Source organism: Brasilonema octagenarum UFV-OR1 (genome assembly GCF_963888615.1).
Lineage (GTDB): Bacteria > Cyanobacteriota > Cyanobacteriia > Cyanobacteriales > Nostocaceae > Brasilonema > Brasilonema sennae.
Genome location: NZ_CAWPKW010000281.1, coordinates 1 through 41,271, shown reverse-complemented (window position 1 = coordinate 41,271; position 41,271 = coordinate 1). Strand labels below are relative to the sequence as shown.

Genomic DNA, 41,271 nt, shown 5'->3' with positions numbered 1-41,271 from the left:
CCCAAGTGGAGCAACTGCCGTGGAGTCAAATGTATCAGGATTTTTGTGAAAGGGTGTAACACCTGTAGCTCAAAAACACAATGCAGAAAAAATTGCCTATTAGTATCAAAAAGAAACCAAGTGCTCATCCTACTCAGACGTCGTCACAGGCAAAGCTCGAATCAGTTCCCGAATTACATCTGTCGCTGCTCTCCCTGTCTGCTCACAATATTTTTCTAGCTTGGAAGCCTCGTTTAATGCCAAGTTTACGGTGATTCGCTTGACTGCCCATTTTTTATTCATGGTAAAAATCTAGTTGTATTACACAAACTTTGGAACACACAACAAAAATCTGCATTATTATATAAAATACGATTATGACAATAATATGAAGTATTTAGGCAACAAGCTTTACTTGAGCCAGAAAATATCTTTTTTAACTTCCCCGCCCTCGTCCCCCGCTATAGTGGTACTCCACTTAGCGCGGGGATATAAGGCGGGAGACTCCTCCAAGCTTGGTAACCTGTCAACCCACTCTTCAACTAATTGAGTCATAGTTTTTTCTTTCTTTTCGGCATATAGCTTTAGCCTATTGTATCGACGCTCAGACATCCTGAACCGCAATGTTTTTTCTTTCACCGTGTAACTACAACGCGCCACACAAATGTGATCATATTTTTATCAGCTAGCCACTGACCTGATTGACACAAACGAACTAGTTTTCTAGGTGAACAGTGCAAACTCAGGAAACGGTAACGGCTGTTTTTAGCCAGCCACTGCCCCCAAAACTCTCAGCGTCGCAATAGCTGCTGTAGTTAAACCTGTAACCCCTATAATGTTCATCCGCTCATATGGTTTCTCTGCTTTGAGAATTTTTAAGCACTCACTTGTCGTTGCATTCCACAGTCTAATTGTCTCATCTTCACCACTACTAGCCAAGGTTTGATGATCCCGGCTAAAGGCGACTGACCAAATCCTGCCTGTATGCCCTTGCAAAATTTTCAGGCATTCCCCTGTGGTGACATCCCAAAGCTTAAGTGTGTAGTCGTGACTGGAAGTAGCTAGCATCTGGTTGTTTGGACTAAAAGCAACTGCTTGTAACCAACCTGTATCTACCTGGACAATTCTCAAGCATTCACCAGTGCTGAGGCTCCATAACCTTAACGTTCCATCCGGACTAGTGCTTGCCAACAATTCACCATTTGGACTGCAAGCAATTGACCAAACCCAAGTTGTGTGACCTTCCAACGATCTTTTGCACTCACAAGTTTTGACATCCCACAATTTGATTATCTCACTCAAAGCAGAACTAGCTAGCATCGTTCCTTGAGAACAAAAGGTAAGTGACCAAACCGCAGCGTCATGTCCCTGGAAAATTCTCAAGGTTTGACCTCTATTGAGATCCCATAACCTCACCGTTTGATCATCACTGGCACTTGCTAGTGTTTGACCGTCAAGACTAAAGGCAACTGACCGCACTAAGCCACCATGTCCTTGCAACGTTTTCAGACATTGACCTGTCTTAACATCCCACAATCTTACCAAAGAGTCATGATTACCACTAGCTAAAGTCTGCCCATCTGGGCTGAAGGCGACTGAGAGTACCTGATTAGCATATCCCTGGAACGTTTTGAGGCATTCACCAGTATCAACACTCCATAACCTAGCTGTCTGATCGTAACTACCACTAGCCAGGAGATCGCCCTGTGGACTAAAGGCAACCGAAAAAATCCAACTCGAATGCCCTTGCAAAGTTTTGAGACATTCACCAGTGCTTACACTCCATAGCCTCACCGTCTGGTCAAAACTGCCACTAGCCAAGAAATCGCCCTGTGGACTAAAAGCGACTGAATACACTTCATTGGAATGTCCGTGGAACGTTTCGAGGTATTCACCAGTGCTAACACTCCATAACTTCACTGTATGATCTTCACTGCTACTCGCTAGCATTTCACCATCAGCACTGAAGGTAATTGACCGTATTGCAAGACAATGTCCTTGGAAAATCTTGAGACATTCACCAGTGTTGATATCCCACAACCTAACTGTGTTGTCATTACTGCCACTTGCCAAAATTTGTTCATCTGGACTAAAGGCAACACAGGAAATCCAACTTGTATGTCCCTGTATAGTTTTGAGACATTCACCAGTGTAAACACTCCATAACTTTACTGTCTGGTCATTACTGGCACTTACTATCCTATCACCAGTCGGACTAAAGGCAACTGACCAAACCTCATTATTATGTCCATCGAAGGTTTGAAGGCATTCACCAGTACTCACATCCCACAAACAAACTGTGTTGTCAGTACTACTGCTTGCAAGAATGTTGCTATCAGGACTAAAGATAAGGGACACAACCCAGTTCGTATGCCCCTTAAACGTCAGAAGTTTTTTCCAATCCGAAACTTGGTATAAGTGAATCTCACCACTTGTATCACCCATCGCCAAAAATTGGCCATTAGGGCTAAAGGCTACTGACATAACACCAGCAAAGGTTTCAGCAAAAACAGATTTGGCTAGGTTAGCGTTTTGGAAATTCACATTATGTAATTTCATATTCCGCAAATCTGCTTGCCAAACAGTTAGATCAGAAAAATCATAACCGTTTATATCTATCTTGAGTTGAGAAAGCAAATTGAGAATATTTCCAGCTGTGTACCCTGTTTCTTGCGGCGATTCCTCTCGCAGCCTTACTAGAATTTTGGTTAACTGGTTTTCAATGCTTTTTTTACTCTTTAAAACAGTCAGCAGCCCATCTATTACTGGTTGGAGGATGAGGCGAATTTGAGCTTCCCTGATGTAGTCTTTCGCGGTCGCCTTCATGAGAGCATTGTAGCTAAAAAGCTTAATATTTTCTGTTACAATCTCTTCACAAACCAACTCTATCAATACCTGAGTGACATACTCCATAACGATAGGTTGTAAGGTGAAAGTTGCTGCACTTTTTTCAACTAGTGTAGGCGTAGAGCGAAGCTCTTCCCGCAGCGTAGCCTTCTCGATGAGCGATCGCCTAACCAGAGATTCTAAACCCTCCAGTAATTTTTGTGGTGGTATTGGTAATACAATGTCTTCTCGCAATTGTGATAGCGAAACTGGCTCACGATTAATCACTAGCCAATACATTATTTCTTTTTCTAAATCTGACAAGCGCTCAAACTGCTGGTCTAAAATATCACGTATATCACCAAAAACCCCTGTATTCTGTTGCAAAAATTCAGTTACATTACCATTAAAGACATCAACAATTGTCGTAGCAACTATATTTAAAGCCAATGGATTGCCCGTATAAAGTTTAATTATTGCTTTCCACTCTTCCTCCGCTGCTGATAGCCCCTTAACTTTAAAAATTTCCTGCCCTTCGTCCACCTTTAAACCACTTAATTGTAAGCAGCGAACAGGTAATGTTTGTCCTTTGAGTAATGCCACTTCTTTAGGTATTTCCCGACTCGTCAGCACTAAGCAGCTTTGGTGACTTGCTTCTCCTAGCTGTCTGAAAAGCTCGCCATACCCTTCATATCCTTCTCGATATTGTCCAGCTCGACTTCCACTGCGGAGAATTGACTCTATATTATCAAGTATCACCAAACAGCGATTATTTTGTAAATAATGGAATAATCGTGATATTTTTTCATTTAATTTTTCTGGTAAGTTATTTTCTGTTTCCTGCTGATCAGATAAAACTTGAATCAGGTCAGCAACAATAGTATTAATAGGTGGGGCTTCTCGTAGCGATCGCCAAATAACATACTCAAAGTCTTGCTGAATCTGTTGAGCAAGCTTGACAGACAGAGCAGTTTTGCCAATACCACCCATTCCTAATAGTGATACCAATCGGCAGCGCTCATCAACAATCCATTCCTGTAGCGTGGTAAGCTCTTCTGTACGTCCATAAAAAACTGATGTAAAGGTAGCATCGCCCCAATCTAGATGATTTTTTGAGTTTAAATAGTCAATTTTATCTATTTTTACGTTAAAAACTGAAAAAAGCTTTTCAATACTTTTTTTATCAACCCCTGCTTCCCGATTGAGGACTTTTGAGATTGTACTGGAATATAACCCAGAAAGTGTGCTCATTTCTTCAAGAGTGTAGCTGTTGCCAAAATTTTCTTTTGTTTCTGACTTACGCTTTGCCTCTTGAAATTTTTGCAAACCCTTGTTAGTGAGTGCAACGCCGCGCTTGCGTCTCCAATTTTGTAAAGTCATGTATTAAAAATACAGTTATGATAACTTAACTTTGACTGACTTGGGTTTGTGATCGAATAAAGACTTTACCCAATTTGACAGCATGAATACCGGACAATTGATCCACTCCCAACTATAGCAAGCATGTGCTGAATGTTTCATCAAGAACACTAAACCTATAGAATCTCTAACAGATGAACAGGTAAATTGATATGAGTCAAACGACAGAGACAATTTTCAGCAAAATCATTCGTCGAGAAATTCCAGCTGACATAGTTTACGAAGATGACTTAGCACTGGCATTTAGAGACATCAATTCCCAAGCCCCGGTTCACATTCTCGTCATTCCCAAAAAACCTATACCTAGACTCGCTGACGCCGAATCTGGTGATGATGCCCTCCTTGGGCATCTTCTTTTAACAGCCAAGCGAGTTGCCGAACAAGCTGGACTTGCAAATGGCTATCGCGTTGTCATCAACACAGGTCCTGATGGGGGTCAAACTGTTTACCACTTGCACCTGCATATTCTGGGTGGACGCCAGATGGCATGGCCTCCTGGTTGATAGAGAGATAGGGAATATATGACATGTTGGGTGCATTATTAAGATAAATGCACCCTATTAAAAAAATGAGTCAAAAAACTTTTTGTAGAGTGTGAGCTTGTAGCTGAAAGAAAAATGGATTAAGACTACTATCCTCGTCAGCATACACAGCATTTAACTGTTCTGTAATGCGATGGCTTCGCCGGCCCTACGCCCCAATCCGGCTTCCGCCGGATTGCCCCAAATCGAAGATTTGGGGAGAGGGTTCTCCTCCAGAGAACCCTCTGGGCGTGACACGGGCGATGCTCCTCTGGAGCTGCCCCTTTGGGGCGATCGCAATTTGTAGTAAGTTATGTAGTGAGTGATAAAATATCATGAAACAAGTACTTAGCTTCAAATATCTGTTTACTGTTTTGCTGCTTTCTTCTCTGGTATCCGCCACCAACTCCAAGGTTTTAGCACTAGGTAAAGTTGACAATTCTGTCTATTTAGTGGCTCAAGCCAAGTCTGGTTACGATCAATATATGCAGTTGGGCTATGCTGAAGCTCAAAAGAGAAACTATCAAAAAGCCTTATCTTTTTTTAAGCAAGCGCAGCAGGCACGTTCTGGAGATACGTATGCCACTAGGGCAATTAACAATGTTACAGATTACATTAACCGCAATAGCCCTCCTCGTCTTACCTTCAACGTCGGTAGTCCTAGTAGAACAAGAGCAGCAGCAACACGAGGAGGTTGTTTTAAGGCGGAACAGTCTCCTATTCCCCTCATACTATCAGATCAAAAAACTCTACAAACGACAGCAGAGTATCCTTCGCTATTTTTCTATGTTCCTCAAATACAGCAAGCAAAGGGGCTGGAACTTGTTATACGCGACGATAGCAAGTTTGAAACTTTACAAAGAGTTTCTTTAAATCCTAGTGGAAAAGCTGGTATTGTTAGGGTTAGTCTTACGTCAAAAACAGGGAAATCTCTAGAACCTAACAAACAGTACACTTGGAGTTTTTCTGTGATTTGCAGTATCCAAAACCGAGACAATGATTTATCTTTACAAGGCTCTGTGAAACGAGTTCTACCTGATACAAATTTAACTGTTGACTTGAAAACAGCAGCACCACAAGAGCGTATAGAAGTCTATGTCAAGAACAAATATTGGGAAGACGCTTTGAGAACTTTGGGTGATTTACGCCTCCAGAATCCTAACGATACAGAAGTTAAGAAATACTGGGAAGAGTTGTTGAAACCATTCGGACTCAAACCAGAGGTTATCAACGCACCTGTGTTGTAATCAGATGATTGTTTCATGGTTGATGCAGGGACATTGCATTTTGATTGCAATGTCTCTACAGCCATTAAAGAATATCTTTACAGTTACTAAATATTATTTTTGAGGAAGTAAAATCATTTTTTTTGAAATGTCGTTATTTAAACTCGCGTTTTTTTGTATGGTAATGTACTTAAACTTTCAATACAGTATTATTTTGAACCATTAATCAAATATTGATATCCATTTTTCTTAAACAAAATTCATCAGAGAAAATACAAGCATGACTCAAGACCTGTGTCAAGGCTTCTGGAAGCTGCTAGTACCGCGCAGCGGTACTAGGCATATTGGGTGAATTTTACATTTAATTTAGTTGTTTTACTTATCACCTACCAAAGCGTGTTAAATAACATGTATTGAAATATATTCCACTCGTCTCAAACCGAATTATCATTAATCGAAATCGTTTAAGAATGAGTATAAATCGTTATCATATCAGATTAAGTTTGTTTATTCTGACATCTACACTAGTCAACTTATTTTTTACTGCGTCGCTAAAAGTACAAGCACAGGTAAACCCGCCAGGATCAGATATCCAACGAGGAGTACCACCTACACCCACAATCCCAACACCAGAAAAACTCCCACGCCCAGAAGATTTATTACCGTCTCCTCCCGCTACGACTCCTACGCCTACGACTCCAGAAGTTGTTCCCAGCGAATTTTCAGAAAAAATTAAGGTTGAACGTTTTGTGGTAGAAGGTAGTACCGTCTTTGATGAAAAGAAATTTGCGGAAGTTACCAAAGATTTCACCAACAAACTTATCACCTTTACCGAACTGCTACAGGCTGCTAATGCCATTACTCAACTCTACCTTGATGCAGGCTATGTTTCCTCTGGCGCTTTTATAGCAGGGAATCAAACTTTCAAAGTAGAGGGCAGTATAGTCAAAATCATGGTGGTTGAAGGTAAGTTAGAAACTATCCAAGTCCGGGGTACAAGGCGGCTTAATCCTAACTATGTGCGTAGTCGCCTAGCAATTGCTACAGGCAAACCTTTAAATCAAAAGAAATTAGTGCAAGCACTGCAACTGCTACAACTCAATCCACTCATTAAAAATCTCTCTGCGGAGTTGGGAGCAGGCTCGCGTCCAGGCACTAGTATCTTAGAGGTGAGGGTTACAGAGGCACAAACCCGTTCTGTCCGAGCTATACTAGACAACAATCGCACACCCACCATTGGCAGCTTTCAGCGCCAAGTCCAACTTAACGAAGCGAATTTACTGGGACTGGGAGATGGTTTAAGCATTTCTTATGCTAATACCGATGGCAGTGACACTTGGGATTTTAGCTATACTTTGCCAGTGAATCCCCGCAATGGCACTTTGCAGTTAAACTACAGCACTTCATCCACAAAGGTTATTGAAAAACCTTTTGATATTTTAGATATTGATGGAAATTCCCAAGAGTATGGAATAACTTTTCGTCAGCCCATACTGCAAACCCCAACTCAGGAACTTGCATTGGGAATCACCGCCAATCATCGCTCTAGTGATATTGGTTATTTAGAAGCGTTGGTTGGAACGCGAATTGGTTATCCTTCACCAGGTGCGGATGAAGATGGCAAAACTAAAGTATCCGCAGTCCGGTTTTTTCAAGACTGGACACAGCGCAGTGACAGACAAGTTATTTCAGCGCGATCGCAATTTAGTATCGGTGTCAATGTCTTTGATGCCACGACTAACGCGAAAGATCCAGATAGTGAATTTTTCGCTTGGCGCGGACAAGCACAGTGGGTAAGAGTTTTAGCACCAGAAACCTTCTTGCTTGTACGTGGAAATCTTCAATTAGCAGACAGAGCCTTACTACCTTCAGAACAAATTGGTGTCGGTGGACAAGCTACTGTACGGGGTTATCGTCAGGATTTGCTTTTAACCGACAATGGTTTTTTGGGTTCTGTGGAGTTACAGTATCCAATTTTACGCATACCGCAGATTCCGGGCGTACTTAAGATTACCCCATTTATTGATTTTGGCACTGCCTGGAATACTTCTAGCGCTGGTAGAACAGCCCTTGAGGATCAGACTCTTGTATCAACAGGATTGGGGCTGTTATGGCAAAGCGATCGCCTAACTGCCCGCTTTGATTGGGGTATCCCTCTTATCTCTGTCTCGTCTGGTGAAAAAGATTCTTGGCAAGAGAACGGACTCTATTTCTCTATTATTTATACCCAACCTTTTTAAGTGAGGAATTATGTCTGTCATTCTGACTTTAGCTACATTATCTCAAATCATGACTCCCGTTCCCTTGGCTGCTCAACCAGTTTCCCAAATGACTGTAGCAGCAGTTGTGCGATCTACTGATACCAAAGAACTCTTGCAACAAGGTTTGCAACTTTATCAAGCAGAAAAATTTGCTGATTCTGTCAAGGTTTTCACACAGGCATCTCAGGCATTTCAAGCAGTTGAAGATGGGCTGAACCAAGCTTTAGCATTAAGCTATCTTTCTTTGGCTCAACAACAGTTAGGAGAATTAGCTAATGCTGAAAAAGCCATTGACAACAGCTTGGCACTATTACACAACAAAAATGGTTCCAAAGAGTATTTATCTATCCGCGCTCAAGCTTTAAACACGATAGGTCAGTTGCAATTAGCACAAGGCAAACCAGACCAAGCACTGAAAAGCTGGGAAGAAGCGACGGTAATTTATAAGCAAATTGGCGATGAAGCGGGTACCACTGGTAGCCAGATTAACCAAGCTCAGGCACTCCAGGCATTAGGATTTTACCGTCGTGCTAATAATACTCTAGATGCTGTAGAACAAAGCACAAACAAGCAATCTGACTCCGTTATTAAAGCAACTCGATTGCTTAATCTCGGTAACACTTTGCGAGTGGTGGGAAATTTAGGCAAGTCACAGCAAGTTTTGCTCAAAAGTTTAATCATCGCTCAAAAACAGCAATCAAAACAAAAGGTTGCAGAAATTCAGCTAAGTTTAGGCAACACAGCCCAAGCTTTAGCCAATAATGAAACCGAAGAAGAGAAAAATAAGGGATATATTCAAAAGTCTTTAAATTATTATCGTCAAGCAGCAACCACTTCGGAAAAACCCCTGACTCAACTAGAATCACAACTCAATGAACTACGGTTTTTACGTATAAGAGTAGACAAATTATTAGACCAACAGCGCAAAATACAATTTCAATTAGCAGCAGCAGATAAAAACATATTATCAGAGCAAGAGAAAAAAGATTTGTCAGAACAAGAAAAAACAATATCACAAGAAAGACAAAATAATTTATCAGATATCTCCCAGAGATTGTTGCCTCAAATTCAGTCTCAAATTGCTACTATCCCACCCAGTCGTAGCAGTATTAACGCTCGCATTAACTTTGCCCAGAGTCTGATTAAACTAAAACAAAAGAACAACACTAGTAACATTTCTTGGCGAGAAATTGCTGAAATAGTTAAAGTTAGTGCTAACCAAGCTCAACAATTACAAGATAATCGTACCTATTCCTACGCCTTAGGTACTCTCGGCAACTTGTACGAGCAAACCCAACAATGGTCTGAAGCTCAAAATCTCACAGAGCAAGCTATGAAACTTGCCGAAAGAATTTTTGCCTCTGATATTGCCTATCGTTGGCGATGGCAATTAGGTCGTATCCTTAAAGCAAGAGGTAATAATGAAGAAGCTAAAGCTTCTTACAAACAAGCAATCAATTACCTCAAGTCCCTGCGGAATGATTTAGCTGTAGTTAACCGTGATGTGCAATTTTCTTTTCGAGATGAAGTAGAACCTGTATATCGAGAATATGTGAGTTTTCTTTTAGAAGGAAACTCTAGTGAAGAAAATATTAAGATAGCTACAGAAGTGATTGACTCACTACAAGTAGCAGAACTGGATAACTTTTTCCGCAGAGCTTGTGTAGATGCTAAAACTGTTCAGCTTAGCGAGATTGATAAGAAAAACAACACAGTTTTTATTTATCCCTTAATATTACCTGACCGCTTGGCAGTTATCACCTCTCTTCCTAATGGAGTCAAGCGCCGTTATACATTTGATTTTCCCAAAGATGAATCTGGTAATTTTATTACCTCAGATAAAATGGAACAAACCATTGAAGAACTCAGCCAAAAACTGTTAAATCGCAACAGTGGAGAATTTTTACCCGATTTACGGAATTTATATAACTGGTTAGTTCAAAAAACTTTAGACTCTAATTTAAAAAAAGACACAAATATTGTGTTTGTTTTAGATGGAGCATTAAGAAATATTCCAATGGCAGCACTTTATGATGGAAAACAATTTCTGATTGAAAAAGAATACAATCTTGCTCTAACACCAGGTTTGCAGTTATTACCAACCATCACTCCTCTGACTGCAGAAAGATTAAAAAGACGAGTAGTCGTTGCTGGATTGAGCGAATTACCTAAAGAGTTTGAACAAAAATATCCGGGAAGATTTAATGATTTACCCTATGTCACAAAAGAAGTGAGTCAAATCGCAAGTGAAGTAAAAATTCCTGCTCGACAAGAGCTACTTAACAGTAAATTTACTAGAATCGCGCTCACAGATGCGGTTAAGTCTTCTAATGCACCTGTAGTACACCTAGCAACTCATGGTCAATTTAGTTCGCAGGCAGACAATACATTTATTCTGACTTGGAATGGTGAAGTCAATGTTAATGAGTTAAAATCTGTACTGAGAACGAGGGAGACAAACCAACAAGAAGCAGTTGATCTCCTTGTTTTGAGTGCTTGTCAAACAGCTAAAGGAGATAACCGAGCTACTTTAGGAATAGCAGGAGTTGCTATACAATCAGGAGCGCGTAGTACATTGGCAACTCTTTGGAGTGTCGCCGATGACACGACTGCGACGCTAATGACTGAGTTTTACGACAATTTGGTTAATAAAAAAATGCCTAAAGCAGAAGCTTTGCGTCAGGCTCAAGTAAATCTCCTGAAAAATTACAGACATCCCTATTTTTGGGCACCCTATATTTTAATTGGTAACTGGCAATAATCTCGTTTCCAGCCTCAGGCTGGAAATGTCAGCTAAGAGGCTGTGCCTCAACCTAAGTACCGGAGGCAGAGCCTCCTAGTAGCGCATTCCCTGGCTGAGCCAGGGAACGAGAAGTTTAGAGGCAGTTCCGAAAACAGTCGCCAAGGATTGTTCCGGACGACATAACAAACTCTTGGCAACCTGAAGCATACAAATCCCTTTATTGCCAAAGGATTTTTCGTACTGAATCATTGCTTGAATCTGTTGAATTAATGCCAAACCAGCAAATTGCACGACTTGCATTAAGAAATTGGGACGATGCTCTAAAATCTCCGGGAAGTTATCGAAATAAGCGCTAGTCAGAGCAGCAATGGAAGGTTGAAGCTGTTCTAGGGGTGTCATAGCCAGACGCAGAGATTCTTCGATAGTCAAAGACTTACTGATGACTAAGCTACTCAGCCAGATTTGCAGGTAGCTGGCAATCAGCGTTCCCAAATCAAAGGCAGGATCTCCCCAACAAGAGCGCTCCCAATCAATCAGCCGTATAATGTTGGGACTTTCTTGCTCCCATTCTTGCTCCCAATTATTGTGTAAGAGAATGTTGTTGAGTTTGAGATCATTGTGAGTCAGGCAACAGGGTTGGAAAACATCGGCAAGTTCTCTCATTGCTTGCCCTAAGCTTGAGTATCGCTGATAAAGCTTAAAGAATTTCAGCCCATCTGCAGGAACTATACCAAAAATTTCTGGTCCTATCCGTTCTATACTACGAACCCAGTTAGGCACATGAGCAGGGCTGAGATTATTAGTAGGTTTTGCCGAGAAGAATTCCTGATACTCTTGGCGGTTGAAAGTGGCTCGATGGATGGTGGCGAGAATGGTGGCGATCGCCTCGCCAATTTCAGTTGGGAAAACATTCTCCTTGTCGTAGAAATCTGCTAAATCCCGATACTCATCCAAGTAGCTGAAAACAATAATGGAATATTCCGCCTCAAAATGAAGCGCCTCTGGCATCCAAGCTCGAAGGTAGCTAAGTTCTGGAAATTTTTGTAAAAACTCTTGAATTCGCCATTCACTCAAAAACTCGCCCAGTGTTTTGCCTTCTTTATTGTGTCGTTCTTGCTTAATCAGTAGTTTCCGACTTTCTGGCAAAGTCAGTAATAAGTTAAAGTTTTTTGCTCTTATCGGTTCAACTTGATACAGATCTGACTCTAACTGAGTACAGAGTCTATGCTCAACTAAGTAGTTGAAAATATTTTTATCACTTAATACAAATGTCATAAACTATCGTCAAAAACTAGGGGTGTAGGGGAGCCAGTACTGAAGGAGGGTTTCCCGACCTAGGTATCTGGCGTGGGTAAGGGTATAAGGGTGTAGGGGGAGTAATTGGTGGGAGCCTTACCCAGTTTTGCTCCGGGGCAGGGGTGTACCACAAGGAAAACCCTCTCTTCCCCACGCCACATGCCGGGCTGTCGGGAAACCCGCCCACGGTGAGACAGCGCTGCAGGAGGGTCTCCCTCCGTAGGCGACTGCGAACCCGAAGGGCAGTGGCTCCCCTACACCCTTACACCCCCATACCCCTACACCCCTTTGTTGGTCATTTGATGTATCCATCCTGCTGGCTTTGAGGAATTGCCCAACTTCTCCTCTTACACAACTGGATTTATCGGCTGTCTTACAGCGTATCATTTTTACTGATGTATCTAGTGCTAAGTAGGTGGACGGAAAAATTTATAACTATGCTAAAGCAAGGTTAATTTTCTTGCTTAGGGAGATAGTTTAGATGCGTAATCTCACGAACTTCACATTTACGGACATGGTTGAATGTGGGTTAGATCTGTGCCAACTCGGTTTAGGGGTAGAAAGTATGGAGTCTGCCAGTAACAGAATTGTTCAGTATTTCTACGAGTCTCTAATTGATGAGGAAACTGGTGCTCCAGCCTGCGCTCTCATTCGGTGTTTTAAGACACATTCTTATGAAGATCTTGATGCAGAATTGAGGCAGTCCGTCTGTAGTCAGTTGGGCTATATTCCATATTTGAGCATGAAGTGCTTGACTATGCTGGCAACAATTGGCGACAAACCAGAATGGAACTCAAGACACACTTCCCTCGGACATAAAGTTATCCCTTTAGTCAGTGAAGATGTGGTTGCACAGTTTCCCATGATTTCGCAACTACTCAAACAGTTCGGCTTAGATGTGAGTATGGTCATCGGATCTTCTCGCCAACTTATGGTAGGGTCTGAGGAGAAAAAGCTTAACGTCTTTCATGTGCCTGTAGCACTAGGCAGCCCCTATATTCCTGCCCAAGAATCATTTGTAATTCCCTTTGGCATCAAATCTGTATTGGGTTTTGGTGGTTTGTTGCCTTCAGGCAATCTATTTGCTATAATCATGTTCTCCAAAGTCCCAATTCCCCGTAACACGGCTGAAATCTTCAAATCCCTAGCACCGAGTGTCAGATCAGCTTTATTGCGCTTTGATGGCAAAGCTATCTTTGCTTAGGTGCGGCTGGTGAATGCTAATTAGACTGGGAAAAACGTTCTCTGTCCTGTGTGTTCTTCACAGATTGGTCGAAATTGCCTGCACCGGACAAGTGGGAATACATTGTTCGCAGACAATGCAGCGCGATCGCGTAAACGTCAGTTTATAACTTTCGGGATCAAGATTGAGAGCTTGTGTTGGGCAAACTCCTGTACACAAGCCACAGTGGACGCAGGAATCTTCATCAATGGTGATTTCTCCTAAAGCTTGAGAGACAGTGATGTTTTGCGATCGCATCCACTCAATCGCTGCATCCAACTCATCAATATCTCCCGAGAGTTCCACCACCAGTTTACCGATTTGATTTGGTGCAACCTGAGCGCGAATAATATTTGCAGCAACGTTGAAATCTCTTGCCAATCGATAAGTGACTGGCATTTGGACGACACGTTTGGGGAAAGTCAGTGTGACTCGTTTTTTCACAGTTTCATATCGGGGGTTTCCCAAGCATATTTTACCAGTTATCAGTTATCAGTTACCAGTTATCAGGCAGGAAACGGACTCGTCCACCCCTTGTTCACTGTTCACTGTTCACTGTTCACTCTTAAGCGTTCCCTATCAGATAGGATTGCTATAGTACTTAATAAGTTTTAATAAAAATCTATTATGAGTAACGATTCACCTGTTCATTCAAAAGAAACATCAGAATCCAAGTTTGGGACGCGCTTGAGGAATTTCTTAATCGCAATCGTGGCGATCGCCCTCAGCGTTGCCTTAATTTTGGGGCTGAGAACTGAGACAACCTCTGCAACTTTGTCTCAGCTAGATAAGCAGTCTACACCTTTTGATGTTGCTTTAACCAATGGTAAGCCATCGTTTGTAGAGTTTTATGCTGATTGGTGTACTGTTTGCCAAAAAATGGCACCAGATATCGGGAAACTAGAACAGCAGTATGCTGGCAAGGTAAATTTTGTCATGCTGAATGTGGATAATACCAAGTGGCTGCCAGAGATGTTGAAATATCGGGTGGATGGTATTCCTCATTTTGTGTATCTAGATCAAAAAGGCGAGGCGATCGCACAAGCCATTGGTGATCAACCCCGTACTATTTTATCCAGTAACCTAGAAGCGTTGGTTGCTGCTTCGCCTTTGCCTTATGCTCAAGCAAACGGCAGAGTTTCGCAATTCAATGCACCAGTCGCGCCAACAAATACTCAAGATGATCCCCGCAGTCATGGCGCTCAAGTTGTGAATTAGAGTACTTGCAAATAGCCACAGGGTTATCGCCTGTGGCTACACCCACAAACCTACCGTAGGCGGCTTGATATTCAAGCCTGATCCTCATACGACTCCAAAACCCCACTACGGATCATAAGCTGAGGCCAAATTATCAAAAAGAAACCCATCCATGTCAGTACAGGCACGGAAACAAGAATAGTCAACCAGACTATCTTAAATATGACCCAGCTACCACCCATCAGCGTCACACCTGTGAGAAGAATAGACCAAGGTTGACACCACCACGGTTTGTATTTCCAAGGACTGAGCGGCTTTTGTTCAGACATTTGTTTGACAGTTAATTTATAAATATTTCTTTAACTATAGGGGCTGGTGCGAACACAAATACACCCAACTCCCCATTGCACCAAAGAGCTAGAACTGCAACAGGTTTGCGATCACACTTGTGGAAAAACTTTGTGAGCTACTAAACATTAAAGACACAAGTTTGCCTCTGCCATTGACACAGATTCTACATCAATACATATAAATCCAAGACGTTCAACCGTCTCCCTCATGCGTTTATTGTAGAATAGGGTACGGTCTAAAAACTTTTGAATTAGGTGCTTTTCATCTTCACCTACATTAGAAAAATTACTTTCACGCTTGATTCGGTTTCCCAAGAGTTGGTCGCTAGCCGTAAGCCAAATCGCTTTAACAGCATTTTTGCAAACTAAATTTGCTACAAATTCTGGCCATAACGCAGAGCCTTCAAGTATAAGGCATTCCGTTGATAAATCAAACGCATGAGAATGAACAATAGACTCGACCTGCGGTAACACATTTTTCTCATAATGTGACAATACATCTAAAAAAAGAGCCTCGATAGACCGAGTTCTATAATGTTCTGCTACATGCTCTGGAATAGCTTTTCCATTTGCACCCACCCAAGGACGTCCCGGATGGCGAGCGAGTTTATCCGTAGAACGATAACTCCAATCTAGCTGCGCCGCAAAAGATCGGCCAAGGGTCGATTTGCCTACATGAGAGGAGCCGCCAATTAGAATCACTCGTGTTTCATTGATTGATGTATTCATAAAACCTTATCTGATGGTTGTGTTACAAAAAATTAAAGGCACGCTAAATGTAGCAGGTTAAAGGTCAAAACTTTTCCAACTAACCCCTACATAAGTAAGTCGGCGCTAATATTTCAAGCTATGTTAAGAAATTTAAATGTAGGGTGTGTTGTCGCGCAGCGCAACGCACCGCCAAGAATTCAGGGTGCGTTAGCCTACGGCATAACACACCCTACAGACAATTTACATTTCTTCATATACATGGAATTTTTCTCACCGACTTACTTATATTAATGTGAGTTCAACAGCTATAAATATTTGATTACAGGCTCAAACACGGGTTTGACGTTTCTGTGCATTGATTCATTCTCCCATTTAAAGTTGATGTTTGAATGGTTGATTCGACACACTACCTTTGATTTTGCCACCCTTGGAAGGTAGGGAATTTATTCAAAATTAAAACAGGATTTCTATATAATTGGTATTATAATGGTAGCGATAACTATATAGGTATCACTGATTGACGTTGTTCTATCTCGCTTGGAGACAATCTGCAATCAGATTGCAAATAATCTCTAACACTTCCAGCTAGATGAAATGCAAACAATGGTGGTACTGCATTACCGAGTTGATTAAAACAACTTGTTTGTGTTCCTACAAATTCAAACCAATCTGGAAAGCTTTGTAATCTGGCAGCTTCTGTTATAAACAAACGTCGCCGCCTACCACATGGTAGTTTAATTCTGTGCATATCACCTGTTGCAGCAGCTAAGTTTCTACAGGTCAAAGTTCTTGCTGGTTTATCTAAATGAAGGTCGCGGGGACGTTTGCAAAACGATGCTTTTTCATATTTTGCGACATATTCATCCATGCTAGGTGTCAAAAATTTCGATTCTTCTGGAGCCAAGAAAGCAAGTTCTCCTAAAGCTTCGCCTGCACTAATTTTCTTCTCGAATAGTTTCGGAAATTTGAAGTTGCCTTTGTGTCCTACTACTATAAGACGTTCTCGATTTTGAGGAACACCAAAGTCAACGGCATTTAATAATCTCCATTCTACTATAAAGCCTAAATCTTGGAATGTTTGAACGATTTCGTCTAAGTACCACTTGTTTTTATAAAGAAGTCCGCGAACATTTTCAAACAACCAAATTTCGGGACAAAGCCTTTTGACTGCACTAATAAAAATTGGAAATCCGTCTCGTGAATCTTGTAAACCTTTTTGTTTTCCTCCCACACTGAAAGGCTGACAAGGTGGTCCACCTATTAATACTTTAGCTAATGGTAATTCTGTCTCAGGTGTGAGAAGAATTTGAGTACAGTTTCCCTTTAAATTTTTTCTATAGGTAGCACAGGAATCAGCATTCTTTTCAAACCCGTGAGTAGCAAATCCCTGTGCTTCAAACCCAACAGATAATCCACCGCAACCAGCAAATAGATCCACCACCAGTGGACTACGGGAAGATGCGGGTTTTAGTTGATGATTGATTGTTTCTACATAGTTCATCCCAAGTTAAGAATTGGTCTGTTGGGTTTTTGGCATCTATGAGGTTTTGCCTACATTTCCACCACCTCACGCACTAACTTTGCTAATTTTTCTGCACTATCAGGAACTGCGATCGCCAACGCCTTTTCCCTCATCTTTCGCAGTTCTTCCGGATGCTGCAACAAGTTCAAAACCTGACTTTGCAAAACCTCAGCCGTCAATTCTGATTGCTTAAACAGACTCGCCGCACCAACTGAGGTAAAAACTTTTGCATTGTAAGTTTGATGGTCTTCTGCTGCAAATGGGTACGGAATCAAAATTGCTGGTGTTCCGCACACCGCCATCTCCGTTAAACTACCTGCTCCAGAACGAGTAATTGCTAAATTTGCCCGTTGTAGCAACGCAGCCATGTTATTATAGAATGGTAATGAAATATACTGAGCATGTTTCAAAGTGTCAGCCTCAGGATCATTATCGCCTGTCAAATGCACAACCCAAGCACCAGCATCAAACCAAGCATTGGCAGACTGTCGCACCAGCTTATTGATCGCAACTGCTCCCTGGCTACCACCAAAGACAACGATCACAGGAACGTCTTTAGGAATCGGGAGATCCAAGGATGCTTCAATTTCTTCTGACAAAAATTGAGAACGCACCGGAGTACTAGTGTAAATTGTTTTGACGCGAGGCAAGTGCTCAGAAGCGACTTCAAAACCCACCGCCACAGCACTACACCAAGGTCCTAAAAAGCGAGTTACTTTACCTGGTAAGGCGTTGGATTCGTGGAGAATGACAGGTAAACCCAAAGAACGCGCTGCAATAACAGCCGGTCCAGCAATGTAACCACCTGTGGTGAACACTCCCTGAAAGTTTCCTTGTCGTAAAAGTTCCCTGACCTCTAAAATTGAACCAATCAGTTTTCCCAAAACGCGAAGTGAAGAAATTCCAAAACCTTGCTGAAAACCTTCAACTCCAATAGTATTCAATCGATACTGTTTGGGAACAAGCTGAGTTTCTAATCGATTGTGGACACCAAGCCATTCGATTTGATAATCCCTCAAGTGCTCAGCTAGTGCGATCGCCGGAAACACATGTCCGCCCGTTCCACTAGCAGCTATTAGTAACCGTATAGGAGTTTCTACCATCACCCTCCACCCTGTTAGCGCTTAGCTTAACCTACAATAAAACAATTTCCACTTCCTTAGTCGTCAAGTTGCCATTTACTTTTTTACTACTTAACTCATGCCAAATTTTGCTTCCTTTTTACACAAACGTCAAACAATGCTGCAACCTACTCGCTTACTAGTTTTTTCTTTGCTTACACTAAGTTTATTCACAAGTTGGAAAACTGCTCAAGCCACTACACCACAGCAGTTGGTACAAGCCGGGCAACCCGGACGCCAGAGCCCTAGGTCGGGAGATCCTCCTGCAGTACTGGCTCCCCAACCCAGTAGCGCCTCTCAAAATGCACCCTCTCAAGTCAAAAACTTATTGGCGCAAATTGATGCAGCCGCAAGTCAGAAGAATATCAAAGGCGTCATGCAGTTCTACAGTCCCAACTTCGTTAATGGAGATGGCTTAACTCGTCAGAATATGGAGAAAGCTTTAGCTGCATTTTGGCAGCGATACCCCCAATTGAAATATACTACCCAGGTAGAATCTTGGAAATCTCAAGGTAATGGTTTTGTCGCCGAAACAGTGACTAATATAACTGGTGTTCCCTCTACCAGGAGTGAAAACGCGGCATTCAATGCGACAATTAGGTCCCGCCAGCAGATTGCAGGAGGCAAAATTACCCGCCAAGACATTTTGGCTGAACGCACTCAATTGACTTCCGGTGCCAAGCCACCTAAAGTAGATTTCAAATTACCACAGCAGGTAAAAGTTGGTCAGCAGTTTAATGTTGACGCGATTGTCCAAGAACCTCTTGGTGATGAGTATCTATTAGGAACAGCGTTGGAAGAACCTATTAAACCAGAGAAATTGCTGACTGCCACACCTGTGGATTTAGAATTACTCTCATCTGGTGGAATTTTTAAAGTTGGACGCGCACCATCTGTCCCTGGTAGTCAATGGGTTTCTGCTGTGATCATGCGCGGAGACGGTATGGTGATGATCACTCAGCGCATACAGGTTGTCAAAAACTAATTATCTAATTATTTAGTCATTGGTCATTTACTAATGACTAATGACTAATGACTAATGACTAATGACTAATGACTAAAATGCTTTCTATTCAAAATCAAATTGTTTTGATCACTGGTGCAAGCAGTGGTATCGGTGCTGCTTGTGCCAAAGTATTCGCAAATGCAGGTGCAAAACTTATTTTAGCCGCACGACGGTTGGAGCGGTTGCAGGAGTTAGCAGATGAAGTCAGCAAAAACTTTACAACTGACATTCATTTGGTACAACTGGATGTGCGCGATCGCACTGCTGTAGAATCTGCTATCTCAACCCTACCCCCCTCCTGGTCTGAAATAGACATCTTAATCAACAACGCTGGTCTGAGTCGCGGTTTAGACAAACTCCACGAAGGCGACTTCCAAGACTGGGAAGAAATGATTGATACCAATATCAAGGGTTTGCTGTACCTGACGCGCTATGTTGTGCCTGGAATGGTGAAACGCGATCGCGGTCATGTCGTCAATATTGGTTCCATAGCCGGACATCAGACATATCCCAGTGGTAACGTCTATTGTGGCACCAAAGCCGCTGTCAGAGCTATTTCCGAAGGTTTGAAACAAGACCTGTTAGGAACCCCTATCCGCGTCAGTTCTGTTGACCCTGGTATGGTGGAAACAGAATTTAGCGATGTACGTTTTCATGGCGATAGCGATCGCGCCAACAAAGTTTACCAAGGAGTCAAGCCTCTGACTCCAGATGATGTTGCTGATGTCGTCTTTTTCTGCGTTACGCGACCAAGCCATGTAAATATCAACGAAGTTGTCCTTATGCCAGTTGATCAGGCTAGCGCTACCCTGGTGAATCGGCGAAATTAAAATGAAGGAAAGTTAAGAATCTAAATTTGGTACAACTGTATATGCAAAAGGTAGAGTGGAGGGTATTTCCTCCAATCTTTTGCTATGCAGCTTCAAGAACACGCAATAAATCATTGACCATTGCATAAGGATGAGCGATGAGAGAAGTATTACAAAAAACTGCTAACGTCAGTTTGCGCCCGTGAAAATTCGGTATATGCATTGCCCACAAATTATAGCCTGGACCATCTCCACCATGACCATACTTCTCACCATACTTGGATTCAGGATCTGCCATTATTCCTAAACCATAGCAAGGTTTTTTATACCAAGGCTCGCGGGTACCAGTGGGTACAAGGGTGAGCATCTGCTCTAATTGTTTGGAAACCAATAGTTTACCAGAGAAAAGACCGTCAAAAAATTTCACAACTTCTTCAGGCGTAGAAGCAATGAGTCCTGTTGCACACCAATCTGGATGATAACGAGGAATCACATTCTCCATGATTCGTTCTGAATTTAAATATCGACAATAACCAGGTGTCAAAACACCTTTTGTGTCAACATCATGAGCAACATAAGTATTTTGTAAATCCAATACTGAAAACACGTTGTCTTCTAACGCTTGGGCAAAACTCTTACTGGTAGCAGCTTCAATCACTTCATACAGCAACATATACCCTGTGTTTGAATAACTCCATTTTTCTCCCGGTTTAAAATCGAGTTTTCCTGTACAGGTTAATTTAGCAACTTTATTATGTGTCCAAGGAACGGAAGGATTCTCACAAACAGCAGGCAAATAATCTTTTAAGCTGGTGTAACTCGGTACTCCACTGGTGTGATTTAACAACCGACGCAAGGTGACAGTATCATCAAATGGCATTCGGGGTAACCATTTTGTCAGTGGATCATCTAAATTTAACAACCTATCCTGAGCTAAACGCAATAAGCAAACGGAAACAAAGGTTTTGGTAATGCTGTAAATATAAAATGAGCGATTGACATCAAGAGGTTTGTTGGCATCAAGATCTGAGAAACCACTGCTTCCCAACCAGACTCCATGTTTCTCATCATTGATGGCGACATTCACACCCATGCAGCTTGTGAAGTGAAGGGATTGGTTGAGTTGTGCTTGTAAAGTATTTTCTAAATTGATATGCATCTGATGAAGTAGTGCTTTTTGACTTTGAGCCAAATCTCAAAACAATACAAAAGTACTACATAGGCGCACAGTAATTCAACACTCCTTGGATCATTGCAGTAGACAAAACACCAAGAATTTTTTGCGAATAGTGGTAATTCAAACTCATAACGAGTATGATTAAATAACAGAGATAAAGTAAAGAACCCCACCAAGTATGCAAAGCCTTGTTATCGGTGCAGTTGCCAGCTTAGGTGCAAGACTTGCGATAGTTCTTAGTGCCTTGGGGATTTGACTGCCAATCAATCTGACACGGCAATGCTTTCACAGAGAACTGCGCGGAAGGCGATAAGCCAGAGGCTTATCGCTGTGCGTATCGCAAGGAATCACGCTGGGGTTCGGCGCAAAGGAGAAAAATATGAATCTTATTCGTTTTGAACATATCAACGTTTCTTGCAAAAATCTTGAAACAACCAAGAAGTTTTATCAAATCCTATTTCCTGATTGGTATGTACGCGCCGAGGGGGTGTTTGAAGGTAGAAACTGGATGCATTTTGGAGATAATCAATTTTATCTTGCTCTCAATGATCGAAATAGCCAAGAGCGTGTACATACAGCCTATGAAAACATTGGCATAAACCATACTGGCTTTGTGATTAAAGACGGCGAAGCTATGAAAAAATTGCTCGATACCGAGAACATTGAATATTACACAATGACAGCGCCTGAAACAAAGCACAGAATTTATGTCAACGATCCAGATGGAAATGAGATTGAGTTAGTTGAATATAACCCTGAGTATGAATTGAAATAGTCATTAAGTAGCCATTATGTACGGGAGTATATGATGGCTACTGAGTTAAGAAAGATGAATGACAAATGATTAAGAAAAATAAGTGTAATTGCAAGATTTTCGTAACGTTATCAGCACCAATTTAATCGCCCCTTCCTACTAAGGAAAAAAGTCTTACCAGCGATAGGGTAAGAGCATCTGAATTAAGGTTGACACAAGGGATAAGAACAATATATTGTATTTTTAAGAAAACAAGAGTTTAAAACTTGAATCATATAATCATTATCTATAACAACTCGTTTACTTTTTTGTCGTTCGCGTAGCGTGCTGTAGGCAAGACTACGTTTGTAAGTTTATTTACGATTGAGAGCATTGAGAGCAATGCGTCGTAGGAAAGCCGCTATGTGAAAATTCCACTATGCCTGAGTTTAAACGCAGTCTGGCAGTTGTTATCGGTATCAATCACTATGTCAATGGCATCCCGGAACTCAAAACTGCTGTCAATGATGCTAAGCAACTTGCCCTGATCTTGGAGCAAAAGTATCAATACCAAGTTCTACGATTGTTAGATACAGAAGCAACTAAGGACAAACTCACCAGTCTGTTTACAGCTTTTGAGGAGCAAACCCTTACTTTACCCGATGGCAGTAAAATCCACGTTGAACCTAATGATCGATTCCTGTTCTACTTTGCCGGACACGGCTTCGCCCAAGATGGACTAGACAATGCCGATGGACCAGCAGGTTTCCTCGTGCTTCAAGATGGGCAACAAGATGACAGGACTTGGCTACCTATGCAGCAACTGCACGATGCCTTAGTCAAACTGCCGTGCCGTCATATGTTGATTATCCTTGACTGCTGCTTTGCTGGTACTTTCCGGTGGGCAGGACGCAATAGACAAGTGGTGCGAGCGCACAAACTCTATCAGGAACGCTATGATCGCTTTATTGCTGGTTGCGCTCACCAGGTGATTACCTCGGCCGCCGATGACGAGAAAGCCGCAGATTACCTGTATAGTTTTGGGCAGCGGGGCGAGAATCAATCTCACTCTCCCTTTGCAGAACTTCTTTTTAAGGCATTCAGCGGAGAGGCAGATTATACCAAGGATGGTGTGATCACTGCAACTGAACTCTACGTCTATTTGCGCGACAACATTACTAGCAAACAGACTCCCGAAATCTGTGTACTTAAGAGGCATGACAAAGGGGAGTACATTTTTCCCGTTCCTGGTTTTGACCGCAATCAATTAAAACCAGCCCCCAAACTAAATGAAAAAACTAACCCGTACAAGGGATTAGCGTCGTTTGAAGAAGAAGACAGCGATAAGTTCTTTGGTAGAACTGCTTTGATCCAAAAGCTACAAGAATTTGTCACGACGCATTCATTAACGGTTGTGCTAGGCGCTTCCGGTGCGGGTAAGTCGAGTTTGGTCAAAGCCGGATTGATTCCTCAGTTGAAGAAAAGTCAGCAACAGTGGCGCATCCTCCCTCCTATCCGCCCCGGAGAGTCCCCCTTGAGGGCTTTGAATAAAATGCTGCTTCAAGAAAACTTGCCAGTTGTTGATAAAGAAGCGGCTATTCCCGGAGTAAAAAGCGTGCTGGCAAAATTGGCGAATTGGAGTCAGCTTAATCCCAACTCCAAGCTGCTGCTGGTCATCGACCAGTGTGAAGAATTAGTCACCCTATGCCGCAATAACACTGAGCGAGAGAAGTTTCTGAGCGGCTTGGCAGAGGCAATCGGGGCAAGTCCTGAGCAGTTACGCCTGGTGCTAACACTGCGAAATGACTTTGAACCGCAATTAAGCGATACTGCCTTAAAGCAGTATTGGACATCAGCTCGGTTTCTCGTACCGGGGATGAAGCGGCAAGAATTGCGGCAAGCAATTGTGGAACCAGCTACTGCCAGAGTGATGTTTTTTGAGCCACCCACTTTGGTAGACCAGTTAATTGATGAGGTCATGCTGATGCCGGGAACGCTGCCGTTGCTGTCGTTTACCCTAAGTGAGCTTTACCTCAAGTATATTCAAAGTGTTAGGAAGGGGACAAGGAGCGATCGCGCGATCGCTCAAGCAGATTATGAAGAACTGGGTGGCGTTACGCGCAGCCTCACCCAAAAAGCTGACTTTGAATATGAGCAGTTACAAAAGCGCGATCAAGCTTATACACTTATTATTAAGCAGGTGATGCTGCGGATGGTGGCAGTAGATGGCGGTGAGTTGGCTCGTAGAAAAGTACTCTTGTCTGAACTGGAGTATCCTCCAACCAAAAATGAGCGCGTGCAGGAGGTGATTCGACAATTTACCGACGCACGGCTGCTAGTCAAAGGTGAAGATAGCGAGGGAAACTGCTGTGTTGAGCCTGCCCATGATGCCTTAGTACGGGGATGGCAAAAGCTGTTGGTTTGGAAACAACAACAGCCGGAGACTATAATTCTACAACGGCGGTTGACACCTGCTGCTCTGGAATGGAACAGCAACCAACCAACAACGTTTCATTGGACTCCCAATCCGCGTAATTGGTTCGAGCAGTTTTGGAAAAGAAAGCGACAGGCAGGCTTTCTTTGGGATCGTAATCCACGTCTCGATTTCTTGCAGCAGGTACTTGATTCAACTGACAACTGGTTCAACAAGGTAGAAACTGAGTTTGTGCAACGCAGTCTCCAGCGCCAGCGCCACAACCGCCGCAAGACAATTGGCTTGGTGGCGACAGGGTTCGCCGTCGTGTTGGGATTTGCTGGTTTTCAGTGGTATCAGAACCAAGTGGCTCAGATTAAAACCCTAACTGCATCTTCAAAAGAACTTTTTGCCTCAGACCAAAAGTTTGATGCATTGATAGAAGGTATAAAAGCAGGGGAAAAACTAAAAAGGGCAATTGGAGTAGATCCTGATACTAAGTTTGAGGCTTTGACTGCATTACAGCAGGCAGTTTACTGGGTGAGAGAGCGCAACCGCTTGGAAGGGCAAAGCGGTGATTTCCTGAGCATAGCTTGGAGCGCTGATGGTAAACTGCTAGCATCGGGGAATAATGACGGCAGCATCAAACTCTGGAGTTTTGACGGCAAGAAATTCAAGACGATCAACGGGCATAAGGGTGCCGTTGGTAGCGTCAGTTTTAGCCCTGATGGTAAGATGCTAGCATCGGGGAGTGCCGATCGCACCATCAAACTCTGGAGCCTTGACGGCAAGGAACTGAGGACGATCAAAGGGCATAGCGATCAAGTCAGGAGCGTTAACTTCAGCCCTGATGGTAAGATGCTAGCTTCCGGAAGTGATGACGGCACCATCAAACTTTGGAATGACGGCAAGGAACTGAGAACGCTCAAAGGGCATAGCTCTGCGGTTCTTAGCGTCAGCTTCAGTCCTGATGGCAAGATGCTAGCTTCGGGGAGTTATGACGGCATGATCAAACTCTGGAATGACGGCAAAGAACTCAAAACGCTTAAAGGGCATAATCGAGATGTCGAGAGCCTCAGCTTCAGCCCCGACGGCAAGATGCTGGCTTCGGGGAGTTCTGACAAAACCGTCATACTCTGGAAAACGGTAGATGGCAAGAAACTGAGGACGCTCAAAGGGCATAGCGATTCTGTTAGGAGCGTAGTTTGGAGTCCCGACGGCAAGATGTTGACTTCGGCGAGTATTGACAAAACCGTCATACTCTGGAGTCCTGAAGGCAATATCCTCAGGACTATTAAAAATAGTACTTGGGTCGAAAGCGCTGCTTGGAGTCCCGACGGCAAGATGCTGGCTTGGCGAACTGTTGACGGAACCATCAAACTTTGGACTTTTGAGGGCAAGGAACTTAAAACTCTTACAGGGCATCACGATGTGGTCAGGAGCGTCAACTTTAGCCCTAATGGCAAGATGCTGGCTTCGGGGAGTGATGACAAGAGTGTCAAACTCTGGAATCTTGAGGGTAAGGAATTGCCGGGGATTAAACAAGGGCATAGCGGAAAGGTTTATAGTGTCGCTTGGAGTCCCGACGGCAAGATGCTGGCTTCGGGAAGTGAGGACAATAGTGTCAAACTCTGGAGCTTGGTGAACCACGGCAAAGAATGGAACCACGAAGAGAATGATGCGGTCAGAAGTGTCAGCTTTAGCCCCGATGGTAAGCTGTTAGCTTCGACGAGTGGCACTACCATCAAACTTAGGAGCAAAGACGGTAACGAAATCAGGACACTCAAAGGGCATGACAATGAAATTTGGAGCGTCAGCTTCAGTCATGACAGCAAGATGTTGGCTTCGGGAAGTCGCGATGGCACCATCAAACTCTGGAGCTTAACAAACCGCAAGGTGCAGACGCTTAGGGGGCATAGCGGTGAAGTCAGGAGCGTCGCTTGGAGTCCCGATGACAAGCTCCTAGTTTCGGGAGGTAAGGACAGCACCATCAAACTCTGGAGTATCGAGAACCGCAAGCAACTCTGGATCCATCATGTAGAAGGTGACGGGGTTCACAGCGTCAGTTTTAGCCCCGACGGCAAACTACTGGCTTCAGCAAGTGATAACGGCACTGTCCAACTCTGGAACCTTGAGGGTAAGGAATTGATGAGACTCACAGGGCATAGCAGTGGGGTTAGGAGTATATCTTGGAGTCCCGACGGTAAGCTGCTGGCTTCAGCTAGTAATGACAAAACCTTGCTGCTGTGGAACTTGGAGCTATTGGATCTAGATATGGTATTGAAGCGCGGGTGTGAATGGATACATGATTATTTGAAGACCAACCCTAATGTCACAAAGGAAGATCGTCATCTGTGCGATGACATTAGAATTTCCCGTTCACATAATTGACAAAAATACAAAAAAATGCGTATTACCGAAAAAATAGTATTTTTGGCTTAGTACAGCGTTATCCTAGGAATATAGCTCGATAGTTACGCACACTCAAAGTCATGAAAGTCTTAGGGCTAGTCTTATCTACCCTGTTTTTGCTGACGCCACCTGTTATGGCAGTTGAGTATCAGGGGAAAAATATTGATGGCACAAAGCTAGCAGCCAAAGCTTACTACCGTGCAACTGGTGGAGTTTACGACGTTCAGGTACGCTTTAAACAGAATCGAGCGACAATCTACTTTGATGGTGGATACGAAACTACTATACAGTTGTCGCAGAAGGTTATAACTGACCCGAGCAATATTTCTGGTTTTGGAAAACTCGGACACATTTTTCTGAATAGGGCATTCAGTATTGGCTTGATTCCTGATAATAATTTTGTAGGCGACACTCAACCATCTTCGTCACCTCCTCTTGAAGGCTTTTGGAAAATTAGCTTAGATTCAAAGGATTTAAACAAGTTCATTCATTCAGGACAGAGTGACAAGCGCTCTAATAGTACGATTCATTTACGGACTTCCAAAGAATAAAATCACCAATAAATAGTAATAATAATCATTGCCAGCAAAAAGCTCCGTCACAATTAAATGAGCGCGGCTCACTACCAACAGCCGAAAGTGCCGCGAACAAAGAGGGCATCTCTTCAGTAAGTGGATATTGAAGCACCATGAGTTTTCTAAACGTCGATTTTCGCATGAAAATCGCATTAACGAATCACCGAAACAATACGCTAGTATCTGGATAGTCTGAAGTTTTTGTTAGACAAAGGCGGATTCATGTTCCAAAACATTGCTGCTCAGATTGCTTTTTCTGACTCATTTCCATATTTAGTTACAGTCTCAGGTGTTACTAGCATAGCGGTCATATTTGGCTGGCGCTGGTGGAAACAAAAGAACACTTACAAATCTCTAGACTCGCTTCCCTCTCCTCCCAGACACTGGCTGTTAGGAAATGTCCCTCAAATATTAGCAGCAGTAAAACAGAAGAAATACTTCCAATTATTGTTTGATTGGAGCCAGCAGCTAGGACCAATGTATGTCTTCTGGACTGGCAATCCAGTTCTGGTTTTGAGTAAGCCAAAAGTTATTGAAGACACTATTGTAAATGGGATGAGAGACGGGAGCCTAGTTAGGTCCCAGAGAGCGAGCAAAGCTTGGAACGATATCAGTGGGCCGATTCTTCTCGGTCAAAACGGGACTGAGTGGCAGTGGCGACGCAAGGCTTGGAACCCCGAATTTAGTTCTAGCAGTCTGTTCAAATATGTTGAGATTATTAGCCAAGCTTGCGAACAAGTCATCGACACACTTAAAGAAACCGCTCCACCAAAAGAAGTTCAGGTAGATCCTCTGTTTGTAGAACTGACGATGAGGGTGATTTGCTGTCTAGTACTGGGGATTCCTGTAGATAAAAAGAGCACCAGTCATGAAGGACCACCCCTCGAAGTTCTCAAGGTATACGAGGCAATGTCTGTTGTAGGCTATCGCTTCCTACGGGTAGCTACTGGCGAGAAGAGATGGATGAAATATTTGCCAACTAAAAATTCACGAGATTATTGGGCAGCAAGGCGATTTTTAGAGGAGTTTATTACTCCCAGAGTAGACTTAGCTTTACAGATGAGAGAACAAAACAAAACCGAGCTACCACAGGTAAGTCCTTTGTTCCAAGAATCAATGTTAGTGAAAATAGCCGCCAAAGAACCGAAATACAATCGGGAAACACTCATAGCAGAAACTATAGAATTGTTAATAGCTGGTACTGACACTACAGCTCATACTTTATCCTTTGCAGTAGCAGAGTTGACCTTAAATCAAAGGGTTTTTCAGCATGCACAGGCTGTAGTTGACCAAGCTTGCCAAAGTCGAGGTGGCATTAATACAGAAACCCTAAAAGAACTGGCTTACGTTCGCGCTATTATCAAGGAGACTTTGCGCCTTTATTCAGTTGCCTCCGGCTCGACTTCATTGGAAGCTCAACGTGACATTGTTATTGAAGGTAAGCTTATTCCTCGTGGTACGAAAGTATTCTGGTCAATGCTTGCTGCTGGACGAGATCCAGAAGTCTATCCTCAGAGCGAAGAATTTTTGCCGGAGCGTTGGTTAGACAAGAGTAAGGAAAGTAGTTTACTTCCAATGATAGACTTTGGCTCAGGTTATCATCGTTGCTTGGGAGAGCATCTGTCAATGCTGGAAGCAACGGTGATGCTGGCATTATTGTTGCGTTACTTCGACTGGGAGTTAGTTAACGGTCGTTCATCTGTAGAACAGTTACAGCAGAACCTTTTGATTTATCCATCCGACAGAATGCCGGTGCGTTTTAGGTTGAGAAAGTAGGGGTCAAGCCTTCTATAGAGAAATACGGGAAAACCCCATCAATAGTAGGACTTAGGCAAAAATAGCCAAAAAGCTTTATTTATCGAACCGCCAAGACGAGCCAGCGCTGCAGGAGGGTTTCCCTCCGTAGGTGACTGGCGTCGCCAAGAGCGCCAAGAATTCGTAGAGTGTGCGTAAGTCCTAAATAGATTGAGATGCCACTGCCGTGCATGGTCTGCCGACAGCCTAGGACTTGCTGTTAACTTGACGCTGTCTCTGAACGAAATCAACTGCACCGCTGCGTAATTCATCGAGTGTTGGCATCTGGTTGGAACGCATCAGTTCAAAGATAGCCGCTGTTTCGGTATCCCGATGGCTGGTTGCAACTGCCAATACTTGATTATTTTTCACATAGAAAGCAATAAATTCCTGTTTTTGCAGATCGCCATCCACAATCATCTCATCCCAACTTTCAGCATGTCCAACGTAGCGCAAGGGAAATTTGAATTGCATTGTCCAGAAAATAGGAAGTCCTTTAAATTTGACTGCTTTTCCTGCCATGTTATGAGCTGCAATCCGCCCTTGCTCTGCCGCAACTCGCCAGTGTTCAACGCGAATTGGTTCTCCTGTACGCCAGTCGGGATAACGAGCTATATCGCCTGCTGCGTAAATACCCTCAGCCGCACGCAAGTATTCATCAACAACAACACTCTTATCTTTGGAATGCAAATTAACACCCCCAAGAAATTCTGTTGCTGGCTGTACGCCAATTCCTACAATGACTATATCGGCTGTTAAGTGATCGCCATTATCTAATATTACAGCTTCTACCTTGCTACTACCTTCAAATCGAACCGCTTTCCTACCCAACTTAAAGGAAACGCCATTCTCCTGATGAACCTGCTGAAATTGCTTGCCAATTTGCTCACCCAAGATTTTTTCAAAAGGTACAGAATCGGGCGAAACAACGGTTACCTGTGAGCCTCGCTGAGTCAATCCCGCAGCCACTTCCATACCGATAAAACTCGAACCAATCACCACCACCTGTTTTTTTTGCTCGGTGAGTGCCAAAGCGCGATTGGTATCATCAAAACTACGTAATGTGAAAATGTTCTGTAAGTCTGCACCTGGAATATCGAGACTTACTGGCTTTCCTCCTGTTGCTACCAACAGGGCATCATAAGTCAACGAATCACCATCACTCAAAGCGATTGCACCTGTTGTCACCTGCTCAACTCGCTTATTAAACAGCACTTCAATATTGTGTTCTTTGTAGAAATCTGGCGAGCGCAACGGCATTTCCTCAGAGGATGTCTCACCAATTAAGTAGTCTTTACTAAGCTTGGTGCGATCATAGGGCAGCTTGTCTTCCTGAGTAATCATGACGATTCGCCCCTGATATCCAGCTACTCGCAAAGCTTCTGCAGCATGAGAACCAGCCGCCCCCGCTCCTAAAATAACAAATGTGCGTTTATCAACGTTGGGGTCGAATTGCGCCATTGAGGGCAATCGCAACCCCGTTGTTTTCTCTGGTACGCTGACAATGACGTTTTCACCTTCAATGCGTACCGTATAGCACGCTAAAGAATCCAAGCCAGGAGGCTCTGTTTGGTCGCCATTTGTCACATCAAAACAGGCATTGTGCCAAGGGCAAACAACATGATGCCCACTTAACACCCCCTCTGCCAGTGGTGCTTTATAATGACTACAATGTGCGCCGACGGCATAAAACTTTCCATCCAATCGGCTCAGCAAAACTTCTGTCTCGCCGACACACACCTGTTGCATTTCACCATCTTTTAAGTCGTTAATATTGGCAACGACTGCTTCTAGTTGTTTCATATCAAATTTTGAAATAAGAGTTAAGTCGGTGAAAATAATGCACGCCAAAACTAGCTGTCTTTCACGTCCTAAAGATAATAGAAAAGATAGCTGACATCATGTCCCGCAGGGTAGATGCCAAACTAGTACAGCAGTCTACGAATCCAAGAGCTTTATTTTTGGCAAAGGTATTGTATGATTAATACATGTTGAATAACCGTAAAAACTCCCAAGCTAACCAAACTGGTATTCTCTACAGACACGGCGACGTTCTGATCGGACGAATTGCTAGTTTACCAGTTGGTGCTCAAAAGCGTGTAGGTGCTACTCTGGCTCATGGTGAAGTCACAGGACACAGCCATCGCATTCAGCAATCTAATGCTGTTCAGTTGTGGGTGCATGGTAGTAACCTTTTTCTAGAGGTTAAAGAACCAAGTGCCACATTGATTCATGAAGAACATCGGGCGATTGAATTACCTCAAGGACTTTACCGCGTGTGGAGACAACGTGAATACCGCCCTGATGCTTACGTAGAGGTAACCGACTAATGTTTAGGATGATGTCGAACGGACGTGTGCCTAATAAACCAGTTAAGCAGCGTCCAAGCGAAAGCCACGAGCCTGTATCTGCAGAACGTGGTCGAAAACTCATCCTTGAGCATCGCGCATGGGATGGTATGCGCGTTTTGGGTCATCTGGATTTAAGTGGGGCGTCGGCTCTTTACAATCTACCTGAAAATCTCACCTGTGAAAGTCTAGATATTAGAGACTGTGTGAACCTCACGATCCTTCCCAAAGGTCTCCACGTCACTTATTGGATCGAGTTGGCTGGAAGTGGGATTACCAGTCTGCCTGCGGGGCATGGTTTCGTTTTGCATTGGCGAGGCGTGCGGGTGAGTGATAGCATTGCCTTTGAATCGCAGTCCATAACGGGGCAAGATATCCTGAATGTAGAAAATGTTGAGTTGCGTCGCGTGCTCATTGAGCGTCTGGGATACGAGACATTTTTGCAGCAAGTGGGAGGATTGATTCGCGATCGCGATAGAGACGCTGGTGGAGAACGTCAACTTGTCTACATTCCTTTTGAGGATGACGAACCACTTATGGTCTTGAAAGTCACTTGTCCATCCACAGGACACACTCATATCCTACGCGTTCCCCCTTATATGCGGAGTTGTCATCAAGCAGCTGCCTGGATTGCAGGCTTTGACAACCCAGATGACTATCATCCTCTGATTGAGGCGTAAATTCGTAATTCGTAATTAATGACGGAATTACGTTGAAAAGCGTAAATCCTAAATAGGACTTACGCAAAAACTCTTTTAAACCCTCTTAACTTCGTGTTCTTTGCGTCCTACCCTGCGGGAAGCCGCTCTGCGTCTATGCGGTTTTTTTTCATTTTTTTGCGTAAGTCCTGCTGAAAAAGAAAAACCGTGAATCAATTCCACTTACACCCCTACACCCTTACACCCTTACACCCCTAATTTGTAATGGTAGGTTGAACAAATCGCTTAATTTCACCACACGCAATATAAGATTTGCCATCAGGTGCTGTTTTGATTTCATCAACAACGTAAAGCATTCCTTCCTCGCGAACGGAGCGGGGAAAACGCATGTTCCAATCCGGTTCATATCCATCAGAAACCACTCTAGCACGTAGCTTGCTGCCATCTTTGACACACTGAACTAGAATGCCGTCCTTCGTAGTGTCAGTTGTGGGGAGGTCGGCAGCACTGGCAGGACCTTTGGAAGCTTTGCCTGTGCTAGCTGACCTCGATTGCCTATGGGCAACGAAGATATCTGCTTCACCAGGTTGAGCAAAACGGGTGATGTTGCCGTTTACACGGTAGAAACTGCTATCGCTTGAGAGTTCTAGTTTTTCAACGACATAGCGTGCTCCTTCGGCACGAATTGATCGGGGAAACTGGACGTTTTTGGTTGAATCATAACCCTCGGACATCACTTTTACTCGCAGCTTACCCCCTTCACGAACGCAGTACAGTTCAACACCAGAACCGACTTCATTCACAACTGGCATCGCGAACACTTCATCGCCAGCAGTGACACCACGACCCACCAAATCGCTGCGATTGCGCGTCATCGTCTGGTAAGTCTGATCCAGCAGTTCTTTTCGTCCCGCATTGCCTAGAGCTTTTTGGGCGATCCGACCCGCGAAATACTCCAGCTGATCTATCTCTTCAGCAATTTCAAAATTCTCATTCAATCCTTTATCCCGCAGCTCTTGCACAACCGCACGGAGGATTTGCTCAGCTTCCTGATGTCTGCCATGTTCCGCTAGGTCGAGGGCAGTTTCTTTAGCCTTAGCAATGGTGAGGCGGCTCAGTTCAAGGATAATACGGCTCGTAGAGGCAAGAGCTGCTTCCTCAACGGTGCCAACTTTGGCAATGATATCTGCTGTGCCTGACACGCTTTGAATCAAGTCGTCTTGAACAACATCAGCGCTGTAATGCAGCTTCATCACAGGTAACTCGCCAATTTGAGCAGAGGATATCAGCAAACTCAACCCTAGAAGTTTGTCTTCACCTTCATAAAGTTCCCCCAGGGTAATGACAGCAAGACCCGCCTCATTCTGGCTGACTTTCGCAAGACTTAAAGTATCAACGAGGCTGACACCATCAGCCAACTCAAGTGTCACCTTGAGGTTCTGTCCCACTACTGCCCTCAGAGAATCTAGCTCAATGCTAAACACTTCCGTTGCTTCGTCGATGCTCTGAATGAAGTAGAAGTTGCCGTTGGCAGCCCTTGCCATACCAATCAGGAGGTCTTCATTGAAACCCTGATCAAAACCTAAGGTAGTTGTAGTGATGCCTTCCTCAGCTTTTTGCCCTGATGTGGCTGTGAGTACCTTAGGGTCTTGAATGCCCATATTGGCGTGACCATCGGTAAGCAGGAGAACACGGTTGATTTTTTGCGGATCAAGTTGCTTCTTCACATGTTCGCAGCCTTTGAGCCATCCGCCGGATAAGTTGGTAATACCACCGGCTCTCACCTTGCGTATGGAATTTTTCAGCGCGGCTTTGTCAGTCACAGGCTGGGGTGGCACAACACTGTCCACTTCATCGTCGTAAACAACCACTGAGAGAATGTCGTCTGGCTCAAGTTGATCCACCACAGATTCAGCAGCTTTGAGTGCATGATGCAAGGAACCACCTGCCATAGAACCTGAGCGATCAATGACAAGAGAAAGGTTAAGGTTACGTCGGGGAGATTCAGCTATGTCAGCACGAAAACGCAGCAGAATATTAGTCTTTAATGAAGAACCTGCAGGTAGAATAGCTTGGTCAAAGTCGTAACTTGTCTTGATCATTTTGTATATCCCTCCAAGTTGTCTGTGCTCAGCCACAAGCCCTATGATGCTGGAAAAATCAGTGCTCTCTCTATTTTACTCCCAAATCAGTGTGTCCAGTGTGAGGAGGGGCGGTTAAAGTAAACTTTTATAGCTTTTTGCTCTGACAGATTTCACTACCAATTGATATCTGACTGGACTTTGGACATTCTCGCCATTGTAGCCAGTTAAGAAAGTGCGGTTTGGTGGATCAAACGCAATCACCTTGTCGCTTTCAGTTGGTGATACTTCACTGTATTCAGGGAAACAACTAAACCATTTACCACAACGGTAATCTATCTTGTGTAGTGAGTTTTATTCCTACCCTAAGTAGGGTTATCTATCTTTATTTATTAGTTAACTTGTGTAAAGTTACTAAGAGCAAATTTTCTTAGTCACTCAGGAAATTGAGAATAACTTTAACTTGCTTGGAGTTTTTTATGACCTACACAGTTGACGAAAGCATAAAACCAGCTCTGGAAGCTTTTCAACGCTTTGATGTGGATACTCAACTAGCCCTACTTTGGTTCGGTTACCTGGATATGAAAGACCAACTAAACCCAGCACCACCTCAAAGCGTAGAAGTACCAGCTAAGGCACTGTTTGACGGAATCCAGAGTTTGTCTAAGGAAGAACAACTGCAAGCACAACGCGACCTTATTAAAGGTGCAGCTACCGATAGCAGTAGTGGTTATGACTCTCTAAGTCCCAATGCCAAATTAGATGTTTGGCTGATGCTGGCACAAGGAATGGAGAACGGAACCATCATAGGAATGCCGTCTGACTATCAACTACCTGCTGAAACGGACAAATTTACAGCAGATATTCAAAAGCTAGACTTTGAGCAGCGGATTAATTTCATGCTGAGTGCAGTGCAAAAAATGGGTTAGCTCATAGCATTTCTGAATAAAGATGCACAAGTCTAATCTGCATAGGAATTCAGGCTAGACTTGTAGCATTCGCCGACAAAGTAAGACATGGTGCGGAGCCTCAATGCTTCATCAATGCTGTGCGCTTGTTGATTGTGAGTTTTAGTTCTGTCTTGAAACCTAACAGCACCTTTGCGTTACCTCCTTAACTACTTGAGCCATAAAGGCGCGCTGAAAATAACGCTGCAAGCGATCGCTTAACAAGCGTGCTATTTGATTAATGATCCATAGGAGCCTTCGCACCTGCACCCCCTTTACCCAAGAACATCAGCAATACTAAGGAACAGAGGAACACAATGCCGACAAAATGAAAAATATCTGCGTAGGATAAAATTGCTGCTTGCGTGCTGACCAATTGTTTCAGGCTTGCAAACGCCTGTTGTTGAGCTGTTGTCGCATCTGAGCCTCGGCTCTGAAAAACGCCAGTCAACGCATCAAGGCGTTGCTGAGTTTCTAAATCGTAAGGAGTTAACTTTGCCAGCAGTACTGCTGAGTGGAAGGCTTCCCGTTGCTCCAACATGGTTGTCAAGATTGCAATCCCAATACTGCCACCTAACTGACGAGTAAGATTATAAAAGCCGGAACCAGCAGAAACATCCTTCTTGGGCAATGGACCTAAAGTTGCCAAGCTTAATGGCAAAAACATGAGAACCGTCACAGCCCCCCGCCAAATTAGAGGCCAGAATAAATCATCGGTACCTGTTTGAGGCGTAATTTTGCTAAGGTTAAACATAACCAGCGCCGAACCAACTGCCCCTATACCAATGAGCAGGCGGGCATCCACTTTGCCGGAAATCTTACCCAGCAAAACCATGACAATCGCTGATGCTAACGCACCAGGAGCCAGTAACCATCCGGTTTGTGTTGCGGAAAATCCCAATACGCTTTGAGTAAATAACGGCACAGCAAACAGCGCACCATAAAGCCCCATGCCCAAAATGCCAGAGTAGACGCTACCCGCTGCTAATGAACGGTGACGCAATACCCGCAACTGCACCGCAGGTGCTTTTATAGTTAATTCTCGCCAAATAAATAACGCCAGCCCAACGACACCAGTAATAGCCAGAGTAGTGATAAAACTCGATTCAAACCAATCGTCTCGTTCGCCTTCTTCTAAAACAGTTTGCAAACTACCGACTGCGATCGCCAATAGCCCAATTCCCCACCAATCAACGGGTTGTTGAGTTTGCTGATTTTTTGGAGGATCGGGGCGCAAAAAGAATATCGACATTGCCACTGCCACAAGACCAATCGGCAGGTTAATGAAGAAAATCCACTCCCAGCCTAAATTATCAGTAAGAAAGCCTCCTAAAGTCGGACCAATCGCCGGTCCAGATATCACCCCAACTCCAAACACCGATTGGGCAACACCTTGCTCCGCAGGTGGAAACGTTTCAAATAAGATGGCTTGCGCTTTGGCAAGTAGTCCACCGCCAAATAATCCCTGAACAATGCGAGCAATGATTAAAATGGGCAGATTGGGAGAAAGGCCACACACCACTGAGGCGAATGTGAATCCTATCATTGAAAAGACAAAGTAGTTTTTTTTACCAAAGACATCTCCTAACCAGGCAGAGAGTGGAATCAGAATAACGTTGGCGATCGCATAGCCACTCACCACCCAACCGACTTCACTCACGGTTGCCCCCAATGTGGCTTGAATATCAGTCAGGGCAACGTTTACAATACTGGTATCAATAACTTCCAAAATTGCGCCTAACGATGCCGTCAGTGCGATCGCCCACTTCAGTGGTCCTTGCACATAACCTGCGGAATTATAAGCAGAACCTTTCGAGTTTTTTGAACCAGTCGCTCGCTCTGAACGAGATGAAGAATCATCGGTTATAGCCATTGTTGATAGAAAGTTAATATAAACTGAAGGCTGAGTGATTAATATCTAGCGTTTGTGGATCTGTTTTTTGCAACAGAGGTCGTATCCACTATGACTGTGACGTTCAATCCAGGTCTGAGTTTGTGTTCTGGATCAGTATTCGAGTCAAACACTAAACGTATCGGAACCCACTGCACGACTTTATTAAAGTTCCCTGTCGCATTGTCGGGTGGGATGAGGGCAAAGCTAGATCCAGTGGCAGGGCTGATACCTGCGACATGAGCGTGAAACGTTTCTCCAGGATAGGCATCCACTTCAACGTCTGCCTTTTGCCCAATGTGTACCCGTCCCAGTGCCGTTTCCTTCAAATTCGCCTCTACATAAACCTCATCCGTCTGGAGCGGTACCACCGATAGTAGGGGTTGTGCAATCTGGACTTTTTGTCCCACCTGAGCCGTCAAACGACCGATATACCCGGTCACTGGAGCGTAAATCCTGGTGTATTCCAGTTGCTGACGTGCCAAGGCTAGGGTGGCATCAGTTTGTCTCATTTGCGCTTGCGCCGCTTGCAGCTCGTCTTTTTGCACAGTTAGATTTTGCCCAGAGATTTGCGTTTCTTGCAGCTGCCCCTTGGCTTGTTCTACCTGAGCTTGAGCTGTTTGAAGTTGGGCTTGAGCATTTAGGAACTCTGCCTGGGTTTGAGCAACACTTTTCTGTGCAGCTACTAGCCCTGCTTCAGCATTTTTGTATCCAGCTTGTGCGGTATCAAACTGTTGAGCTGAGATTGCCCCTTCCCGGTAAAGGGCTTGGTAGCGACGAAAATCCGCCTGGGTTTTGTTAACCTCAGTTTGTGCTTGAGCTACATTCGCCTGATTTGTCTCAATCTTTGCCTGAGCTTGATTAACATTGGCTTGTGCTGCTTTCACAGCAGATACACTTGCTGCTAGCTTTGCCTGAGCTTGTTGTACCTGCGTGGGATTTGTTTGGCGAGTCACGCTCACAGTATCAGCCGCCTTTTGCAGTTGAGCTTTGGCGTTCGCCAAATTCGCTTCTGCTTGATGTGCTTGTAGGTTTAAATCCTGATTTTCCAGAACGATTAAGGGCTGTCCTAGTTTCACGCGTTCGCCCTCCTTGACTAAGACTTGCTGAACCGTTGCAGAAATTTTGGCAGAAACCGGCGACAGGTGTCCATCGATTTGGGCGTTATCGGTGGTGACATGGGTACTTTCAAACTGCCACCATCGCAATCCGAAGACTCCTGCAACGGCGAAGGCGATCGCACCACCTAGCAGCAGTATCCATTTTCGATGCTTACCAGATTTGTGCTGCTTATTTTCATCAACAGCTTCATCCTCATCAATGTTTTCCTGTTGCTCGACGACAGTGTTATTAGAAGTAGCCGTATCTTCCTCTATGACTGGCTCTGTTTTCTGCTCGTTTGGTTTTAATGTTGGTTTTAATGTCGCACCATTGCCATTGTAAGTAACAGGTGGCTCTGGAGTTGAGAGATTAGTTGATTCCCCTTGCTTCATGTTGTTCTCAAGCGATCCGACTACAAAATGACAATTTGATTAAATGTGAAATTTAAGAAGATAACCACCCACGCGCACCTTGGGGTGTCACACTACAGATTTTTAGGGAGCGCTTAGCAGGGAACAGGCAACAGAACGACCAATCTACTTGTATTTAGTTTTAACAATGACATATAAAGAACAGAAAACAGAATGACGAATTTATCTATGTTTAGTATTAGAAATGACATATTATTTTATAATTCAGAAAAAACGATTGGTGATAGTTGAGGGTACGCGTGGGTCGGATATAAGATTTAAGAACGCACGGCAGGTGCTACGTGTTTTCATGTAGTGCAGCACAAACAACGCTCAAATCACGATCAAGTCGAGTGATAGCTTGGATTTGAAACCGATGTGCCAATGCTGCGTACAAATAGATCGACACACTCTTCGATGTAGCGATCGCGGCTATAATCCCGTGAAATCGACCAGACATGACGGCGTAACATTCCAGCCAATAGCATTCCAGTGAATACATCCACTGCAAGGGACAACTCTACATCGGAACGGACAGTTCCACGCTCAATTCCATTGCATAGATACGCAACAAGCTTTTCACGCAAAGGTTGACTCGATTGTTGGAAGACTTGCAGGGCTTCATCAGGGTGTCGCTGAGCTTCACCAATGAACATCCGAACCAGCGCTTCATGCTCTCCAAGCATCTGATCATAAAGCTGGGCATAGTGCAGTAAATCGCGCCGCAAATCTTGCGTCCATTCATCTTGGTGAGCAAGTGTTTCTGCTATTAATGCGGTAACATGTTCAGCAACCGCGCTCAGAAGTTGCTCTTTGCTCTGGAAGTGACGAAATAAAGTAACTTCGTTCACTCCTGCTACTCGTGCAATTTCACGAGTAGTGGCTCCAAGAACTCCTGCAGCAGAAAAAACTTCAATAGCTGCTTTGAGTAAGCGTTTACGCGTTTTTGCTGCTCCTGGTTTTAAATTACTCATCATCCAAAAACATGTAAGTGCTTACTTACATATAGTAACGCAAATCAAACAAAAAAGTCCGGACACTCTTGTATTTGCCTTCCTATACTCCTTTTTTTAATTTTGAATTTGAGCTAAGCGAGTGACGTGTCCTTAGTTAGTTAATTCTTCCTCTACTAAAGTTGCTAGCTTTTGTGCTGCACCCGGTTCACCTCGGATACTCTGCAGCTTTGATCGAATTTCTGCTAACTTTTCTGGATGAGCAAGAAAATCTAAAACCATTTCTCCTACTTCTTGGGATTGAAGTTTACCAACTAATTCTGGTACGACCATTTCTTGCGCCCAAATATTGGGCCATGCTAGCAAACCCAATCTTCTCAGTACCAGCCAGTTAATCATCTTCGCAAAACCAGAACCAACCAAAGGCCAATTTGCTAGCAGTCCGGGCAAACCATCCCAAGATCTCATAGCATCTAGCTGTTGTGTTGGTAGCAAAACAATCATTGGTACAGCTAAAGCACCCAGTTCAGCAGTGTTTGCCCCAACTGTCGTTAGGCACAGACAGCACTGGGATAATAAATCGTATGCAGGCGTCTGAGTCCACAGCTGAACACATAAACCTGTTCCTGTCTTCAAGAAGGGACGCTCTGAATGAGTGCCGATTTCTGGGACAAGTTCTGGGACAATTAAAGAAGCACCACTAAAACCAAAGGTTTGAACAAAAGAATTTTTCTTTGGATCGGCAAACTTAGCTAAAGTTTGTAAGTCTAAAGTCGGGGCAACAGGTATGACAAACTTGGTTTGTGGTCTCTTGCTATGGACGTATTCCGCAATTGCCAACGTTAAAGGAACCCCTTGCATCAATTTTGATGGCTTTGAACCAGGCAAAACACCAATCAGTTCGGTGCTGGGTTGTGAGTGCTGAGTGGGCGGATTAGAGGAATTTTCTCCCCAGATCCCCAGATCCTCAGCTTCGCTTGCTTCCAAACCCTGGGCTTCTTGCATCAAATCTCCCACAACGCTAAACTTGTGGGCAAATTTCTGAGGAACACGCTCAGCCACTGTAGCTTTCATCACTCCAAAGCGGTCAATCATGCTGTACCAACGTGCATCCCATTCAGCGTAAACAACGGTGCGATACCCTAGCCTTTTGCCGATGACAACGGAGAAAAACTGATCCCCGCCCAGAAAAACAACAACACCGCGCTTGTACCAGTCCCAATTTTCAAATGTCTTTCCCCAAAGCAAGAACTGCCAAAAATGTTCTGCTGACTGCACTCGGTCAACTTCAGGATAAGATTTCGCAATATCTGCTTCTTTACCACTGGAGTTTGGGCAAGGTGACAAAACCACAGAAATTCTTATTTTATTTCGGTCATCTCCCAGTTGTTGGCGTAATTGCCTAACGACTGGGCGCACCCAAGTTGTTACTTCCCCAGGACCATTTGAGAGAATCAGAATATCAGCAGTCATTGGTCATTAGTCATTGGTGAGTCCAGTCCTGCAGGCGGTGAGACCAGTGCTGCGGGAGGGTTTCCCGACAGCCAGGCATCTGGCGAACCCGAAGG

At 43.8% G+C, this 41,271-nt stretch carries 32 protein-coding genes; 16 read left to right on the top strand and 16 right to left on the bottom strand.

All coding sequences use genetic code 11. The annotated features are described in order from the left end of the window. Window positions 1-129: 129 nt before the first annotated feature. The 3 genes from AC5590_RS24150 to AC5590_RS24140 all read right to left on the bottom strand — a co-directional run bounded on the left by AC5590_RS24150 (window position 130) and on the right by AC5590_RS24140 (window position 4,185). The gene (locus AC5590_RS24150) at window positions 130-282 is read right to left on the bottom strand and encodes a ribbon-helix-helix domain-containing protein (RefSeq protein ID WP_169265918.1); all 153 of its coding nucleotides are present in this window, start codon (window positions 280-282) and stop codon (window positions 130-132) included. A 108-nt stretch (window positions 283-390) separates the two neighbouring features. Next, window positions 391-534, bottom strand: coding sequence for a hypothetical protein (locus AC5590_RS24145; RefSeq protein WP_169265891.1), 144 nt, complete (start codon window positions 532-534; stop codon window positions 391-393). A 210-nt stretch (window positions 535-744) separates the two neighbouring features. Then, the gene (locus tag AC5590_RS24140; protein WP_169265917.1) at window positions 745-4,185 is read right to left on the bottom strand and encodes a WD40 domain-containing protein; all 3,441 of its coding nucleotides are present in this window, start codon (window positions 4,183-4,185) and stop codon (window positions 745-747) included. Between the two features lie 191 nt (window positions 4,186-4,376). Here AC5590_RS24140 and AC5590_RS24135 point away from each other — a divergent pair, with 191 nt between their 5' ends. The 5 genes from AC5590_RS24135 (at window position 4,377) to AC5590_RS24115 (ending at window position 10,993) form a co-directional block, all read left to right on the top strand. Continuing rightward, window positions 4,377-4,727: a histidine triad nucleotide-binding protein gene (locus AC5590_RS24135; protein WP_169265916.1), complete on the top strand. Its 351-nt coding sequence runs from the start codon at window positions 4,377-4,379 to the stop codon at window positions 4,725-4,727. A gap of 172 nt (window positions 4,728-4,899) precedes the next feature. Beyond that, window positions 4,900-5,052: a hypothetical protein gene (locus AC5590_RS24130; RefSeq protein ID WP_211178509.1), complete on the top strand. Its 153-nt coding sequence runs from the start codon at window positions 4,900-4,902 to the stop codon at window positions 5,050-5,052. A gap of 28 nt (window positions 5,053-5,080) precedes the next feature. Continuing rightward, window positions 5,081-5,992 carry a DUF928 domain-containing protein gene (locus AC5590_RS24125; RefSeq protein ID WP_169265914.1) on the top strand — a complete coding sequence of 304 codons (912 nt, stop codon included), beginning with the start codon at window positions 5,081-5,083 and terminating at the stop codon, window positions 5,990-5,992. A 449-nt stretch (window positions 5,993-6,441) separates the two neighbouring features. Continuing rightward, complete coding sequence (locus AC5590_RS24120; protein ID WP_211178508.1) at window positions 6,442-8,211, top strand: ShlB/FhaC/HecB family hemolysin secretion/activation protein; 1,770 nt, start codon at window positions 6,442-6,444, stop codon at window positions 8,209-8,211. A 10-nt stretch (window positions 8,212-8,221) separates the two neighbouring features. Continuing rightward, window positions 8,222-10,993: a CHAT domain-containing protein gene (locus AC5590_RS24115; RefSeq protein WP_169265913.1), complete on the top strand. Its 2,772-nt coding sequence runs from the start codon at window positions 8,222-8,224 to the stop codon at window positions 10,991-10,993. 75 nt (window positions 10,994-11,068) lie between these two features. Here the strand turns inward: AC5590_RS24115 and AC5590_RS24110 are convergent, their stop codons facing one another. Further along, complete coding sequence (locus tag AC5590_RS24110; RefSeq protein ID WP_169265912.1) at window positions 11,069-12,250, bottom strand: phosphotransferase family protein; 1,182 nt, start codon at window positions 12,248-12,250, stop codon at window positions 11,069-11,071. A gap of 502 nt (window positions 12,251-12,752) precedes the next feature. Between AC5590_RS24110 and AC5590_RS24105 the strand changes: the two genes are divergently transcribed. After that, on the top strand, window positions 12,753-13,475 hold the full coding sequence (locus AC5590_RS24105) for a hypothetical protein (protein ID WP_169265911.1): 723 nt from the start codon (window positions 12,753-12,755) through the stop codon (window positions 13,473-13,475). A gap of 57 nt (window positions 13,476-13,532) precedes the next feature. Here AC5590_RS24105 and AC5590_RS24100 read toward each other — a convergent pair whose 3' ends face one another. After that, window positions 13,533-13,937, bottom strand: coding sequence for an NIL domain-containing protein (locus AC5590_RS24100; RefSeq protein ID WP_169265910.1), 405 nt, complete (start codon window positions 13,935-13,937; stop codon window positions 13,533-13,535). A gap of 183 nt (window positions 13,938-14,120) precedes the next feature. Here AC5590_RS24100 and AC5590_RS24095 point away from each other — a divergent pair, with 183 nt between their 5' ends. Then, entirely contained in the window at window positions 14,121-14,711 is a 591-nt protein-coding gene (locus AC5590_RS24095) for a thioredoxin family protein (RefSeq protein ID WP_169265909.1), read from the top strand. A gap of 71 nt (window positions 14,712-14,782) precedes the next feature. Here AC5590_RS24095 and AC5590_RS24090 read toward each other — a convergent pair whose 3' ends face one another. The 4 genes from AC5590_RS24090 to murG form a co-directional block, all read right to left on the bottom strand. Continuing rightward, window positions 14,783-15,019, bottom strand: coding sequence for a DUF6737 family protein (locus AC5590_RS24090; RefSeq protein ID WP_169265908.1), 237 nt, complete (start codon window positions 15,017-15,019; stop codon window positions 14,783-14,785). A 147-nt stretch (window positions 15,020-15,166) separates the two neighbouring features. After that, window positions 15,167-15,769, bottom strand: a complete 603-nt coding sequence (locus tag AC5590_RS24085; RefSeq protein ID WP_169265907.1) for a nucleoside/nucleotide kinase family protein — start codon at window positions 15,767-15,769, stop codon at window positions 15,167-15,169. 481 nt (window positions 15,770-16,250) lie between these two features. Further along, window positions 16,251-17,252: a DNA cytosine methyltransferase gene (locus AC5590_RS24080; RefSeq protein ID WP_169265906.1), complete on the bottom strand. Its 1,002-nt coding sequence runs from the start codon at window positions 17,250-17,252 to the stop codon at window positions 16,251-16,253. Window positions 17,253-17,302: 50 nt separating this feature from the next. Beyond that, window positions 17,303-18,376: an undecaprenyldiphospho-muramoylpentapeptide beta-N-acetylglucosaminyltransferase gene (murG, locus tag AC5590_RS24075; protein WP_169265905.1), complete on the bottom strand. Its 1,074-nt coding sequence runs from the start codon at window positions 18,374-18,376 to the stop codon at window positions 17,303-17,305. A gap of 97 nt (window positions 18,377-18,473) precedes the next feature. Between murG and AC5590_RS24070 the strand changes: the two genes are divergently transcribed. Next, window positions 18,474-19,379: a DUF8623 domain-containing protein gene (locus AC5590_RS24070; RefSeq protein ID WP_169265904.1), complete on the top strand. Its 906-nt coding sequence runs from the start codon at window positions 18,474-18,476 to the stop codon at window positions 19,377-19,379. A gap of 77 nt (window positions 19,380-19,456) precedes the next feature. Beyond that, on the top strand, window positions 19,457-20,230 hold the full coding sequence (locus tag AC5590_RS24065; protein ID WP_169265921.1) for an SDR family oxidoreductase: 774 nt from the start codon (window positions 19,457-19,459) through the stop codon (window positions 20,228-20,230). Window positions 20,231-20,312: 82 nt separating this feature from the next. Here the strand turns inward: AC5590_RS24065 and AC5590_RS24060 are convergent, their stop codons facing one another. Beyond that, window positions 20,313-21,401, bottom strand: coding sequence for a serine hydrolase domain-containing protein (locus AC5590_RS24060; RefSeq protein WP_248277263.1), 1,089 nt, complete (start codon window positions 21,399-21,401; stop codon window positions 20,313-20,315). Between the two features lie 364 nt (window positions 21,402-21,765). Here AC5590_RS24060 and AC5590_RS24055 point away from each other — a divergent pair, with 364 nt between their 5' ends. From AC5590_RS24055 to AC5590_RS24040, 4 genes are all read left to right on the top strand, one after another. Beyond that, complete coding sequence (locus AC5590_RS24055; RefSeq protein ID WP_169265903.1) at window positions 21,766-22,161, top strand: VOC family protein; 396 nt, start codon at window positions 21,766-21,768, stop codon at window positions 22,159-22,161. 397 nt (window positions 22,162-22,558) lie between these two features. Beyond that, on the top strand, window positions 22,559-26,923 hold the full coding sequence (locus AC5590_RS24050) for an nSTAND1 domain-containing NTPase (RefSeq protein WP_169265902.1): 4,365 nt from the start codon (window positions 22,559-22,561) through the stop codon (window positions 26,921-26,923). Between the two features lie 101 nt (window positions 26,924-27,024). After that, complete coding sequence (locus AC5590_RS24045; RefSeq protein ID WP_169265901.1) at window positions 27,025-27,495, top strand: hypothetical protein; 471 nt, start codon at window positions 27,025-27,027, stop codon at window positions 27,493-27,495. 246 nt (window positions 27,496-27,741) lie between these two features. Continuing rightward, window positions 27,742-29,295, top strand: a complete 1,554-nt coding sequence (locus AC5590_RS24040; protein ID WP_169265900.1) for a cytochrome P450 — start codon at window positions 27,742-27,744, stop codon at window positions 29,293-29,295. 225 nt (window positions 29,296-29,520) lie between these two features. On the opposite strand, the gene AC5590_RS24035 is transcribed toward AC5590_RS24040, so the two are convergent. Then, window positions 29,521-31,116, bottom strand: a complete 1,596-nt coding sequence (locus tag AC5590_RS24035) for an FAD-dependent oxidoreductase (RefSeq protein WP_169265899.1) — start codon at window positions 31,114-31,116, stop codon at window positions 29,521-29,523. A gap of 185 nt (window positions 31,117-31,301) precedes the next feature. Here AC5590_RS24035 and AC5590_RS24030 point away from each other — a divergent pair, with 185 nt between their 5' ends. Then, window positions 31,302-31,643 carry a DUF8820 family protein gene (locus AC5590_RS24030; RefSeq protein WP_169265898.1) on the top strand — a complete coding sequence of 114 codons (342 nt, stop codon included), beginning with the start codon at window positions 31,302-31,304 and terminating at the stop codon, window positions 31,641-31,643. Further along, window positions 31,643-32,341 carry a DUF6745 domain-containing protein gene (locus AC5590_RS24025; protein ID WP_169265897.1) on the top strand — a complete coding sequence of 233 codons (699 nt, stop codon included), beginning with the start codon at window positions 31,643-31,645 and terminating at the stop codon, window positions 32,339-32,341. The genes AC5590_RS24030 and AC5590_RS24025 overlap by 1 nt, the downstream gene beginning before the upstream one ends. A 233-nt stretch (window positions 32,342-32,574) precedes the next feature. Here AC5590_RS24025 and AC5590_RS24020 read toward each other — a convergent pair whose 3' ends face one another. Further along, a complete protein-coding gene (locus AC5590_RS24020) occupies window positions 32,575-34,422 on the bottom strand; it encodes a vWA domain-containing protein (protein WP_169265896.1) in 1,848 nt (615 codons plus the stop codon). Window positions 34,423-34,880: 458 nt separating this feature from the next. On the opposite strand from AC5590_RS24020, the gene AC5590_RS24015 reads away from it, so the two are divergent. After that, on the top strand, window positions 34,881-35,330 hold the full coding sequence (locus AC5590_RS24015; protein WP_169265895.1) for an orange carotenoid protein N-terminal domain-containing protein: 450 nt from the start codon (window positions 34,881-34,883) through the stop codon (window positions 35,328-35,330). Between the two features lie 256 nt (window positions 35,331-35,586). On the opposite strand, the gene AC5590_RS24010 is transcribed toward AC5590_RS24015, so the two are convergent. The 4 genes from AC5590_RS24010 to AC5590_RS23995 all read right to left on the bottom strand — a co-directional run bounded on the left by AC5590_RS24010 (window position 35,587) and on the right by AC5590_RS23995 (window position 41,176). Further along, complete coding sequence (locus AC5590_RS24010; protein WP_169265894.1) at window positions 35,587-37,221, bottom strand: DHA2 family efflux MFS transporter permease subunit; 1,635 nt, start codon at window positions 37,219-37,221, stop codon at window positions 35,587-35,589. Between the two features lie 38 nt (window positions 37,222-37,259). Continuing rightward, the gene (locus AC5590_RS24005) at window positions 37,260-38,732 is read right to left on the bottom strand and encodes an HlyD family secretion protein (RefSeq protein ID WP_169265893.1); all 1,473 of its coding nucleotides are present in this window, start codon (window positions 38,730-38,732) and stop codon (window positions 37,260-37,262) included. A 362-nt stretch (window positions 38,733-39,094) separates the two neighbouring features. Further along, window positions 39,095-39,724: a TetR/AcrR family transcriptional regulator gene (locus AC5590_RS24000; RefSeq protein WP_169265919.1), complete on the bottom strand. Its 630-nt coding sequence runs from the start codon at window positions 39,722-39,724 to the stop codon at window positions 39,095-39,097. A gap of 132 nt (window positions 39,725-39,856) precedes the next feature. Then, window positions 39,857-41,176, bottom strand: coding sequence for a glycosyltransferase family protein (locus AC5590_RS23995; protein WP_169265892.1), 1,320 nt, complete (start codon window positions 41,174-41,176; stop codon window positions 39,857-39,859). Window positions 41,177-41,271 lie beyond the last annotated feature (95 nt).

Coding starts and splice junctions, on each gene's coding strand:
- AC5590_RS24150 (WP_169265918.1), bottom strand. CDS start 282: ATGAATAAAAAATGGGCAGTCAAGCGAATCACCGTAAACTTGGCATTA.
- AC5590_RS24145 (WP_169265891.1), bottom strand. CDS start 534: ATGACTCAATTAGTTGAAGAGTGGGTTGACAGGTTACCAAGCTTGGAG.
- AC5590_RS24140 (WP_169265917.1), bottom strand. CDS start 4,185: ATGACTTTACAAAATTGGAGACGCAAGCGCGGCGTTGCACTCACTAAC.
- AC5590_RS24135 (WP_169265916.1), top strand. CDS start 4,377: ATGAGTCAAACGACAGAGACAATTTTCAGCAAAATCATTCGTCGAGAA.
- AC5590_RS24130 (WP_211178509.1), top strand. CDS start 4,900: ATGGCTTCGCCGGCCCTACGCCCCAATCCGGCTTCCGCCGGATTGCCC.
- AC5590_RS24125 (WP_169265914.1), top strand. CDS start 5,081: ATGAAACAAGTACTTAGCTTCAAATATCTGTTTACTGTTTTGCTGCTT.
- AC5590_RS24120 (WP_211178508.1), top strand. CDS start 6,442: ATGAGTATAAATCGTTATCATATCAGATTAAGTTTGTTTATTCTGACA.
- AC5590_RS24115 (WP_169265913.1), top strand. CDS start 8,222: ATGTCTGTCATTCTGACTTTAGCTACATTATCTCAAATCATGACTCCC.
- AC5590_RS24110 (WP_169265912.1), bottom strand. CDS start 12,250: ATGACATTTGTATTAAGTGATAAAAATATTTTCAACTACTTAGTTGAG.
- AC5590_RS24105 (WP_169265911.1), top strand. CDS start 12,753: ATGCGTAATCTCACGAACTTCACATTTACGGACATGGTTGAATGTGGG.
- AC5590_RS24095 (WP_169265909.1), top strand. CDS start 14,121: ATGAGTAACGATTCACCTGTTCATTCAAAAGAAACATCAGAATCCAAG.
- AC5590_RS24090 (WP_169265908.1), bottom strand. CDS start 15,019: ATGTCTGAACAAAAGCCGCTCAGTCCTTGGAAATACAAACCGTGGTGG.
- AC5590_RS24085 (WP_169265907.1), bottom strand. CDS start 15,769: ATGAATACATCAATCAATGAAACACGAGTGATTCTAATTGGCGGCTCC.
- AC5590_RS24080 (WP_169265906.1), bottom strand. CDS start 17,252: ATGAACTATGTAGAAACAATCAATCATCAACTAAAACCCGCATCTTCC.
- murG (WP_169265905.1), bottom strand. CDS start 18,376: ATGGTAGAAACTCCTATACGGTTACTAATAGCTGCTAGTGGAACGGGC.
- AC5590_RS24070 (WP_169265904.1), top strand. CDS start 18,474: ATGCCAAATTTTGCTTCCTTTTTACACAAACGTCAAACAATGCTGCAA.
- AC5590_RS24065 (WP_169265921.1), top strand. CDS start 19,457: ATGCTTTCTATTCAAAATCAAATTGTTTTGATCACTGGTGCAAGCAGT.
- AC5590_RS24055 (WP_169265903.1), top strand. CDS start 21,766: ATGAATCTTATTCGTTTTGAACATATCAACGTTTCTTGCAAAAATCTT.
- AC5590_RS24050 (WP_169265902.1), top strand. CDS start 22,559: ATGCCTGAGTTTAAACGCAGTCTGGCAGTTGTTATCGGTATCAATCAC.
- AC5590_RS24045 (WP_169265901.1), top strand. CDS start 27,025: ATGAAAGTCTTAGGGCTAGTCTTATCTACCCTGTTTTTGCTGACGCCA.
- AC5590_RS24040 (WP_169265900.1), top strand. CDS start 27,742: ATGTTCCAAAACATTGCTGCTCAGATTGCTTTTTCTGACTCATTTCCA.
- AC5590_RS24035 (WP_169265899.1), bottom strand. CDS start 31,116: ATGAAACAACTAGAAGCAGTCGTTGCCAATATTAACGACTTAAAAGAT.
- AC5590_RS24030 (WP_169265898.1), top strand. CDS start 31,302: ATGTTGAATAACCGTAAAAACTCCCAAGCTAACCAAACTGGTATTCTC.
- AC5590_RS24025 (WP_169265897.1), top strand. CDS start 31,643: ATGTTTAGGATGATGTCGAACGGACGTGTGCCTAATAAACCAGTTAAG.
- AC5590_RS24020 (WP_169265896.1), bottom strand. CDS start 34,422: ATGATCAAGACAAGTTACGACTTTGACCAAGCTATTCTACCTGCAGGT.
- AC5590_RS24015 (WP_169265895.1), top strand. CDS start 34,881: ATGACCTACACAGTTGACGAAAGCATAAAACCAGCTCTGGAAGCTTTT.
- AC5590_RS24010 (WP_169265894.1), bottom strand. CDS start 37,221: ATGGCTATAACCGATGATTCTTCATCTCGTTCAGAGCGAGCGACTGGT.
- AC5590_RS24005 (WP_169265893.1), bottom strand. CDS start 38,732: ATGAAGCAAGGGGAATCAACTAATCTCTCAACTCCAGAGCCACCTGTT.
- AC5590_RS24000 (WP_169265919.1), bottom strand. CDS start 39,724: ATGAGTAATTTAAAACCAGGAGCAGCAAAAACGCGTAAACGCTTACTC.
- AC5590_RS23995 (WP_169265892.1), bottom strand. CDS start 41,176: ATGACTGCTGATATTCTGATTCTCTCAAATGGTCCTGGGGAAGTAACA.